Here is a 57671-nt window from a genome sequence, read left to right on the forward strand (position 1 = left end):
TGCAAGCACTTCCTGTTACCGTTCGACTTGCATGTGTTAGGCCTGCCGCCAGCGTTCAATCTGAGCCATGATCAAACTCTTCAATTAAATATCGAAATATGAATTTTTGGTTGACACTCTTTTAACGAGTGCCCACACAGATTGTCTTGTTATCAATTGTTAAAGAACAGTGCCAAAAACAACTCGTTTCCGGCTGCTTGGAGTATCTCAGGACTCTCTCAAGCGGGACGCGCATTCTACGCTTTCCCTTCTCGATGTCAACAGATTTTTTCAATCTTTCTGTCAGGCATCGTTCTTGCTTAATTTCTGCCGGTGTCAACGTTTTGCGTTGCTGCCGAATGCCCTTAAGCAAGAGGCGCGCATTTTAGGGATTTATAACCTTGCGTCAAGGGGCATACCCAAAAAAGATTGTGGCAAGACGTTTAAGCGGCTAGTTTTTAGCCTGTACGTAAACCCAGTTTTAACTTTGTTAATTTATTGTTATTTTTAAACTCTTTTGCGGCACGGATGTCGAACATAATGATAACAGCAACGCTTTGGTGTCCATTCAATGAATAAAGCAGTCGCGATTCTGGTTACCTGTATGACCCTTGCATCATCCGCATGGGCAGTGACCAGCACAGGCAATGAAGATAAAGAAGCCATGACCAAGGCCTTTGTACAAAGGCAGGTCGAGCAGAACATGTCCATTGGTCGAGCCATCAAGAGTATCGTCAGCCATTACCCTCAGGATGCAGAAATTATTATCAGCACCGCTCTTGACCTCTACCCCAAACAATACAAGGAAATCATCCATGCGGCGATTGCTGCTGAACCCGCGTTGACCTCTCAGGTGGTCACCATTGCACTAAATAAGGGCATCAGTAGCTGTAGCAGCATTGTAAAAACCGCCATTACGGCAGAACCCAGTTACGTTGATTTTGTTGTGCAAGCTGCAGCCAATGCTACGCCAGAGGAATTAGACGAAATCGTTCGTGTCGCTGTGATTACAGAGCCAGACTCTGCCGACACGATTGTTCAGACTCTGTCTCAATCCCATCCCAATCAAATGGTCGACATTTTAAAAACGGCCATGGGTGCCGTTCCGTTTGTTGGGGAGTATATGGTTGATGCGTTATTGGCTGTGTTCCCCAATGAGGCCGAGAATGTCGTCACCACAGCGGTGCGAGGTTCCAACGCTCAACGTGAACAAATCGCACGCATCATAGAAACAGCAGAAAACGCTGGTGTTGCCAAAAAAGACATTACCCAGTACGCCATCAATGCCGGATTGACCAAAGAAGAGATCGACACATTGTTAGCAGAGTCGGACAACAAATAGCCATAGATAAATACGAAAGCGGCTCATAGCCGCTTTTTTATTGCCGACTTTCGAAAGCGACTCGTTCGTAAAGCCCATCGATTTCAGATGCGACCCTATCAACAGTAAAATACGAGACATAACGCGCTCGGCCAGTCTTGCCCATTGTGAAGAGCATCTCTCTATTCAAGTCAAATTCGGCTATCGCGTTAGCCAAGCTGTTCGCGTCTGCAGCCTTCACAACCAAGCCGGTCTTTCCATGTTGAACAACCCAACTCATACCCGAGCCCGGAACATCGGTCACGATACAGGGTTTTGCAGCGCGCATCGCTTCTAACAATACCACGCCAAATGCCTCAGTTCGTTCAATAGAAGGAAGGCACAGCACATCGCATTCGTAGAGCTCTGATGCAACTTGCTGATCAGACAACTCTGACTTCATGGTCACAATGTCAGCGAGGCCATCTTTATTGAGACGGCTTTTTATTGAAGCTGCCAGCTCACCGCTGCCAACAAGTGTCAAATGAACAGCTCGACCTTGCGCTTGCAGTGTCTTTATTGCCGAGAGTAAATAGTCATGCCCTTTGTAATACGTCAGTCGACCGATACAAAGTAGCTTTAACGGTGCATCTTGTTGACGCACCGGTTTCGGCGCTGACGTGGGTAAATCCTCAATCCCCAAAGGAATAACCACACATTTATGCGTAAAATCCGCCAGTGCCGAACTGGACTCGAGGTACGCGGGGGATGTCACGATGATTGCGTTAGCACGACGCAACAGGGCTTTTTCAAATATTCGGTACAAGGGATAAAGAAACTTTACTTTCCAATCTGGTGCTGCGCCCAGCACATCCGAATGCCAGTGAATGACCCAGGGGATCCGCTTGGCTTCTGACAGGAATAATAGCCAAAAACACGACACATTGGGCATGTGCAGATGCAGAACGTCAGGAGACTCTTGAATGATGTATTGTCGAAAATATCGACGCGCAGTTAACGCCAGAGGAACGAATACCAACTTGGTTAAAATAGGCAATCGTAATATTTGAATGCCTTCTTCTTCTGATTGCGAAAAAGGCAGACCGGGTTGGTGATGATGGACCATAGCCATCACACGATGTCGCGACTTGCACTGACTGACCATAAGATGCTGCATGAAGTTCTCTATCCCCCCTTTAAAGGGCGAGTAGTACTTTCCAATGTGAAAAATAGATTTCATGCTACAGTGTTATACACGTTAAGAGTTTGCTCTACACACTTTTCCCAGCTGTACGACTTCGCATATTCAAGCCCTAGCTGAATGGCCTCCGATTGCTCGCGGCTGTCTTCTGATGCCTTGAGTATTGCATGCTGTATCGATTCAACACTCAACGGATCAACGTATATGGCAGCATCCAGACAAATTTCTTGCATACTAGTACCTTGACTGGTCACCACCAAAGTACCACTTTGCATTGCTTCCAATGCAGGAAGACCAAACCCCTCATAAATTGAAGGAAACAACAGCGCCTTCGCTGAAGACATCAAATATGCCAAAGACTGATTTGACTGATAACCTGCCAATACAACCCATTGCTTGGCCACTAAATCTTCAATTAACGAACGAAAAGACTGGTCGGCCCACCCTTGCGCACCAACCATTACCAACGGCAAAGGAGCTGCAACAGATTGGCGGTACTGTTTGTATGCCTGCAACAACCGTTGAACATTCTTACGAGGTTCAACGGTTGAAACAAACAAAAAATACTCTTTGTGAGTAAGACTCAATGCGTTCAGAACAGACGAAGTACTTGACGTCTCATAAGGACAAAAGCGTGTCTCAGCCCCAAGCGGTATCGCTGAGACACAATCAGGCGAAACTGAAAAACGATCAATAATTTCCTGTTTAACCAACACTGAGTCGGTAATGATATGATCAGCATATCGAGTGGCTTTTTTTATTTGGTCGTTTACCAACATGACTCGAGAGGCAGGATGGTATTCTGGGAATCGCAAGGTGGAAAGATCATGAATGGTCACTATACGGCGGCCCCTGAAAGATGGCAGCATAAAGTTTGGAGAGTGAAAAATTGCATCTCTTTTACCACCCAGTTGCAAGCGGTCTAGCCATGGGATTACGTGCTGATAAGCTTTAACTGCGAGGCGCGAGCGGGCCACCGATGCCCGCAAAGAAGAAAAAACACCTGACATGATTGGCTGGTTCTGTGCCAAGGGAGGGCATTCATGCCGCTCAAGCAACTCCCTAGGCTCAAAAAAGCGACCATGAGCATAAAAATCTAAGTGATCTACATCATTGCTGGTGTGAAGGCCTTTTCCAATTTGATACGTGTAGTGACCTATCCCCGTCAACGGCATCAACAGAGGATCGCAGCCTAAAATGATATTCAATCTTTTCCTCTTAACATCCATTCTAAGGTCTGTTGAAAGCTATAGGTTCGATAACCACCGATTACGCTTTTCAATCGTTCATCACTGCCGAACAACTGCTTAATCTCATTTTCGCGAACGAATGCGCGATTAACTTTAACGTCCAACGTATGCCCGGAAATCTCTGAGCACATAGACAATACTTCCTGCAAACTGGTTGGCTTCCCGGAGCAGACATTGAAGGTGCAGTTCACCGCTGAAGAAGACAGCAGACGTATATATGCATTCACCACATCCCTCACATCTGAAAAATCCCGTGCAACGTCAGTATTGCCTAACTCGATAATCGGTTGCTTTTCGAGAAAGGCATTGACAATTTTAGGTACCAGGAAATTAAGAGACTGGCCTCTTCCAGTATAATTAAAGGGACGAACAACCACCATAGGCAATAAATGCTGCCTCGTTCGAAGAGCAAACTCCATCGCGCACTTTGATACAGCGTAGTCGTTCTGTGGATTCAGCTCGACAGCTTCATCGATTGGCAGTTCAAGGGTATTCCCATACACATTCGCACTACTAATAAAAAGCGCTTTCTTAAGGTTTGGTTTGAACGTTGTCAGTGCATCAATCAGGTTAAGGGTACCCACAATATTTGTGCGGTACATTTCATCAACATTGCCATGAGCAACAAACGCAATTGCCGCCAAGTGCACAACATAGTCAAACGACAATTCCGATATCACCCTGTTGACCGCTTGCTTGTTTAGCAAATCTGCAACAACCGTCTCGCATAGAGATGTCCGCGTCACGTCAGACTGACTCAAAGCAATACAGGAGAACCCCTCTTTTGACGCCGCCCGGATAAAATGTTGCCCAGTAAACCCACTAGCTCCGGTGACAAGTATGGTACCTTTATTCATCAAAATGAGTAGCCTTGTTTATTCCGCCTCAGATCAGCCTCTACCATTAACTCACATAAAGACTCCAGAGAGGTCGTCGGCTTCCAACCCAAAACAGATTCAGCTTTCGCATAGTCACCGATAAGCAGCTCTACTTCTGCAGGACGGTAGAATTTAGGGTTAACCTGCACAACCGTTTTTCCTGTCGCTGTATCTATCGCCTTTTCTTGTTCAGCAGTTCCTTCCCACGCCAACGATAGACCTGCCGTTTTAAACGACAAAGTCACGAAATCTCGCACTGTTTCTGTTCGGTTCGTCGCCAATACGAACACATCAGACTCATCTGCTTGCAGCATTCGCCACATACCTTCAACGTAATCTTTGGCAAATCCCCAATCTCTCTTCGCGTCCAAATTGCCCAGCTCAAGCACGTTTTGCATTCCAAGCGAAATGCGTGCTGCGCCATCCGTGATTTTTCGTGTGACAAACTCTTTGCCACGCAAAGGGGACTCGTGGTTGAACAAAATTCCACTGGTCGCAAACAAGTCATAACTTTCGCGGTAATTAATCACCATCCAGTGCGCATAAAGCTTGGCTACGCCGTAGGGACTGCGAGGATAAAAAGGTGTCGCTTCGGTCTGAGGAATGGTTTGAACCTTACCGAACATCTCTGAAGTGGATGCCTGATAAAACCGAACCCGCGGATTTACGATACGAATCGCCTCGAGCAAATTCACAGCACCTAGCCCAGTGATCTCTCCCGTCGTTATAGGCTGCTCAAACGACACACCAACAAAACTTTGTGCCGCCAAGTTATACACTTCGTCAGGCTCTGTGCTGCTGATCAAGCGAATACTGGCTGAAAGATCAGTCAGATCATACTCAACCAAGTGCAGGTTGGGGTGAGACTGAATACCCAGTTCCTCTATTCTCCAGAAATTGACAGAACTTGTTCTTCGAAAAGTACCATAAACCTTATAGCCTTTTTCCAAAAGCAATTGTGCCAGGTATGCTCCATCCTGCCCCGTAATTCCAGTGATAACTGCGGTTTTCATGTTCTTTATTGTCCTAGTATTTCATTCAATCGTGCTTTAATTGCCTCGCCAGAGGCTTTTGGCGAGTATTGCTCAGCAATGTCTTTTGCAGCTTGCTCACCGAGCGCATTTGCGATGGCTCGATTATTGGCTATGTTGATCATTTTATCTGCCGCGTCATCAAGACATGGTTCAGCCCACACTTGCCCTTTCTCATAAGGTCCAATGGTGGTCTCCAATGTAGTGAGCTCAAACTTAATGGGCAGCGAATTAGCCTCTGTCATGAAATCAGCATTACCAGACCACATTGTCGCGATGACAGGTTTTCCAAGACACATCGCTTCTGCAATCGGCAATCCAAATCCTTCGGCACGATGTAAGCTGACATAACAATCAATATTGAACAGTATTGCATTCAATGTTGGCCTATCCAGGTAGCCCTCGATCAACTCGATACGAGTATCCTTAGCAATAGCTGCCCGCACTGCTTTTTGCAGTTCAGGCTGCCGCTCCAAGTTGGAAATTTTAAGCAACAGCCGCACGTTTTCTTCCGGTTTGCCCTGAAACGCTCGTGTAAACGCGTTAATAACCCCTAGTGGGTTTTTCCGCTGGTGCATACTCAACACATCTGACATATGAAAAAACGTAAAAGCTTCATTGGGCAAAGAAAATGCGCTGAGGTCAATATCACTGTCGATATCTACACTGACATTAGGTCTGATAAGCCTGACTGGCTTGCTGGTTTTTTGTTCCAACGCATGTTGAGTGTAGGTTGTTGCAACCCAAATCTCATCCACCTGATCAAACGCAAAATCAAACATCTCGGGAAACTCTGGTAACTCCCAGTACCAATAACCAATGTTATATTTGTCACTAAATTTATTTTCACCCAGGCTTTCACGTACAATTTTGGACTGATCGGCATTCACGTGAATTAGGTTGACGCCATATAGCATCTCATCCACCAGATTACCGTCGACCACTTCGCCCATACGGGAAATATTTCCCACCCGGTAGTCAACAATACAGTGGGGAATTTGAGCGCTATTGATACCGCGAATTGACGATCTTGCGGCTTCCCCTACTCCACTCTCAGCATGAACATAACCAATAAGGTTTAAGCCATACTCAGCTCCTTCCACATGGAGAGCTTGCTGCGGTGCACTATACGCTTTTTTAAATGCCCAATTCGCCACCCCTGCCCCAAGCTTCAGCCGAAGACTGAGCGGCAATAGCTGGCGATGGCTCCAGGCGAAGCGGATCAATCCTGAAAACAAACTGCTGTTGTAATCGGTATTTTGAGATGCATTCTTGTCTCGCCATGTCTCTAAGTCCTTGCGCATCCCTTCAATATAGACATCAGCGAAGTTCGCTTCTTTTGGGGCAGCATGACACAGCCACTCAACGAAGGAAGTCGAATCGGCACCGAGTACATCAGGAAAAGCATTCTTTAAATCGTCCCTGGATGACCACAATGCATGAGCTAAACGCGAAATGCCGATCGCATTGGAGGAACGACCACCGACACACTGATTCAGGAAGTCATGGACTTTCTGACAATCCTTGGGGTCAAAAAAATCAATTGCATCAAAAGCGGGGTCATCCTTAATAAGCCGTCGTGAGGCATCGGGCACATTGGTCCCATCAGCAAATTGACTGAAAGCATACGGAATGGATTTAAATTCATCGATACCGTGCTTAAGCAGGCACTCGTTATATATCTCACACAGCTTCACAAGTGCAGGCCCTTTATCAGCCTTAGCAAAACGGTTTTGGTGTTTACTCAGAGTTTTAGCCTCTATCGAGTAACCCGAAAAGTGAAAAAACATTAGCGGCTGACCGTTAACAAAAAACTCGTTTTGCTTTTCCACTACATCCCGATGATTCAAGTTCCAGTAGGCTACATTCCATCCCTCATCACGACATATGTAAACGCCGTCAAATAAAGAAGGCACCATATCCATCCACTTCTGATCGACGAACAGACCTCTTGATATATCAACAACGCATTCTTTGTAGAGCTTGCGTTGCCACCATTTAACCAGCTTCATGGTTTCGGTATTGTTGGCCAGCCCAATATAGCCCAGGTTGTATGACCCAGCTTGCAGAATGCCAAGCTCGTCAGGCAGCTTTCCATCATCCAATAAATTGGTCAAATGAGGTGTTAACAGCACATTGTGTTCTTGCAACAGCGCCAACATGGGGTCTAACGTGCCAAACACCTTGATATCAGGATCGAGGTAAATGACAGCGTCGTATCCTCTTTTCATCAACTCTTCGATCACGTAAGGCTTGATCGCCGTGTTCAGTTCTAGAATGGAGTATTGATAAATAAACCGGCCAATATCTTCGATGGGCAAATCGCACATCTCAATAATTTCAGCTTCAGGACAAAACGTTTTTTCGGTCTTTTTGTCGCACAGCCCTAATACCAAGTCTGCTTGTGGACAATGCTCCCTGACACTCTCGAACAACGTGTTGGCGTAGTGCAAATAGTTATTCGAAACGATGGTAAAAATACAAACTTTCACTTTCAAACCCAATTTTTAGTTAGCTCTTACATAAGCTAGAGCAAAGATACACTTAAGCAGCGGTGCGAGCGCAAAGCTCGCGTAACATCATTTTTTTCTGAATACGAAATGTTTATCTGCGATGCTTTCTACGGCCTAGTAGCTGCACTATTACGCACATACGGCGTATGAGAAGGACATCTATTCCCTTTTAAACTGTTCTTCATTCTGACTCCCTTCATTACCTGATGCTTCAGCGGCATTTTGTTGGTTGGCGGCCTCTGTTTGTGCCATGTTGACCTGCTCGACATAACGCTGATGCTCACCTAACACTCTGTCGAGTTCAATATGTAACGCACTCAATTCTTGGTCTTTTTGCGCGACAAGATCGTACAATTTTTTCTCATGTACAGACTTAGATTCAAACGCTTGATTGAGCGCCTCATAAGTATTCTGCACTTTTATCACTTCGGCTTGAAAACCCTCAATGACAGCAGATGCTTCACTGTCTTTCTGTTCAAGTAATTTTGCAAGAGCGGCAAATTGCTCTTCGTAGTCTCGCTTGAAGTTGCCTAACTCACCCTCTTTGTCGTCGAAGGCTTTTCGAAGTGACGCATAAGCTTCAGACATATTAGCCGTTTCATCAGTCAAAACTTGCTGAGTCTTTTTCAGTTCAGCTTCTTTTTGCTGTAGTTGATTTCTGAGCTGCTCATTTTCCGCGCGAAGCGCTTGCGTATCGCCTTCGCGTTCAGCAAATGAGGAACTAACATCGGAAAGATGTTGTTGTAGCTTGGTGTTTTCCTGTTCAAGCGAATTTGTATAGGTCGTGGCTTCCTCAACAGCTTTCTCTTTTTGCTGAATATGGAACTTCAATGACTCAATGTAGTCGTCGTATTCCGCGAAAAAGTGATTTTGGCTATCGACCATTATCGTGCTATGTAGCTTTTGCCGAACTTCTTCTGCCATTGAATGTTGTGAACAAACAGCGATAGAAAACTTAGCACTCTCGGCGTGAAACGGCCCTGGGCGCTCAAAGCATTGCTCTTCAACACTTAGCACGGATTGCCCCGACGTAGCGTCCGCTGAACTGATAACACTGGCGCTAACAAAAGACTGCCCCATAATCACACACTCGGGGAAATAGTTCTCAACAAAGCGGACAAACTCACGGGCTGAAAATTCTTTAATATGGAACTCGTTATCCACCTCTTTGTACAAACCTGAATTCAAATTTGGTGTTGAGATCAACAACACACCACCAGGTTTCAAAACACGCTGGAACTCACCCATCGCTTTGATTTGCTGAGTTTCATCAATGTGCTCAATGGTTTCAAACGATGTAATGACGTCAAAGGTATTGTCTTCAAAAGGCAACGCGCACACATCCCCTTGACGAAAAGAAAGGTGTTCAAGCTGATATTTATGTTGAGCATATTCAACCGTTTCGGATGAAATATCGACACCACAGACCTGCTTGGATTGCCGTTGAGCCAATAGGTGAGAACCATACCCAGCTCCACAGGCCACATCCAATACTACTTTGTCCTCCACCAATGCAGATGCAAAGTGATAACGATGCCAGTGCTCGAAACTGATAATTGAGGATTTTATCGAATCCGGAATATAACGCTCACCGCTGTATTTCATAGCTATAATTTGTTCCGCAAAGGTGAGTTAGACGGCTTCGGATGCCTGCTCAAAGGTCACTGAAAAATCTGGCAAGTTCTCTACATCCTCTTCTTGTAAAGGCCCAAAAAAGCGTGACTGTGGAGCATAAGGCGGATGCGACCAACGACGGTTGATGGGGCTATTTGCTTTGGTATTGTAACACCCCAGGAGCGCCAAACGAGAGTGGTCCGAAAGATTGTCATGGGAGCCATGAAACAAATTGCAATGAAAAAGCACCGCATCGCCGGGTGACAGTGCAATGGGTACTTCATCAAATCGCTGTTTTGCTGCGTTCAAACGTTCAGCTTCAACTTCACTGTCGGAGAAACCGTCGAACAGTGTATGCTCGACCCGACCCATTTTGTGGGATCCTGGCATTAAACGCAAACAACCATTTTCTTCTGTCGCTGCATCCAAGGCAATGAAGCAGGTTGCCATTTGTGGGAAAAGGCAGCCCATCTGATACCAATAGAAGTAATCCTGGTGAAACTTAAACCCGACTGAATTACTGTACTTTAGCGTGACTTTGTTGTGATAAACATAAGCATCATCATCAAACAAGTAGCTCACCATGTCGATCAGTTTGTAATTACGCGTCATTTTGGAAAAAACATCGTTACCGAAAACGTCATTCATAACAAAGATGCTTTCAAACGACGGCTTTTTACCACTGTCAAATTTTGCCTTAACGTCTCTGAAGCGCTCATTCATTGCCTCACAGCCGATAATGGCACGCTTGACCAGCGCCACTTCCTGCTGACTAAACGCTTTGGGGATCACCACATAACCTTTTTCCCAAAACTGCTCTTTCAAGTTGTCAAAGGATGCCAGGAAAGCCCGACTCTTTTCACTGAACGTCACACTCATATTGTTCCCTCCGGACATGGACAAAACAGGACGTCGACAAGCTTCGCACGCCCTGTCTGGCATTTACATTTCGTACCCAAAAGCACCCAGAATATGGCCCATTTCGCGTTTACAAGCCGCTTTCATTTCTTCTGACATATCTTTTTTCCAACGACCAATCGAATCAGCAGGATTCTTGGTCGTTTTGTGTGCATCCATGCTTGAGTTAGTTTCGTTTGCAGCCGCAATGACCGATGCTACTGTTTTTTCAGAAGCGTCAATTTCAGCATAATCAAACAAATCTTTCAGTACTTTTGCAGGCTCTAGGATCAGATCTTCATATTTCAGCAAAAAGGCATTACCTCCTCGCTCAGCAAGCGCGTTGGCCATCCGCATCGTACCGGCCTTAGATACATGTTCAACCCACTGAATATCATCACTGACCCGCTCCCGTCCAAAAGAAACAGTATTGCGCTTTTCATTGAACGACTTGGCTGAGCATAAAACGTCCCTGAAGTCCCTGACCAAGATGATCTCTTTCGGCTCCTGGTAGACATCGTAGTACATCGACTGAAGATGACAGGGAAGCATTTTCTCGGTGAAGTATTTCGCCCGAGGTTTGTTCTCGCTTTTGGCAACCAAATCGTAAAACGCATCAATTTGCTGGACCACAAAATCCTTGGTTTGGCGAACAACGCCCTCTGAATAATGGTCATAGAAATCAGCACTATTGTTATATTGGTTCAGGTAGTGCTCATGGGTGTAGGGATTGTGCCCGATACTCCCCATGGTAACTTCAAAATTATCTGGGTGTGAGGAGCTGGCAAAGTCGGCTGGATCAGTTAAGACCTTCAGCATCTGCATCCAATACTCTGATTGCTTTATTTCGTGAGGGTAAAAATTCGACGTGGCAATACTGGGGTGTTGAGACAACAGTTTCATTGCCCACGTTGTTCCGCTTCGTCCTATCGCCGTCAGCATCAATGGTTGATATTTGGTTTTACTTTTAAGTTTAGTTGTCTTGCGACCAGTGATTTTAGCGAACGGAACTTTAACCCGGCTCTTTGCATCATCTCCTTTAAACACAGCAACCAGTTCGAAATGAAAGTTTTCCGGCAGACCGAGGAGACCAATATTGGCATGAAACCCACAATTGACCTTGCGCTGGTCCGGCAGCTGGAAATGCTCAATCACATCTGGGCGCGCAATATTCAGCGGTAAACGTTTGAGATGAAGGCCATCAACATTGACTTCGATAGATAACAGAGGACGCTTGTCTTGAGGCAAAACCCATCCACTGATGGTTAAATCAATTGCTCGCGCTGTTTTACCAGCTTTCGGATTATCGACGGAAACTGCCTGTATGAGATCAGAAGACGTGTGTGTTAACTGGACTTCGTCGATGGTTACACTTAAAGAAGGAGTTCGGTTTATCATGTTAATACATTATTTGGTTAGGGCGCTCATTCCTGTGCGCCGGATGAAAAACGGGATTTAATGAGGTCAAGACAATCAGCCAATGCTGCTGTCCAATGAGGTCGTCGGATATTTAGTGGCTCAATCAAGTCGGAACAATCCAAAACACTGTAGTGAGGGCGTACGGCTTTGGTTTTAAATTGTCCCGATAATATGGGTTTCAAAACGAACGGATTGTTCGGGATGAGACCTTTGACAACGCCTTGCCGATGTATCTCGTAAGCAAAATCATACCAGCTTGCCACACCTGCATCGGTGTAATGAAACGTCCCATTAAGACTCGGGGTGAGTGCCGCTTTCCATACTGCCATGGCTAAGTTGTCGGCAAACGTGGGCCCCCCCACCTGGTCGTAAACAACGCCGAGTTCTTCGCGCTCATTCATCAGACGCAACATGGTTTTGACGAAGTTTTGACCAGTAGCGGAATACACCCACGCGGTGCGAATGATCGCAAAGTTTTCCAACTTTCGCACCGCGTCCTCACCAGCCAACTTGCTGGCGCCATAAACACTCAAAGGAGCTACCCGATCTGTAGGTCTATATGGTGTATTCTGGCTACCATCAAACACAAAATCGGTCGACACATGCACCAATCGAGCATTTACCTTTTTACAGGCTTCGACCAAATTATTTACCGCCTCAGCGTTAATACGATGGGCTAATTTAGGCTCATCCTCGGCCTTATCAACGGCGGTATACGCGGTCGCATTAATGACAATATCTGGCTGGCATTCAATAATGTGCGGCTGTATACGCTCCAGTACACCGAGGTCCAGTACATGGCGGTCAGAAACACTGACTGTCACGCCTTCGGGAGCGGTTGCAATCAGCGCCTGAGCCAACTGTCCATTTTTGCCAAGAATCAACACTTTCATGTTCAATCAAATACCTTTGCATTCTTTAACAATGCAGCAGCATTGTCTTTTTCGGACAACAAAGGGCCTTGCCCATCAACCAAGGGCCAATCGATACCGACATCGGGGTCATTCCAGAGAATAGAATGCTCGTGTTCTGGGGCATAATAATCTGTGCATTTGTACACAAATTCTGCAGAGTCCGAAACAACGTAAAAGCCATGGGCAAACCCTTCTGGCACCCACAACTGACGGCGATTTTTATCGTCCAAGAGAACCCCGACGTGTTGACCAAATGTGGGCGACCCCTTTCTGACGTCTACTGCAACATCATAAACGCTTCCCTGTACAACTCGAACAAGCTTACCTTGGGGATTTTTCAACTGGTAATGCAAACCACGCAATGTGCCTTTAACGGATTTACTGTGATTATCTTGGACGAATTGGATATCCGGAACAATCTCATCAAACCATGACTGACGATAGGTCTCCATGAAGAACCCTCTGTCGTCGCCAAAAACACGCGGCTCAATGATTTTAACTTCTGGAATAGTGGTATCTACGAGGACCATCCGATTTACTCTTGCTGTTATAGTTTTTAGGTTACACGGTAACGTATTCATCAACCAGTAAGGGCTACAAGGCGACGTTGGGCACCTCTGATTAGTGAGTCAAGTCTAATGAATCAAACGAAATAAGTATTCACCGTAACCACTTTTCTCAAGCTTTCTAGCCTGTGTGGCCAATTCCTCACTGTTGATAAAACCCTTGCGGTATGCAATTTCTTCCGGGCAGCTTATTTTCAAGCCCTGACGTTTTTCAATAGTGTGCACGAACTGGGAGGCTTCCAGCAAACTGTCATGGGTTCCGGTGTCTAACCAGGCAGCACCCCGACCTAGGCGCTCTACATTTAGCTTCCCTGCCTTCAAGTAGGCCAGGTTCACATCTGTAATTTCCAATTCGCCACGGGGAGAAGGTTTGAGGTTTTTGGCAATGTCGACAACATCGGCGTCGTAAAAATACAACCCTGTAACGGCATAGTTGGATTTTGGATGAGCAGGCTTTTCTTCAATCGACAGGGCTTTGCCAGCGTCATCTAACTCAACAACACCATAACGTTCTGGATCGGTAACCCAATAGCCAAAAACCGTGGCACCTTCTTTGCGATTGTTCGCATTTTCCAACTGTGCGGTAAGGTTATTGGAATAGAAAATGTTGTCCCCTAACACCAGCGCTGAATCGCCCCCATCGATAAACGATTCACCCAATGTAAACGCCTGGGCAAGACCTTCTGGGGACGGCTGTACGGTGTATTGAATATTGATACCCCATTGACTACCGTCCCCCAATAGATAAGTAAACTTGTCAGCATCTTCAGGAGTAGTGATCAACAATATGTCGCGAATCCCCGCCAACATCAAAGTCGACAGCGGATAATAAATCATTGGCTTGTCGTAGACAGGCACCAATTGTTTACTGGTTGCCTGAGTAACCGGGTAAAGTCGGCTACCTGTTCCGCCGGCCAATATGATCCCTTTGCGCATGTATTACTCCCTAAACTGTTCCGAGTCGCTCTCGTTGATAACTTCCATCCAGAACCGATTCCCACCAATCCTGATGGCTAAGGTACCATTGTACGGTTTTCCGTATTCCAGACACAAACGTCTCTTTCGGAGTCCACCCCAAGGTGCTTTCAATCTTGCTGGCGTCAATGGCGTAACGCAGGTCATGACCAGGTCGATCCTGAACGTGAGTGATTAAAGATTCATAGGATGTTACACCGTCAGGTTTTTCTGGCACTAACTCCTCGAGAAGGTCACAAAGGGTTTTAACCACGTCGATGTTTGCGACTTCATTATGGCCACCAATGTTATACGTTTCACCGACCTTGCCTTTTTCAAGCACCAGACAAAGTGCCTCAGCATGATCATCAACGTACAACCAGTCTCGAATCTGATCACCTTTTCCGTAAATCGGCAACGGTTTACCCTCAATGGCATTCAAAATCATCAAAGGGATGAGTTTTTCCGGAAACTGGTAAGGGCCGTAATTGTTCGAGCAGTTGGTCAACACTACCGGCAGGCCAAAGGTGCGGTGCCAGGCTCGGACTAAATGATCGGACGACGCTTTGCTGGCCGAGTAAGGGGAGCTGGGTTGATAAGGCGTCTGTTCAGTAAACAGGTCATCACTGCCATGCAGGTCGCCATACACTTCATCAGTAGAAATGTGATGAAACCTAAACGCCTGTTTCTCCTCCACTTTCAAGCCCTGCCAATACTGTCGGGCTTGCTCTAGAAGCACCGATGTACCGACGACATTGGTGGTAATGAACTCAGCGGGACCTTCAATAGACCGATCAACGTGGGACTCTGCTGCAAGGTGCATCACCGCCGAAGGGGCATGTTTGGTAAACAAGGACTGCATCGATGGGGCGTCACAAATATCGACTTTTTCAAAATGGAAACGCGGGTTGTCCGCACAGTCTCTCAAGGACATTAGATTGCCGGCGTAGGTCAATTTATCGATTACCACAACATTGTGATCGGATGTACTCAACAGTCGCCGCACCACCGCTGACCCAATAAAACCAGCGCCGCCGGTTACAAAAATAGTTCGCATCGTTAAAAAACCTATCTTGCTGATAACCTGTACGTAAAAGAAAGCTGACAACCACGTTTTTCGCAGCCAAGTGCCTTCAACCCAGACGATTAAAGGGCGAGAGTATACCTTTTTTCTTGATGCCATAACACCATATCAACAGCTCTCTTAACACCAGAATAGAGTGCACCGCCGATATCCAATCGACCAGATCTCTGATGACAAACCTGCTAAGTAAATTCTTGCACAAAACACACTAGTTCCTGGCTTGTTGTTCCAATACTGTAACAACTGGCGAAAACCAGTTAGTTTCGACAATTCGTTCTCCGAAGAAACGCGCTCCTTGAGGCGTTAAATGCAGTTCATCCCAAAAATACTTAACACCTTGATCTCCCATTAAGAAACAAGTCTGCTCCTCTCTGTCACAGACGAAGTCTTCGCTACTGAGTACAACCGCATCATACTTGTGCGCAATTTCCAGGATAAATTCATTTATTTTTGAAACATCTTTTTTAACATTAAAAGCCGTATGATTGACCATCTCGATATAACGCTTCGCATCGGCAATGCTTTCAATCGCCATTCCATCCAACAATCGGTCGGCTAGGATTTTTCTACCATCTTTAGGGAAGTATGCCCCTTCCTTGACCACAACAAAAGCTTTGCCTGTCTCTCTAACCTTTGAACCGAGACGGTTCAACCCGACCATAAAGTCCATAGGTTCGCTCCCCAATTTGGGACAGGCTTTCTGCATGAAGTATAAAGTAGAAACGACGACAATATCGGCGTGAACGAATTTGTCTGAGTTGAAAAAGGCCTCTGCTACATCATTATCCGTAGAAAAACAACTCAGCTGATAATCTGCCCGGTGATACTGCAAGTTTTTCCAATATCCATTGGTTTCCATCAATGCGCTGTACAAATCATGCGCTTTTGAATTTCCAACCACTAAAACATCATAGCCATCTGTATTTTCTTTGAACTGATATGAGAACGTTTGAAGATAGGCTAAACGCTCTTGTCGAAGCTTTTGATTATCTGCTTCGAAGTCCGCTAAACCGGGCAGAGCTTCATTAAAGCGTTTGTAGTCCCCCCCAGTGAATACTACATGCGACAGAGAAATAAGAATCAGTACAGTAGTAGAAAGCATGATGTAACTAAACTTGGGGAGTCCAATAAATGAGCGGCTTCTGAATGGCGTCTCCACATAAGTGTAAGAAACTACAGAGAGCAGCACGGTCGATGCTATCGCAATACTCCCTGAGACCAAGTCAAACTCGGGAATGATATGCCGTAAAAAGGCAAACACAGGAAAATGCCACAGATACAGGGAGTAAGAGATCAGGCCTATATAAACAACTGGCTTAAGCGACAAACAACGCCCAACAAAATCTTTTCCATTAGAATACATCAATACTAAAACTGTCCCTAGCACAGGGACCACTGTCCAGATACTCGGGTGTGGTGTTGTTGAAGAAAACGTGAATAACGAAAACAGGATCATCAGCATACCGATGATAACAATCACGTTTCTTTGCAGTGCACTTATATGTGGACTTAAACGTCTTAATTGCCAAACCGCAACCAAAGATCCCGCAAGCAATTCCCAGGCTCTGGAAAAAGGCAAATAAAAATTAAGATCGCTATTAATGCTGACATACAGTTGACTAAAGACCAAACTGATCACTGCAACAGCAATAAACAGCCATCCGACTTTTTTGCCCAGCAATCGGCTTCCAAAAATAGCAAGCATCGGAAAAAGAAGATAAAACTGTTCTTCAACACTTAACGACCACGTATGAAGAAACGGCTTTAGCAGTGAAGAGTCTGCACCGTACTCCGTCGTCGCAAAGTAGAAGAAAAAGTTTGAACCAAAAAAAACCGAACTAATGATGCTCTTTGAATACTCGACAAATGCCGTCGGTAACAATAAAGCCCAGGCAAACGGAAAAGAAGCGATAAAGACAACCAATAATACAGGAAGAATACGGCGAGCTCTTCTTTCATAGAAGCGAGAGTATGAAAACGTTCCGCTGTCTTGAATTTCCTGCAAGATGATTTTGGATATCAGGTATCCGCTGATCACAAAAAAGATGTCAACGCCTAAAAAACCACCTTCAAACAGGTAGCTTCCGAATAAAATGGTTTTGGCGTGATAGAAAATGACCGAAAGTACTGCGATTGCACGTAAACCGTCAATTTCGGAGCGATACTGCAAACTTATTTCTCCAAGAGGGAGTTCACTTTTTTAACAACTCGATTCCGTACTTGGCTCCGTCGGTGTAAACGCTTTGCTGACGCAATGCTTAGCCTCCGGTATTAGCAAATCCAAGCGGTAAACCAGTATACGAATCTTGTATGAACCAGATAGTAATGTCTTTTGCTGTTTTCCCGACAGTGACGACTTCGGTCTCTCCATTGTTGTCAACATCGTCAAGGGACATCACGTCAGCTGGCCTGAACCACACCGGATAGTTTTGCTGCCGCACCACCGTATTTGAGCCAAATTCCTGTCTACGCCAAAAATCTGCCCCCATTGAGGATGTTGCCCTTGTCAATATGTCGTATTGTGTTGGAGCGCTATCATCTTTAACCAACGCAATTTTTTTGGGGATCATCCATGCAGGATAGCGATAAGAGTCGGTTATATTCCCTCTGGTAATATTTTGACTCAATCTCACATTATATCCGGCTGAGGTTTGCCCCAACGTTAACAACTCAATGACACCATCATTGTCTGTATCTGGCCCCAATAAGAATTGATTGGGTTGATACCAAACAGGAAATAACAGCTGGCGGTCGAGTCTACCAGACTCCCCATCAAAGAAAAGAGCAGTGTTAACGCCTTTAGTCGATGTCCCGACTACAACCACTTCGATTGTGCTTGAGTCCGAATTTTCTGCATGTGAGAGTACTGTATGGCCTGTAAGCCAAATTGGAAGCTTAATCGCCTTATTAACAACGAATGTTCGCAGATCATAAATCATAAAAGCCCCCCGCCCTTCGACAGTTTCAAGGAGCAAGGTCAACAATGGACGTCCATTCTGTTCAGAAACTGACACATCAAGTTGTTTGGTTGGAGTCAGCCAAGTCGGATAGCGATGACTGTAAAGCAATCGACCATCTCTGCCAGAATATACTTGCCAGCTATTTGCCCCGCGCTGAGTGGAGCCGACAACCAGTATGTCCCAGATAGAATCCCCATTGATATCATTGACCGGCAAAATACGTTCTGCAGTAAACCAGGGCACAATACGCAAAGTTTGAACCCTGTTCTTTGAATAACTGTCGGTAATGAATACTTCATCGCCAATTAACAAAGCGAGATCTTGATAACCATTATTGTTGACATCCAACTGCTTGGCGGGTCCAATATCCGCATTGTTGGGGTCACTATCCCAACCATCCAATACAAAATCTTTATCAGTATCAGGGTCTGATGGATCAGTATTAGCAACAAATTCTTGCAAGTTGCTCAGGCCATCCCCATCGAGATCACCACTGGCATCGCTAGGGTCGAGACCATCAAAACCATACTTCCGCTCAAACTCATCAGACATACCATCATTGTCATCGTCGGTATCCATATCGTCAGGAAGTCCGTCCTCGTCACTGTCTGGCATTGTGCCTTGCAAGGATACCTGAAGCAGATAGTCTGAACCGGCAGGCAATGGATTACGGTTGTACTCAGCGACTTCGATGTAATATATGCCGGGATTGGTAAAGTGATACTCCATGTATGAGTCTGTGTCACTTGTGCTGCCCGTACCACCATAATAGATACTTGCATCATCATTACTGAACACGAGCTGCCTCTGGCTATTGTACAGGCGGATAAAGGTATCGACATCACCGCCTTCGCCTCCCGTGCCCTTATCAATATCAAATATCCCCAAACTTCCAGCAACATTCACAGTAAAAGTGAATACATCTAGGCTAGCATCACCGGAACCGATAATGGTCAGGTGAGGAATGGATTGAGAGGTGTTGGTCGTCCGATCGCCAATATCACCGGAATAGTTCAACGCAAATAGTCCGTCGATACGCTGGGCTTCTTCAAAGGTATTGTTGCTTTCGGTATCGTATACTTCTATGGCCGTAGGATTGGTACCTTGCTGGTACTCTTGAAGGTTTGACATACCGTCATTATCAGCATCATCGCCACTGTCATCGGTTGTCAATGAAAGTCCATAAGTATACTCCCAGCCATCCGGCATTTGGTCACTATCGCTATCCTGAGACAAAGGAGATGCCCCCAGCCTCACTTCGATACCGTCCGGTACGCCGTCTCCATCCGTATCAGGTTTGTCCGGTCGGGTACGATGCACATTCACTTCCTGTCCATCGGTCAGCGAATCAGCGTCGGTATCCGCTAGTCTGGGATCAGTGAAATACTGGTATTCAAGAAGATTGCTCAAGCCGTCACGATCGCCATCCAGAGCAGCATCGGCAGGATTGGTTGGATCCAGTCCCATACTGGTCTCCCAACTGTCCAACATGCCATCTTGGTCCGCATCTGACAACGCATGCTCCAAAGAAACCTGCAACTGGTAAGTTGCCCCGGCGGGTAACGGATTACGCAAGTACTGCGATACCTCTATGTAATACGTACCGGCAGTAAAAAACTGGTATTCCACATAAGCGTCTACGTCACTGCTGCTTCCACCAGCACCGAAATTACTGTTGGCATCATCGCCGCTGGTAATGATAGTGCCGTCACTGTCAAGGATGCGTAAAAACGTGTCGACAGCCCCTTCGGTTTCACGATCGCCGTAATCAATGTCAAAAATGGCTTTCGCTGGTACTTTACGTACATCGACCCGATATACATCGAAAGACCCGTCACCGGTTCCAATGACAGAGACATGGGGTATCGTTTGGGACGTATTGGATACCTTGTCACCAATGTCGGGGGATAACCCTAACGTAAAGAAGTCAGTGAGGGATTGCGCCTGCGCAATGGAATTGTTGTCCTCTATGTCAAACACTTCTGGCACATTGGGATTGGTTTTCTGTCGGTACTCCGTTAGATTGGGCCGTTGGTCGCCATCAGGATCCGAATCACTGTCATTAACCAAGGGATTGAGGCCATAGTCAATTTCCCACCCGTCATCCATCTGATCATTGTCAGTATCGTCACTGAGGGGGTTTAGCCCTCTGGCGACTTCATCGCCGTCTTTTAAGCGATCATCGTCACTGTCCGGATCTACCGGATCTGTGCTATGGGTGTTAATTTCTGCCGCGTCGTCCAACCCATCATCGTCAGTGTCGCTGTCATTCGGGTAGGTATTGGCTAGGTATTCCTCCAGGTTGGTTAAACCATCATTGTCCAAGTCGGTCGATGCATCAGACGGGTCCTCAGGATCCAGACCAAAACTCAACTCCCAATAATCCGACATCAGGTCTTGATCGGCGTCGACAAAATATTGTTCGTCACACACGACGCCAACCTGATTGAATGCATCGATCACATCATCAACGGAATAACGGCGATCTATCGCTGCGGCAATCACACCACAGGCACCGTCCTTAAACGTAGAATTCGGAGTCCAGTAATTGCGGTTAGCATCCAGCATGACATCAAACGCTTTTCGAACCCCCCAGCCGGCCTTATTGGCAAGCACATAAAAAGCATGGTTAAAAATGCCGCTGCTGTAATGGACATCCAGTCCTTCATAATATTGGTCTACGTGCTTGATTGAGCGACCGTCTGCGGTCGGGTCCTGAAAGTACCTCAAAGCTACACGAGTTTTCGTGATGTCGGCACCGATATACCAGTCGTTTGCCCCCCGTAAATAGAACTCAGCGGCCTCCCCGGCCATATCGGAAAATGCCTCATTAATGCCGCCGGATTGTCCGCGGTATACCAAGTCTGAATTTTGGTCTGTCACACCATGGGCCACCTCGTGAGCAACCACATCGAGGGACACTAAAGGGTAAAACGCGCTGGCCCCATCACCAAAGGTCATTGACTGTCCATTCCAGAAGGCATTGTCATAATTATTGCTGTAGTGAACCCGCATCAACAGCTGGAATGAAAGCGGCTTGACGCTATACCAGTCCTGAAAAAGATCAAACACCGTGTTGCCGAAAAAGTGCGCGTCGTTTAGAGGGGAGTAAGCTCCGTTGATAGCCTTATACGTGTTACGCGAACAAGGAAAGCTGTGAACGTTGCCGCCACTTGTTCCGTGGTTCAGGTCAACGGTCTTGACGTTTGTGTTCTCCAGCATACAGGTATTGTTGATATTGGTAACATCCATATAGCCAAAGTCAGTACCATATTCATAGCTGCCTATTTTCTGGTTGCCGCCCGGCCCAGAAGCGTCAGCGTGATGCAAGTCGCTCCATGACTCAATCACCGTTCCGAACGTTGCATTAATCAGATAAACCGGAATAGCAACTTCACCAGACGGTGCGGTTACCTGAAATCTCACATGATAAACGAGCCGTTCTTTGCCATTATCATCGATGTAAACAAACTGCTTTTCAGCGCGTTGTTCGATGACTGTGCCCACTTGTTGAAACGCCCTATTATCAGCTTTCTTCAGGAAGCGGGCTTTGGCAATCTCAAAGGCTTGGTCTGGGCTGATCAGATTGTCTGAGGTCAACGAACTAGCGGCATCAGTATTAACGCCAATGGCAAGCTTTCCATTAACGCCGGCTACTTCACCTTTGCCATTTTCATGGGTAATGATTTGCGCTCCCCACACCGGCACGCCGTTGATGCGTTGTTCATATCGCTTATGCCTATTGTCATGCAGGGGGGACGTTACCTGTATTGGTGTCAGTTGCCAAGCACCTGAAGCATCCGACAATCCGGGAGACGAAGGTACACTTGTGACGCCTTTGGCGAGAGAGACTGGCATCCCCATATTTGTCATTAATGCGGGAAGATCATTGATTGTGACTGAACGCAATTCAGCACTGTTTGCTTGAGCAGCGAATAAAATAAACGTCACTGCAGCGATAAGATGTTTGTTCACGTTAATTGAAACCTGTCATCGAATACATTCCATTGCTCCTCTCTTTCCAACGTAAGCCAACGGGCAGGGACTACTTTCCGTCCCTGCCCCTGATACTAATTGGCTAAGGAAAGTGGGACGGCGACATTGCCAAGAGCAGCGCCTGTCAAACCATCATGTTTCATCCACAACGGGTTGCCTGCACTTGTTCGTCCCCAGGTTGCAATATCGTCTGCACCACTATCATTGCTATCCTTAATGGTTTTAATGGAGCTTGGCTTCATCCACGGCGGATATACCAACTGACGCTGCAAGTTGGTGCCGACTGAGGGATAACGTCGCCATAACCAATTCCCACCGGTTGTCTTGCCAAGCGTTACCACGTCAGCTATACCGTCGCCTTCGGGATCTTCAATCAGAGTAACATCAAACAAGTCCATCCACGGCGGTAAGGTTTGCACCTTGATCACGCCGACATAGCCAGCCCGCAACAATAACCAGGTTGTGGCACCACGTGTTGTTTTACCGATTGCCAGCGCTGTCGGCGTATCATCTGCCATGACAGGCCCTTCGACCACTTTCACTGCATTGAGGTAATAAGGTACATCCACACGTGAGATGTACGAACCGTTTTGCGCGTTGTACAACAATCGCGTCCATTGGCCGCTTTGATTTTTACCCGCCAGGGTTAGGGTCACCTTAGACGTGGTAAGCAGCCCCTCAACATCCCAGCCGTTTTGGGCATCAAACCACAGTGGTAGTTTTTGCGCAGAGATGCGTTCGGTCGTTTTCAGATCAAACACCGCGAACGCCTTCTGACCACCAGACAAACTGAACACCAGTGCCAGGTCTTCACCACCATTGCCGTTTACGTCAGCAATCGGAAAAGCATCAATGAACGACGCCGGCATCAACCACCCAGGGAAGCTGCCTTGCCTTATCTTTGCACCACCCAGGTCATACACTCGCCAGCCTTTCGAGCCTGTACTGTCGGTGCCAGCGACAACCACATCGGCTACGCTGTTACGGTTAGTATCCGCTATGGGAGTGTAGACTGAAGGCGTATAGCCATCAATGAAACGCAACGGAGACAGCTCGGACTGGGTGTTGGAATCAAACAGCCCAATTTGTTGGATACCATCCCGTTGGCCCAGCAGGTGCAGATCTTCATAACCATTGCTATCACTATCAACCAGCTTCACAACACCACCGGATGTTGGATCCATCGGTGCAGAATCTTCTCCATCTAACGTGCCATCGCCGTCGGAGTCTGGGTTACGGAAATCAGTCGTCCCCCGGATTTCCTCCAGGTTGGTTAACCCGTCATTGTCCGCATCAGCACTTGCATCAGTGCCATCGCCGGCCGCCAGCCCCAATGAATATTCCTCAAGGTTGGTCAATGTATCGTTGTCCCTATCAAGGGCGCCATCGTCGACAAGGATATCGAGCCCTTGTTCAACCTCGTAGTCATCCGGAATACCGTCGCCGTCAGTATCACTACTTAGCGGATTACTGCCCAGTCGATACTCAACCAAATTGGTCACGCCATCACGATCCAAATCCCAGTTCGCGTCGCCTGCACGGTTAGCAAGTAAACCGTAGTTTTGTTCCCACCAATCCGGCAAACCGTCGCTATCTGCATCGGTACTGACATCGTACGCCGCGATGCCATTGTTGCTACTGATGGTTAGTACTCCGGTCTGTGACAAGGCCAGCATGCCGATGTCACTCACCGACCAAGCTTGCGAGTAATTTTTGGTTTCCAGGGCAAAGGTTCCTGCGTTCGTCGATACGAAGATATGATCCATGGTCGCCAAGATATCTAAAGCATAACCTCCAGGGAGGTCAATCGATGTGACTTTGGCGCCTGTGAGTTCGTCGTATATCACTAGCCCTCTTTGCGCCTTCAGATAGATCAAACCATCCCGCAGCACCGGTTGATTGAAGCTACCGTACAATTCATCCACAGTATAGCGAAGGGTTTGCCCGTCATTATCGATGCTTATTAGATGATCACGGTTGTAAGACACCACATCATTGTAAAAACCTATCGCGGGACTTACGTTCTGCGTGTAACCCCACCAGCTATATAACGGATCGGTGACCTCGGCCAACTTTTCACCACTGGCGAGCGACAGCACGCTAATTTTATCATCGACATGCACGTAAACACGCTCACCATCAGAGCTTGGCGACCACATGTCGGTAAGATTACCGACTGAAAAGCTCCATGCCGCTTCACCGGTATCTTTGTTGACCGCTTGCAATGAGTATTCTTTCGGGTATAGCAAGAAATCTCCAACAGTGACCGGCGCGAGCCAGTCCTGCCATTGCTGACTGGCACCGACATCGAACACGGTTTGCCCCGTTGAGGAAGACAGCGCCAGCATGCGGCTACTGGAATGATTGCCCAGGTGCAGATAAATCAGATCATCACTGGTCGCCACAGACTTGAGGCCATCGCTAAGATCAAACCCTGTGCGTTGCCAACGTGTCTTGCCGGTGCGTAAATCATAGGCATAAAGTGTATCGTAGCTCACGGCATAGACGGCACCATGCCCCATTGCCACCGGCTGAGTAACCCGTGCGGTAGTTACCCACATTTTTTTGAAGCCTGAAGGGTTCAACTTCACCGGTACAAACCCTCTACGTAAGGCATTGCCAGCATAGGTTCGCCACTCGCTGACCGCGGGTTGTGAGCGGTTATTGAGCGGATTACTGGCGTTCAGGACTTCTGCACGGTCACTAAAGCCGTCACTGTCAGAATCGTCGCTCACTGCGGCTTTGTTCACTGGACTGAGGCCATATTTGACCTCCTGACCATCCGTCATGCGGTCACCGTCCGTGTCCATCAATAATGGATCAGACTTGGTAATGTGGTGTTCCTGACCGTCGGTCAGACCGTCATTATCCGTGTCAACGTTGGTCGGATCTGTGCCGCGCACATACTCCCCCCGATCGCTCAATGAATCCCCATCGGAATCACCGGTGTTGGCCACCACAGGGCTAAAGCCGTATTGCAACTCCCAGCTATCAGGTAACTGATCATCATCCGAATCAGACTTGTTGGGGTCTGTATTATGCACTTTAATTTCGTCGTAGTCCGACAGGCTGTCATCATCAGAGTCCGCATTCAGTGGATCCGTCTGATGAGTGTTAACTTCCTCTGCATCTGACAAACCGTCTAGGTCGGAGTCCGCTTGGTTCAGCAGAGTGTTGGTTTGGAAATGTTCTTGACCGTCGGTCAGTCCATCACCATCAGTGTCAGTCACTGTAGGGTTACCATTGGCACGATACTCACCCAAATTAGCCAGCCCGTCGCCATCAGCATCTTCCAACCGGTCGCCAGGGTCATTGATGTCAAGGCCATAGCGGCGCTCCCACCAATCCGGCATACCATCGCCGTCCCTGTCGCCTTCCAGTTCAATTGCCGTAATTTTTGTTGGACTGATCACGGTCAGTAGGCCTGCTTCACTCAAAGCCAGCTTACCTGAGACTTCAAACCGCTTGTCGTGGGTTTGCGTGGTCAGGTTGATCGCATAGGTGTATTGGTCAGTAGATACGAAAACGTGACTTAACGTCGCAACTACACTGCGTTTGAGAATACCTTCGGGGGCTGTCCAGCGCCATTTCACAGCGCCATCGCTCAGGTCGCGAACTTCCAGCACGTTGTCATCGAGGTTAATCGCATACATCTCGCCCGGGCCCATTGCAGGTATCGTGCTGTGATGGGATTTCTGGGCGTTAATCACCCAGTCAAACAGACCGCTGGAAGGGTCAATCAGCCCCGTGCAGTTACCTAAACGCGCAACAATTTTGCCTCCCCTGGTAGGTAGCGGCACTGCTTGGTCGTAATGCGGTAAGTTACATCCGGACAGCACCTCTCTGTCGATCGGCTTGATCGTGACCTCGTCCGTCGTCGGGTCGATTGAATATAAATTGCGGCTTGCGATTGCATAAACAGTATTATCATAACCCATGCCCAATTTATGCTGTGTAGCGTGCTGATGCATTGAGAATAACCGCTTATATTGCGAGTAATCGCTATCTATTCGCCACACCGCATTATGCCCGTAAAAGTAACTTTTTTCAGGCGTTGACAACAGGTGAGTTGTCATTGTTGTACTAAGATCAAACTGTCGTGCAAAGTCGCTGCTCGATTGCAATACTTGACCACTAATTAAACTTCGGGTTACCAAGGGCTCACTGTCAGAGACACCGTCAAGTTTAATTTGGAACAACCTGACTTCATCACCCTCGACAACCGGTGAGGTCACAAGGCCTGTATCTCTGCCGTAGACAGACCAACGGGTAGTACCGTTCTCCCGATCCAATGCATGCAACACTTCAGAACCTGTTGCATCAGAATTCACCAGCACATGATTACCTGCCACCACCGCAGGATACCCCATGTCGGAAATGCCAAATGAACGGCTCCATTTTTCTTGGAACCGCGCTGCGTCGTATACGACCGGCAGAAAACTGCTGTTGTGCGCATCACCCAGCCATTGATTCCAGGGCATGACTTTCGGTATGGAAGCACCATCACTGGGATCGCTGTCGAACCAGAACTCAGCCATATTTGGATAGCTGTCGCCGTCTTTGTCCAAAGGTGCATCGGCAGCATCGTTGGGGGCGAGCCCTGCGTCCAATTCCCACTTATCCGGCATGCCATCAGCATCGGTGTCGTTTAGTAACGGGTCGGTTTGATGAATGTGGTGCTCTTGGCCGTCGGTCAATCCGTCACCATCGGTGTCCGTTGCCGTAGGGTCAGTTCCTCGCACATATTCACCGTAGTCAGACAAGCCGTCACCGTCTGTGTCAGTGTCGGCATTAGACTGAAGTGGGTCTAAACCAAACTGCACTTCCCACCCATCAGGAATACGGTCACTGTCACTGTCTGTAGAGCTCGGATCGGTGCCTAGGTCCGTCACTTCCACATAGTCACTCAAGCCATCATCATCGGTGTCTATTTTAGTGGGATCTGAACCGTGGGTATTAACCTCGTCGCCATCCGTCAAGCCATCTTCGTCGGTATCAGTTAAACGTAAGTCAGATTTCGACTGGTGATACTCTACGCCATCACTGACACCATCACCGTCAGTATCCGCAATGGTTGGGTCACCGTTCGCAAGGTACTCAGCATAATTGCTCAGCCCATCACCATCCGGATCACTAAGACGATTGCTGGCATCATTGATTGCCAGTTGGTAACGCCGCTCCCACCAATCGGGCAACCCGTCATTGTCACTGTCGCCTTCAATATCGATCGCGACAACAGAACTGTTTCCCGTAACCAACAAAACGCCTTCGTCACTCAGGGACAAAACGCCTGACGCCGTAAACTGTTTCACACTGGACTGGGTACCAATGTCAATGGCGTAGGTATAGGTGGAATCCGCGACAAATACATGGCCTAAAGTGGCGACCACCGACCCGTTCAGGGTTGCTTGAGCTTCGTTCCAAGACCACAGCAGCTCTCCGGTAGACAAAGCGCGAGCTTCCAATGTGTTGTCATCACGATTAACCACAAACACTGTTCCTAACGCGGCAACAATTTCGGTATCACCGTTCAGGCCGAGATCCGCAGACCAGTGAAGGGTACCATCGGTTAAATCGGCCCTAATCAAACATTGGTTTGAACGCCACACTACAGTATTGTTACCGGGAAGTACTGGAGTGCTCATGTTGTAAATGGATTGCTGGCAATTGGGATCATCGATAGTGACAGACGTCCCGTTGTAAGCTCCGGTGGATGCATTGAGCTTATAGATTTTGTCGCCGCGAGGTAAAACATAACCGGCGTCAGCATCGTATCCCGCTTTGGCGCTCTCAGAATGTTGATGCAGGCTCACGGTCTGAAGACGCTGTAATTCAGCATCATAAATATTTAAACTATAATGTTGTGGTAGAACGATTCGGTCTGAAGCAACCAATAACTGCTCATTATTCACTGAGAAGGGGCTTGTCGACGTCTCTCCCAAAACTTCGCCTGAGTAGGGATCTCGGACCACAATTTGTGGACCGTCTTCACCATTGGTTTGTTGTACATAAACCTTACCATTCAACATGACTGGCGCGGACGCATAACGCAAGCTGTCGTAATCGGTTTGCCATTTAATCACACCACTACGGGCCTCAAACCCCAACATAGTCGGCATACTGGTAGTTTGTGAGCTTTTGCTAGAAACCAGGACCATTCCATTGTTTGCAATCGCGGACCGGTCATACTCGGTATTGCCTGTTGCAGTCCACCGCCAGCGCTCGAAAAAATTACTGGCGTTAGTGGTGATACCGAGAAAACCAAGGTTCTGTGAGTTGCCGCGCCATTGAGTCCAAGGCTCGAATGTCGGTAATGAAGCACCATCATTGGGATCACTGTTACCCCAAAATTCCTCTAGGTTGGTATAACCATCACCGTCCGCGTCCAGGGCAGCATCCAGAGGTGTGGATGGCGATAAATTTGCATCCACTTCCCATTTATCCGGCATACCATCACCATCGGTATCGGTCTTAACAGGACTGGAGCCATGCACGTGGACTTCCTGCCCGTCGCTCAGACCGTCACCGTCGGTATCTGCATTGTTCGGATCTGAGCCACGCAAATATTCACCAAAATCCGACAAGCTATCACTGTCCGCATCATTGGTCTTGCTGAATACTGTGGCATCCAGCAGGTGGTCGATTTCCCATTTGTCATCCATGCCGTCACCATCGGTATCAATGGATAACGGATCGGTGTTCAGGTCGATGATTTCGGCATAATCGGTCAAGCCATCACCGTCAGTATCGTTGGACAACGGATCCGTGCCATGAGTAAACACTTCAATGCCATCGTTCAGGCCATCCCCGTCGGTATCAATATTAGTCGGATCGGTGTTACGGGCATTTACCTCACCACCATCTCCGAGACCGTCTCCATCAGTGTCGACCTTGTTGGGATTGGTCAGGTACTGATACTCTTTGAGGTTTGACAAGTTATCGCCATCATTGTCTGTTGCACCGGTTTGAGAAGGGCTTTTATCCAACCCCCAGTATGCTTCCCAATAATCGGGCAGTTGATCAGCGTCATTATCATCCATCTGAATACGCGCTGTTACTACACGGCTTCGATTGCCTATACTCGTTCGCAAATAATTCAAGTCGCTATCAAAAAAGAATGAGTGGGTTGATGCAGTCCCAACAACGATCTCACCATTTTCAAGGATGGCAAGATCAGTCAAGTAAACAAAGTCTTGCCCCACTGCATCATCCTTTGCTTCAACACGAAACAGCTCATTGCCAAATTTATCAAATTTTCCAACATAGCTTGAATGTGCAGCAAAAAATGTCCCATCAGCAGCGACAGCGACTACTTCTGTGTTGGAAGGCAACTGAATACTTCGAAGCTTTTCCATGGTCAAAGGGTTAAACTCGTCTAGCCAAGCACTCGAATAGTCATCACTTACCCCGTACAACAAGCTATTCTTACCAATCTGCAGATCATCATAAAGCGTACCGACCTGATACAAGCTACTGGTGCCATTACTGGTATTAATGCGCACAATCCCAACAACACCAGCGGTAAAGTTGCTGTTATTGGTGAAGATGAAATGGTTGTAGCTGGTTAAAGAGCCGCTCACTAATCCATTGTATTGATAGCGTTGAGTGGTATCAGAAACATGATCCCATACTAGGACATCGGCATTTGCGTTGTTCAGGGATAGGCCACAGGATACTGCAATAGTGTTATCAGGGAGGATTGTTAGACCAGCAATGGAGTAACACTGATCTGAAAACGATTTTCTACTATACATTCGGCCGTATTGGTCGAATTCATAGATCGATTGGGATGTACTACCGGTACTGATAATCCCCCCAGGGTGACGCCAAAGCTGCTCCTGGGAAACAATTGTCAAGTCGTCAACAAATACTTTATTGTTGCTACCATTTGACGTAAAACGCAGGGTGATACTGTGCAATCCCTGACTGATCGGGGTCGACAAACTACGCCAAGTGTTTGCACTGCCAGTTGTAGCAGAGGTGCTGGCCTCCACACCATCAATGAGTATTTTCACATAAGCAGCGGAGGTCGAGGCTTGTTTGAAATACAACGTCAGCGTGCTGTCTTCAAAGGTGTCTGTGTAAGTAATGTCTGAGACTTCCCCGTAGCCAAGGCCGGTCGGTGAAGCTAAGCTCTTTAATCCGGATAACGCTTCCGAGCTGTCAAAATCCCAATCTAGGGTATTGTCTTTAGATTTTGTCCATTTATCGGACAGAGTAGCAGATTCAAAGCTATCGATAACTTCAGCGTGAACATTGAATGTGGAAACCACCAACAAAGAGACACAACACATCAGTATGCGTTGCACAACGGAGCGACTCATAACATCTTCCCTGACAAAACTGTACTACATTAAAGCTTCGATTGTAGCAAATCTAGTCGGCATCAAGCAATTTGGACGAATTTCAAACCTTATAATTACACTTAACCAATTGTATTTTTGATAGTTTTTTCATAGTTACTGAGTACACCGTCGACACCACCTTGGTCAATTATCTTACCATTCTCAATCAAGATCGCCCTGGTACACAAACGACGAATCTGGTGTACCGCATGAGACACTAGGATCACTGTAAGACCACTGCGTATTTTTTCATCAATAATTTGCTCGGCTTTACTCCGAAATGCAGCATCGCCGACCCCTAGTACCTCATCGATTAAAAGCACATCCGTTTGCATTTTGATGGCAATAGAAAACCCCAACCGTGCTCGCATGCCGGCACTATAGGTTTTTACTGGTTCATCAAATTGGTCCCTCAACTCAGCCATATCGTTGATCTCCTCGAGCTGACTGAGTGCGTGGGCTTTGCAATGCCCCAACAGCATTGCACTGATTAGTGCGTTGTCACGCCCCGACAAAGCATTATCAAATCCCGCATTCAATGTTTGCAGTGAAACCCGGACATTGTTGGCAACGATGCGACCTTTATCCGGCTGATAAATACCCGCGAGTAGTTTCAAAAGCGTGGACTTTCCGCAACCATTTCTACCAATAACGCCGAGTACCTCGCCTTGATATACGTCCAATTGCAGATTGTTTAATACTGTTCGCTTTTTTACCCGCAATCCATGGCGTTGGAAGTAATGGAATGTGACATTCTCAATGGATAACAATTTCGTTGTCATGACTACTCCAACAACACTCTTGGATAAACGGAATCTAATCTTTTCAACACAATGATCAGCAACACAACCACTAAACTACTGATTACCATGATGGTTGCTAATGCTTGCCAATCGGGCAGAACACCTTCAATGAGCACGCTACGGTATTGATTGATCAAATTGGCAAGTGGATTGGCTAAATACAAGGAAACGTGCTCTTCACGGATCACGGTTCTGAAGTCATAAAAAATCCCCGAACCAAACATTGCTAATTGTATTGACGTCGCTACAAGGTATTTTATGTCTGGAATAAAAGGGACCAACATCGCGCACAATAACGTTAAGCTAAGAACAAATGTAAATTGAACTAGCATGATTACCGGCAGAGCAAACCATGCGGCGGTAATATTACTATCGTAAATAGCAACAAACACCAACAACAATGCAAATACGCATAGAGATTTAACCGTATCCTGAAAAATGGTTACCAATGGAAAATACAGCTTGGGAATCCGAATTTGTGACATCAGCCCTATACCATGCGCAATTGAAGAGCAGCCATTGGAAATAGTGCGAGCAAACCACAAAAAAGGCACTTGTCCACACAATAAAAACACCACAAAACCGGGTTTGTTCTGTGCCATGAAAATGCCAAACACAACATAAAACACTGCAACAAACAAAAGTGGTTCTAAAAACCACCACGCATACATCAAGTAGCTTTTTGATGCTTCAGATTTAAGATTCAACTGAGTTGTTGTAAAGACAAGCTGCCAAAAGTGTTTGGGGGTCATTGCTGGCGATAACGTTGTAAATGATACGATGGTTGGGGATTCTAACCGATCGACGATTTGAAAAATACCGCAATTCGACACCAATTCCTGAATCGTTCTCAACACTCGCTAGCAACTCTTACATGGTACAAAAGTGTAGCTCTAAAGTATTAAGCACCGTATTCCTATTACTCCAACGTCATTTCTCTCGGAGCAAAAAAAACCCGGCTAAAGCCGGGTTTTTTTAATGTGTTGCGGTGCTTATTCCGCTGCAGCGTCTTCAGTTGCTTCAACTTCAGTAGCTTCAGGGCGGTCAACCAGCTCAACGTATGCCATAGGGGCATTGTCACCAGCACGGAATCCACATTTCAAAATGCGAATGTAACCGCCTGGACGGGTCTCATAGCGAGGACCCAGTTCGTTGAACAATTTACCTACCACTTCTTTATCACCAGTACGTGCGAACGCCAAACGACGGTTTGCAACGCTGTCTTGCTTAGCAAGTGTGATCAGAGGCTCAATAACACGACGCAGTTCTTTGGCTTTTGGCAAAGTGGTTTTAATCACTTCGTGCTTAACCAGTGAACCAGCCATGTTTTTGAACATCGCTTGACGATGGCTACTGTTACGATTTAACTGACGACCACTCTTACGATGGCGCATAGCTAATATCCTTCTTTACAAATCAGTTTAGATTGCGACCTGATTAATCTTTGTCGGCAATGCTTTCTGGTGGCCAGTTTTCCAGGCGCATGCCCAGAGACAAACCACGAGAAGCCAGCACGTCTTTGATCTCAGTCAGAGACTTCTTACCCAGGTTAGGTGTTTTCAACAACTCAACCTCGGTGCGCTGTACCAGGTCACCAATATACTGGATAGCTTCTGCTTTCAGACAGTTAGCAGAACGTACCGTCAATTCCAGATCGTCGACAGGGCGAAGCAGAATCGGATCAAACTCCGGCTTCTCTTCTTTCTCTACCGGCTCAGACATGTCACGTAATTCTACGAACGCATCCAGCTGTTCAGCCAGAATGGTCGCAGCGCGACGGATCGCTTCTTCAGGATCCAGTGTGCCGTTAGTTTCCATATCGATGATCAGTTTGTCCAAGTCAGTGCGTTGTTCAACACGGGCTGACTCGACATTGTATGCGATACGCTCTACAGGGCTGTATGAAGCGTCCACTAACAAACGACCAATGGGTCGATCATCTTCTTCAGAGGAACGACGAGTTGCAGCAGGAACGTAACCGCGACCCATTTCTACTTTGATGCGCATGCTGATTTCAGCATCACCAGTCAATGTACAAATGACATGATCAGGGTTTACGATTTCTACGTCACCGTCGTGCTGGATGTCACCAGCCGTAACAGGGCCCGCACCGGATTTCACTAAAGTTAGCGTCGCTTCAGTTTTACCGTCTAGACGCACCGCCAAACCTTTCAGGTTCAGCAGGATCTCGATAACGTCTTCCTGTACACCTTCTTTGGTGCTGTACTCATGTAACACACCGTCGATTTCTACTTCTGTTACCGCGCAACCTGGCATGGATGACAGAAGAATACGACGCAATGCATTACCAAGCGTGTGACCGAAGCCTCGCTCCAGTGGCTCGAGAGTCACTTTCGCACGCGTAGGCGTGACGTTATCAATTTCTACTAACCTTGGTTTTAGGAATTCAGTTACAGAACCCGACATTGTTTCCTCTCTTCTTTAAGCTTTACTTAGAGTAAAGTTCGACGATCAACTGTTCGTTAATTTCGGCAGACAAATCAGTACGCTCTGGAATACGTTTGAAAACGCCTTCCATTTTCTTGCTGTCTACTTCAATCCAAGTTGGTTTTTCACGCTGGTCCGCCAGCTCCAGAGCAGCAACGATACGCGCTTGCTTCTTGGATTTTTCACGAACGGAAACAACGTCTTCAGCAGATACGTTATAAGAAGGTATATTAACAACCTTACCGTTAACCATGATGGCTTTGTGGCTTACCAGCTGACGTGCTTCAGCGCGAGTGCTGGCGAAACCCATACGGTATACAACATTGTCAAGACGCTGTTCTAAAAGTTGCAGCAGGTTTTCACCTGTGTTGCCTTTCAGACGCGCAGCTTCTTTATAGTAATTACGGAACTGCTTTTCCAGAACGCCGTACATACGACGAACTTTTTGCTTTTCACGTAACTGAACACCGTAGTCAGACAGACGCCCACGACGGGCACCGTGCTGACCAGGGGCAGTATCGATTTTACATTTCGAGTCGATTGCTCGAACGCCGCTTTTAAGGAACAGGTCTGTTCCTTCGCGACGGCTAAGTTTGAGTTTTGGACCCAAATATCTTGCCATGATCTTTCTCCAACAGTCCGTCGATTAAACGCGACGTTTCTTCGGTGGACGACAACCGTTGTGAGGGATAGGCGTCACATCGGTAATGTTCGTGATTTTGTAACCTGTGGCGTTCAGGGCACGGATCGCAGATTCACGACCTGGACCGGGACCTTTAACGAACACTTCAAGGTTCTTCAAACCGTATTCCTGAGCAGCTGTACCAGCGCGCTCAGCAGCAACCTGAGCTGCAAAAGGGGTAGATTTACGTGAACCACGGAAACCAGAACCACCTGATGTTGCCCAAGCCAGAGCGTTGCCCTGACGGTCAGTGATTGTCACGATAGTGTTGTTGAAAGAGGCATGGATATGAGCCATACCATCAGCAACTTGACGTTTTGCGCGCTTACGCGTGCGAGTAGGTGCTTTTGCCATAATCTAGTCCCCCGCTTACTTTTTAATCGGCTTACGAGGACCTTTACGGGTACGCGCGTTCGTTTTAGTACGCTGACCACGCAGAGGCAAGCTACGACGGTGGCGAATGCCACGGAAGCAACCTAGGTCCATCAAACGTTTGATGTTCATTGAAATCTCACGACGAAGGTCACCTTCTACAGTGAATTTAGCCACTTCGTCACGCAGTTTATCAATGGTTGTTTCGTCAAGATCTTTGATCTTGCTATCTTCTGCAACACCAGCAGCTGCACAGATGCTTTTCGCACGTGTAGCGCCTACACCGTAGATTGACTGAATAGCAATCACAGCGTGCTTGTGTTCAGGAATGTTAATGCCAGCGATACGGGCCATTAACAGCACTCCTCTAAGTTAAATTGTCGTCAGCCTAAAAAGCCCGATAGGATACTTACCCGACGACTAAATTGCAAATTAAGGTTAGGACAACCGGACCAGCCGGCTCTCCTCCACCGTTTGATTAGCCTTGCCTTTGCTTGTGCTTAGGCTCAACGCAAATCACTCGAACAACGCCGTTGCGCTTAATGATTTTGCAGTTACGGCAAATCTTCTTAACGGATGCACGAACTTTCATTTCACCACTCCGTAATAGTCAATCTTAGCGGCCGTAGCCTTTAAGATTGGCTTTCTTAAGAACAGACTCATATTGATGAGACATCAAATGGGTCTGCACCTGTGCCATAAAGTCCATGATCACCACCACAATAATCAGCAGTGATGTACCGCCGAAATAGAACGGAACGTTCCAGGCGATCAACATGAATTCAGGCACTAAACAAATAAAGGTTATGTAAAGTGCGCCAGCCAACGTCAGGCGGGTCATTACTTTATCAATGTACCGAGACGTTTGTTCACCAGGGCGAATACCCGGTACAAAAGCACCAGACTTTTTCAGGTTATCTGCAGTTTCACGCGGGTTGAAAACCAACGCCGTGTAGAAGAAGCAGAAAAACACAATCGCCGCAGCGTACAACATCACATATAACGGCTGTCCAGGGGAAATCATCAATGCGACATCCGACAACCATGACATGGATTCATTCTGACCAAACCAACCGGCAATAGTGCCAGGGAACAGGATGATACTTGACGCGAAGATGGGCGGAATTACACCGGCCATATTAACCTTCAACGGCAAATGAGTGCTTTGCGCTGCAAAGACCTTACGACCCTGCTGACGTTTAGCGTAGTTAACGACGATACGACGTTGACCACGTTCAACAAACACCACCAGGTAGGTAAGAGCAATCACAATCACTCCAATCAATAGCAAGAACAACAAGTTGATCTCGCCCTGTCGGGCTTGTTCTGCTGTCTGGCCGATCGCTGTAGGCAAGCCAGCCACAATACCCGTAAAAATCAGAATGGAGATACCGTTACCGATACCTCGCTCGGTAATCTGCTCACCTAACCACATCAGGAACATGGTACCGGTAACCAGACTCACCACTGCTGTAAAGTAAAAACCGAAGCCGGGGTTAATCACCAAGCCTTGAATCAGGTTAGGCAGGTTGGTCGCAATTCCAATTGCTTGGAATGTCGCCAGCACCAGGGTGAAATACCGTGTGTACTGACTGATTTTGCGACGTCCTGCCTCACCTTCCTTCTTCAGTTCCATCATCGGCGGATGCACTACAGTGAGGATCTGCATGATGATAGACGCTGAAATGTAAGGCATGATACCCAGGGCAAGAACTGATGCACGCTCAAGCGCACCACCGGAGAACATGTTAAACATTTCTACGATCGTGCCCTTTTGCTGCTCAAATAATTGAGCCAGCACAGCGCCATCAATACCAGGAATCGGCACATAGGAACCCAGTCTAAATACAATGATCGCACCCAGTACGAACAACAGCCTTGATTTAAGCTCCGTCAAGCCGCCTTTGGCGCTCGAATCCAATCCTGGTTTTGCCATCTAGCTTATTCCTCTACTTTACCGCCAGCAGCCTTGATAGCTTCAAGGGCGCCTTTTGTAACCTTCAATCCACTTACAGTAACTGCACGATTGATTTCACCGCTCTTCATCACCTTGACGAACTGCATGTCTTTCTTAACCAGACCAGCAGCTTTCAACGTTTCGAGTGAAACCACATCACCTTCTACCTTAGCGATTTCGCTCAGTGTTACCTGGTCAGTAACCAGACCAACACGAGACGTGAAACCGAACTTAGGCAGACGGCGTTGGATTGGCATTTGACCACCTTCAAAGCCAGGTTTTACAGAACCACCAGAGCGGCTCTTCTGACCTTTGTGACCACGGCCACCGGTTTTACCCAGGCCAGAACCAATACCACGACCTACGCGCTTACCAGAACTTTTGGCTCCTGGTGCAGGAGCAATAGTATTCAATTTCATCACTTACTCCTCCACGATCTCAACCATGTAGTTAACACGGTTAATCATACCGCGAACTGCAGGTGTATCTTCCAGTTCACGAACATGACCGATGCGGCGCAGACCCAGGCCAGTCAAAGTAGCCTTGTGCTTTGGCAAACGGCCAATCGCGCTTTTGGTTTGCTTTACTTTAATCATCTTTGCCATGTTCAATTACCCCAAAATCTCGTTTACGGGCAACCCACGCTTGGCTGCAACCTGCTCAGGCGACTTCATGTCAACCAGAGCGTTGATGGTTGCGCGAACCACGTTAATTGGGTTGGTAGAACCGTAACATTTTGAAAGTACGTTCTGTACACCAGCAACTTCAAGTACTGCACGCATCGCACCACCGGCAATGATACCGGTACCTTCAGATGCAGGCTGCATGTAAACCTTGGAGCCAGAGTGACGACCCTTGATAGGGTGCTGCAACGTATTACCGTTCAGGTCAACGTTCACAAGATTGCGACGTGCCTTCTCCATGGCTTTCTGAATTGCGGCAGGCACTTCACGTGCTTTACCGTAACCGAAACCCACACGGCCATTACCGTCACCAACAACAGTCAGTGCGGTGAAACTGAAGATACGACCACCTTTAACCACTTTAGATACGCGGTTTACGGCAATCAATTTCTCCAACAGTTCACCATTTTGAACTTCTACTTTAGCCATAATTAACTCCTAGAACTGAAGACCTGCTTCGCGAGCAGCATCAGCCAATGCCTTAACTCGACCATGATATTTGAACCCGCTACGGTCGAAAGCGACATCTTTGATGCCTTTTTCGATAGCGCGTTCAGCGATCGCTTTACCCACTGCAGCGGCTGCTTCAACGTTACCGGTCGCTTTCAGACCTTTACGCAAGTCAGCTTCTACAGTAGAGGCCGCCGCCATTACTTCAGAACCGCTAGGAGCGATCAACTGAGCGTAGATGTGGCGAGGTGTGCGGTTTACAACCAAGCGATGCGCGGCCAGTTCACTAATTTTTTTGCGTGCACGAGTAGCGCGACGCAAGCGAGCTGCTTTCTTATCCATCGTACCCACCTATTTCTTCTTAGCTTCTTTACGACGCACAACTTCATCTGCGTAACGAACACCTTTGCCTTTGTAAGGCTCTGGCGGACGATAACCGCGGATGTTAGCTGCAACCTGACCCACCAACTGCTTATCTGCGCCTTTGACGAGGATTTCAGTTTGGCTTGGAGTTTCTACGGTGATGCCTTGAGGCATTTCGTATACGACAGGGTGAGAGAAACCCAGTGTCAGGTTCAGTTTGCTACCTTGTGCTTGCGCACGGTAACCAACACCATTCAACTGTAATTTTTTCTCGAACCCTTCGGTAACACCGATAACCATGGCGTTCAACAGTGCACGAGCAGTACCTGCTTGTGCCCAACCGTTAGGCATGCCTTCGCGAGGCAGGGCTTTCAGTTGGTTTTCTTCTTGAACAACTTCAACGGCTTCGTTGAATACACGGTTCAATGTACCGTTCTTACCTTTTACTGTGACTTCTTGACCGGCGATAGAAACTTCTACGCCAGACGCGATATCGACAGGAGCTTTAGCTACACGTGACATTGATACTTCCTCCGTTACGCTACATAACCGATGATCTCACCGCCCATGCCCGCTTTACGCGCTGCACGGTCAGTCATCACACCTTTAGAAGTAGACACGATAGCTACGCCCAGACCACCCATTACTTTTGGCAGCTCATCTTTCTTTTTGTAGATGCGCAGGCCAGGGCGGCTGACACGTTCAATGCTTTCGATTACTCGTTTGCCTTCGAAGTACTTCAGCGTCACTTCCATCACAGGCTTAACGTCACCAGAAACAGCGAAGTCTTCGATGTAACCTTCTTCTTTCAGCACTTTGGCAATAGCCGTGCGCAGTTTAGATGAAGGCATAGATACGGAGATCTTCTGTGCCATCTGGCCGTTACGGATGCGGGTAAACATATCCGCGATAGGATCTTGCATGCTCATATCTGCTACTCCTTACCAGCTGGCTTTTTTCAGGCCAGGGACTTCACCGCGCATTGCTGCTTCACGCAGCTTGATACGGCTAAGACCGAATTTGCGTAGGAAACCATGTGGACGACCAGTCACGCGGCAGCGATTTTGCTGGCGAGTGCGAGCCGAGTCACGTGGAAGTTGTTGCAGCTTCAGAACAGCATCCCAACGCTCTTCATCAGACGCGTTTACGTCGCTGATGATCGCTTTCAATGCTGCACGCTTTTCAGCGTACTTCGCAACGAGTTTGGCGCGTTTTACTTCGCGCGCTTTCATTGATTCTTTTGCCATAACCCTACCCCTTATTTTCTGAACGGGAAGTTGAACGCGTTCAACAACGCACGAGCTTCCTCATCGGACTTCGCACTGGTAGTGATAGTGATATCCATACCGCGAACCTTATCCACTTTATCAAAGTCGATTTCAGGGAAGATGATTTGCTCACGAACGCCCATGCTGTAGTTACCACGGCCGTCGAATGACTTAGGATTCAGGCCACGGAAGTCACGGATACGAGGAATTGCGATTGAAACCAAACGCTCAAAGAATTCCCACATACGTTCGCCACGCAGGGTTACTTTACAGCCAATCGGATAACCTTCACGGATTTTAAAACCCGCGACGGATTTACGAGCAACAGTGACAATCGGCTTCTGGCCAGCGATAGCAGCCATATCGGCTTGCGCATTTTCCAGAATTTTCTTGTCCGCTACTGCTTCACCCAAACCCATGTTCAGGGTGATTTTTTCAATCCGAGGGACTTGCATGACGCTTTTGTAGCCGAACTGCTTAGCAAGTTCGCCCACTACTGTTTCTTTATAGAAATCATGCAGTTTCGCCATCGTACTCTCCAATTAATTAAACCAGTTCACCGTTCGATTTGAAGACGCGAACTTTCTTGTCGCCTTCAGAACGGAAACCTACGCGATCTGCTTTACCCGTTTGAGGGTTAACAATCGCGACATTAGAAACGTGAATGGAAGCTTCTTTCTCAACGATGCCACCAGGGACATTCATGTGAGGGTTAGGCTTCTGGTGCTTCTTCACCACATTCACACCTTCAACGATCAGACGGTCTTCAGACGTCAGGACTTTCAGGACTTTGCCTTGTTTGCCTTTGTCTTTACCGGCCAATACAACAACTTCATCATCACGACGAATTTTGTTAGCCATTATCGTGACTCCTTATAGTACCTCTGGGGCCAGTGAGATGATTTTCATGAACGAATCGCCACGAAGCTCACGGGTTACCGGTCCGAAGATACGCGTACCAATGGGTTGCTTGTTTGCATTAAGCAACACTGCTGCGTTGCTGTCGAAACGGATCGAAGAACCGTCAGGACGACGAACGCCTTTCTTAGTACGCACCACCACTGCATTCAGTACGTCACCTTTTTTAACTTTACCGCGAGGAATTGCTTCCTTGACGGTAACTTTGATGATGTCACCGATATGTGCATAACGGCGATGCGAGCCACCAAGAACCTTAATACACTGAACCCTGCGAGCGCCGGAGTTGTCGGCAACATCCAGGTTAGTTTGCATTTGGATCATGTTAGTGCTCCGCTGTTAAGTAAGACTCTCTCGAGTCGTCTAAGCTGCTAAATCAGCGCGCATTTTAAGCAATGCTTGCTGAATTTTTATACATACCCCGATAAAAAGGGCGCGAAATGATAACAGAAAACATCAGCCTAAGATAGCGCAATTTCGAATTATTTTTGGGCACCGGGGAGGCCGCTGAAAAACACACCGCCATAGGTCCGGAATCCTTGTTATGCCTGGCAATCAGGACCTAAGTACGGCGCCGAAAAAGGCTCAGCACACTACGCTTTGGAAGTCAGTTTGCAGTACACCTCATATGTGCTGACGAAATCATCAAATTCAAGAGGGACCGTAAATGAAACTATTGTCACAACAGCAATACACCGCCGTGAGTGGCGGCAACCTCGGCGTTATTCGCACCATCTTTGAAGCCATTGGCATCGCCATCATCATGGATGACTCCGGCCGAGCCATGGAGCGAGGGTTCCGGGAATCGAGCCGGGAAAGCTTCTCAGACTATTACGACTATGTGGATACCACTGGTCGCTTAAGCGGATATGCGTGAGGACTGAACGATGCAACGACTCGAACAACAACTTACCACCGTGTGCGGCGGAAACTTTATGGATGAAATCTGGTATGAAGTTGGCGCCTACATGCAACGGCTAAGCTCCACCCGATACATGGAAGACATCCATGCCGCGGGACGTGACGGTGAAACACAACAAGTGCGCGAAATGCTCAACGATCCACTGCTTTGAACGCAGGTTGAAACGATGACGATTTATGGCTTTTTTGTACAGTTATTCCGTTTAACCCTACTCTATGTCGCCGTCCTGATGCTGGCACAGGTATGCCTACACTGGACGGGTATTATCGCCACCTGGCGGGGAGGCAATGGGCTGGTGCCCTATGCATTTTTGCTGGCGATAATCACGATATGGGTGTGTTCAAAGAAAGGCACCGTCTCGGCATTGGCTAACAAATCCGCTAAGCACTAAACCAAAGCAAGGTTTATCCCTGATAGCAATTTCGTTGCACATGCGCGTTACGTCGCAGACAAAAAAAAGCGGCTTCTGTCTAGAAGCCGCTTTTCACTGATAGATTCATCAGTACAACAAGGAAATGGCATACCCTGTTGGCGAGTCCGTTGATGGCTCAATGGTGATGATGTAGTTTTGCTCTTCGTTCAAGCCCAACAGTTGGGTGCGATCCAGCAATTGTTGCGTGTCTTCATTGCCATCATAAACAGCAATCAACTCATAGAAATCGCTTGGCAATGACAACTCTTTGGATTCACCAAAATCGATGCTGGACAGCACAAATTGTGCGGATTCGATGGTTTCGTCCTTACGCACGAAATACAAATCAACATCCACGAAGTCCGGTACCAGATTCACTGCGCGTACTTCTTTGTCATACACCTGAGGCAGGTTACTTTCTGCGAAAGACAATGATGACAGCTTTTGTTCCGCATCCATGTACAACACGATCGCTTTACTTTGTCCTTGGTTCAACGTCACCAAGCGGTTGTTGAAGCTCAACGAAGCATCCGCGTTTTGCGCGGACAAGCGATAGTCACCAAACTCAATGTCGGTAAAATCACTCAGGGTATTGGCATCCAAAGCAATCTCTTGCCCTTCAGTGTCGTTACCGTCCAAGCTCACCGTCAGGGTAGCATCGCCATCCAGACTGTTGTAGATACGATACTGAGCAGTAGCGTCTGTATCCGCGTAAGTAGTCACTGAAGACGAATTGGTGATCAGATCAATCTGAACCGCATCCTGGATAGCACCGGTGCTTTCACGGATCGCCAGAACATATTCGGTAGCAAAACCGAAGTTGATGGTAGGACTTTCAAACAACACTTCACTGCCGCCCGGAGCCGTCAGGTAGATGGTGTATTCACCTTCATCGAAGTCATCACTGTCTTCGTCACCGTCCCAGTAAGCAAACTCGTCAAACCCCTGGTAGGTTACTGTACCCAGCAGGTTGGCTGACTCAAACGGCGCGCCGGAATCACTCATGTAAACATCATAGCTGCCATTCGTTTCGATCGTGGAAGTGGCGAACAAACGGAAATGGTCCACCATGTCTTCACGTTCGAAAGTGTACTCTGAAAACACTGGGTTGCTGTAATCGCCAGTCAACATGACCAACGTCTTGTCACCTTCTGACAAGTTGACGGTCATTTCATCAACCAGTACTTGCTGGTCATCGGAGTCGGTGCGATAAAACTCGATGTCAACGTCACCTGCGTCCAGAGAAAACATGCTGGTAGCGTCACCGAAAGCCGCAGATCCCAGGGTACCTTGCTCCACACCGCTCATGGTTGTTACAGCACTGTTCGCAGAGCCATTATAAAATTGTAGATAACCGTCAGGGAATTCGCTGTTGTTGTCGTCACTACCGCCACAACCGGCCAGACCCAGTGAAAGGGCGACGGCTGCCAGGGGGTATCGCAGATTACTTCGCATTAACTCTAATCCTTTATTTATGATTCGAGGGAAAAATAGCCGATGATTTTATATCGAAGTTAGGAGGGATTCACCATGGAAAAGTTCATTCCTTTACAAAAACTTTGCATATTCAGCTCAAATTCATGTAACGAACGATGAATGGCGGTGATTTTTTCACCGCCATAACCACTATTCGCTCATGATGAGGCGGTTAACCATACCACCGGTTGATCGTGTTTCTGATTGATAACATCCGCAAAACGGTCTTCGAGTATGTGCCGTTTTACTTTCAGTGTCGGGGTCAACAAATCGTTTTCGATGGTCCAGGGTTCTGACATTACAATAAAGTGGTCCAGTACCTGATGACTCTCGAGACTGTCATTCACTGCCGTAAGCGTGTTTTGCAAGCTCTGATGCAGCTCATCCTTGGCCTTGTTGCGGGTTTCTTCCGCCAGCACCAGCAATGCAATGGGCTGTTTCAAATTACTGCCGGTTACACACACCTGCTCGATAATGGCATTTTCCATGATCTTGGCTTCAATCGGCACGGGCGTGACATATTTGCCTTTGGCGGTTTTAAAAATGTCTTTTAAACGACCGGTAATGCGCACATAGCCTTCGGCATCAATTTCGCCTTTGTCGCCAGTGCGAAGATAACCATCATCAGTGAACACTTCGGCGGTTTTTTCTGGCTCCAGGTAATACTCTTTCATATTGCACGGGGCTTTAACCTGGATCTCGCCTTCATCAGAAATTCGAATATCCACACCTTCATAAGGTCTGCCGATACTGCCTATCTTATCGACTCTGAACGGTACCGAACCGGTGCCATACGCACTGTTCTCCGTCATCCCCCACCCTTCGGAGATGTTGATGCCGATGCGATGAAACCACTCAATCGTCGCGGGCGAGATAGGCGCGGAACCGCTGGCCCACAAACGGGCCTTATCCAGCCCCAGTTGCTGACGAATTTTACGCGCCACCGCTTTGCCTACAAAGGGGATGGCGAGCAGAAAATTGAGTTTCTTCTGTGGCATTTTCGCCAAGATACCCATTTGGAATCGCGTCCACAGGCGGGGCACAGAAATAAACAACGTCGGCTGAGCCTGCTTAACATCGCGGGTAAAGGTATCCAGGGATTCAATGAAGCTGATTTGCATACCCGAGAAATAGGCTGCCGCTTCGACCAACACACGCTCGGTAATGTGAGCAAGAGGCAAGTAGCTGACAATCCTGTCATCACCGTTGACCGTGAGTGCTTTCAAAGAACTTTGTGCGGCCCAACAAATAGAACCATACGTATGTACGACACCTTTCGGGCTGCCTGTGCTACCGGAGGTATAGATGATCGTCATGATGTCATCCAAGGCGGGGCGGAATTCACCTTCGACAGCTGGGTTCTGGCACATTTGCTCCCAACTGATCTGTGTATCACAGCCGGGATAGGGAAAACCGATGGTTTTAATGTCGTCGGGAATAGCCGCCAACTGCGGCTCTGGGTCGTCCAGCTTGCCGACAAAAACAACCGGGCATTGCGCGTGCTTTAGCACGTATTGAATGGTGCTTTCCCCAGCGGTGGGAAAAATAGGGATAGAGACGTGTCCGGCCATCATGATCGCCAAATCAGCAATAAACCACTCTGCACAGTTTTTCGACAACAGCGCGATATGGCTGCCTTTGGGCAGATCCATGGCCTGCAGACCACTTGCCACACGACGCACAACCGCATCGAACTCGGCCCAGGTGTAGGTTTCTAACTTGTCCCCTTTGGGTTGTTGAAGAAACAGTTTATCGGGATGCGTCTGCACATGTTGATAGTGCATATCGAGTAGGGTTTTCAGCTCCATAACACCGGCCTTCCTGACTAAATGGATAACGAACGAGGGCCATACTGTTCCTCGTCAAAAGACACTCAGACTAATCAGTATGTTAATAAAAAGCTAACCAAATCGAATGATAGAGTAAATTAATTTCGGTGATAATCGGCCAAGATGGGCTGAAATGGGTAGATTTTGGTTCGTTCTGCCACAGGAACAGGTGATGTTTCATACGCGACAATGTATTCCAGTGCCAACACACCGACACGGTGATTGCCACCATAGGTCACAGACATCTTGCCCGCCTGAATCGCAGCGATAGCCTGAGATGTTGCATCGACCCCACCAATAACGGGCAACGTCTCATCGTTGCCATACGTATCCAACGCCCCCAAAGCAATATCATCATTGGCGGCCCACACGATGTGTAACTGACCGTAACGTTGCCGTAGACCCGTCGTCAACGTTCGCGCTTTTGCGCGGTTCCAGTCAGCGACAACCCGTTGCAACATGTCAACCTCCTGCGCGCTGCTGAGTCGTTGCAGCGCACCGCTGTCACGGGCGCGGGAGGTATCCAAAACACGGTCGCCGGATAATACAATCATACGCAGTGGTCTGGCTTCGAAGCGCTTTTTCGCCATGCTGATCAGCGTATCAGCCAGGGTGTAGCCGACCGACGTGTCATCAAAAAATAATTGCCCAACCCATTGCTGATAGACCGTACCTGGCGCCCCTGCAGCCTCGGCCTCCTCGCTGGGGATGGCGGAATTGATCGTCACCAATCGGGTAGCGCTGCCTTCGAAGGCCTCTAACAAGGGCAATGCACTGGCCCCTCTGGGCATGGTAATGATGTAATCTGGGGGGGTAGAGCCACTTAACACCGATTTTACCGGTTGCAGGTATTCAAATCGATTGTCGAAAGGGACCTGCTCAAACCGCAAATCAATGCCCAGTTGCGCAGCTCTGGCGGGCATCGGCTCCATGACCTGATCCCAGAAAACTGACTCACCGGGTCCCGGCCCAACAAACACAACACGTGTGACGGGGCTGGATTGCAGGTCAGACCCATGCACGGCACTGGCCAGAGCCAACAATACACTGCAAAGCGGTCTGAACATTGAGTGCCCTAGTCCAGCAAGATCAGTGTTGGCGCTGACGAACGATTTCATACAGGCAGATGCCCGTCGCCACAGAAACATTGAGACTCGATACACTGCCGGCCATTGGCAGTTTAACCAGTTCATCACAGTGTTCCCGGGTTAACCGGCGCATGCCTTTTCCTTCTGCGCCCATCACCAATGCCATCGGGCCTGTCAGCTTACAATCGTACAGAGTCTGCTGCGCTTCTCCCGCCGTACCGACAATCCATACACCGGCCTGTTGCAGACTTTTTAACGTGCGCGACAAATTGGTTACCGCGATTAAAGGGATCACTTCCGCAGCCCCACAGGCCACCTTTCGGGCAGTCGCGGTGAGCTTGGCCGACTTATCTTTTGGCACCACGATGGCATGTACGCCTGCGGCGTCGGCGGTGCGCAAGCAGGCACCAAGGTTGTGCGGATCGGTAACACCATCCAACACCAAAAGAAGGGGTTGCTCGGTGTTATTTAACAGCGCGTCGAGATCGTTTTCGTCGTACTGTCGACCGGGCTTAGCGCGGGCGACCACACCTTGGTGTTGCTCGCCGTTGACTTTGTCATCTAACGTCCGGCGTTGACAAAACTGTACCGCCACACCAAACCGTCTGGCCTGATTGACGATATTCACCAAACGCTCATCGTCACGGCCTTTTAGCACAAATAATTCGATGAGACGCTCGGGTTCCCTTTCAACAACGGCTTCCAGCGCATGAATGCCATAAAGCCACTCAGATTGTGCCATGCCTACTTCTTCCTCTTTGACGACGAGCGTCGGGTTTTACGTTCACTTTTGTTTTTTGGTGCCGCTTTGGTGCCTCGCTTGTCTTTCTTGGCGCTGGCTTTCTTCACCGGTACAGATTTACCCGAGCGGGTTTTGCCCGCGGGCTCGTCTAACAAAAAGTCGATCTTGCGTTCATCAAGATTAACCGCTGCAACTTTGACCCGCACTTGGTCACCCAATCGGTAGCGGCGATTTCCGCTTTCTCCAATCAACGACTGGTGTACCTCATCAAAATGGTAGTAATCATTCTCCAATGAGGAAATATGCACCAGACCGTCAATATGAAACTCTGCCAAACGCACAAAAAATCCAAACCCGGTGACAGAGGCGATCACCCCCTCAAACGTGTCACCCACGTGATCGAGCATAAACTCACACTTGAGCCAATCGGCCACATCGCGGGTGGCGTCGTCTGCCCGACGCTCGGTAAGCGAGCACTGTTCGCCAAGAGATTCGATATCCTCATGACTGTAGAGCTTGCCGCCGGTATTGTTTTTACGACCAGCCTTTTTATCCAGCACACCTTTGATCGCCCGGTGCACCACCAAATCAGGATAGCGCCGGATTGGCGACGTGAAATGCGCATACGCTTCCAGGGCCAGACCAAAGTGACCGATATTGTCACCGTCATACACGGCCTGTTTCATGGAACGCAGCAACATGGTCTGGATCAGTTCCTGGTCCGGGCGGTTGCGTACCTTCTCTACCACATCGGTGAAGTCACTGGGCTTGGCCCCTTCCCGTATATGGTGTTCAATGCCCACTTCGGCCAAATAGCTGGTGAAGCTGGCTAACCGATCCGCACTGGGCTCATCATGGATCCGGTACAAGCCCTCTGCTTGGTTAGTTTGTAAAAAGTCCGCCGCGGCCACATTGGCCAGGATCATGCACTCTTCAATGAGCTTATGGGCATCATTGCGCACCACCGGCACAATGTGATCAATCTTACGCTGAGCATTGAAGATAAATTTATTTTCCTGGGTCTCAAACTCAATCGCCCCACGACGCTGGCGCGCCCGTTTGAGGGTTTTGAACATGTCATGCAGGTGACGCAAATGATGAACGAAAGGTTCGTAGCGTTTATACAGGTCAGGATCACCCTGCAAAATGCCCCACACCTTGGTATAGGTCAAACGAGCGTGTGAATTCATCACCGCTTCGTAAAACTGATATTCGGTCAATTTTCCCTGCGCACTGATGGTCATTTCACAGACCATGCAAAGACGGTCAACCTGAGGGTTCAGGGAACACAATCCGTTCGACAGGACTTCCGGCAACATGGGGATCACTTGCTCAGGGAAATACACCGAGTTGCCACGATTGATGGCTTCCTGATCCAGTGCAGTACCCGGTCTGACGTAATAGCTCACGTCGGCTATGGCGACCCATAACTGCCAACCGCCTCCGTCGAGGGGTTCGCAGAACACCGCATCATCGAAATCCCGCGCATCCTCACCATCGATAGTGACCAGCGGCAACTGACGCAAGTCGATACGCCCCTGCTTGGCCTGCTCCGGTACCGACTCCTGCAAACCCTCAATTTGCCGCGTCACACCTTTGGGCCACTGATGGGGAATATCAAACGTGCGCAAGGCCATTTCAATTTCCATACCCGGTGCCATATGTTCACCGAGTACTTCCACAATTTTGCCGATCGGATTGACCCGTTTGCGAGGCCGTTGGGTTAACTCAACCACTACGATGTGTCCCTGGCGGGCTGCACCCACCAGCTCAGGAGGGATGATAATTTCGTGGCTGATGCGACTGTCATCCGGGATCACGATCCCCACACCATTTTCAAAGAAATAACGTCCGACTATCGGCTCTGTACGTGGCTCTACCACCCTGACAATCCGGGCCTCACGGCGTCCTCGCTTGTCCAATCCGCTCTCTTTGGCAAGTACCACATCACCATGCAGCACCGTGGCCATCTGAGCATCATGAATGAACAAGTCTTTCTCGCCATCTTCCCGCTTCAGAAAACCAAAGCCATCCCGGTGGCCGATCACCCGCCCACGGATAAGGTCCATTTTGTCCACCAGCCCGTATTTTTTCTGGCGGTTGAAGATGATTTGTCCTTCCCGCTCCATCGCTCTGAGGCGACGTTGAATACCGACGCGACCATCCTCATCGTTAGCATCTACACGCTGGCAGATCTCGAGAAACGACATCGGTTTTTTTTCATCCTGAAGTACCTGTAACAGATACTCCCGGCTGGCGACCGGATTGTCGTATTTCTCTTTCTCGCGTTGGTAGTAGGGATCGTCACTCATGGTGTTCTTTTCAGGCGGGATGTTGGCAACAGTATAACCAACTCAAGGGTTGTTTTGCGAAGCCTTTCGGTTGATTGTCATTTATACCAAGGGGGAAAGCGGCACAGAAACACCGCTTTTCGACCGCCAATAACACTCAGATAAAGTCGTAGGCATCACCAAACAAATGATCCAGCAGTAATCCTTTGGCATGGAAGTCTTCCCGGGCGACACCGGCCATTTCAAACCGACCCGCGACATAGACGTGATAAGGTTCCAATGACACAAAATCTTCAAGAACAGCCTTATGCACCCAGCCGGTCTTGCCGGTCCAATCTGCCGGCGGCTTTTCCACCACAGGGATAAAGGTAAAGTGTTTGAAATCACGTTCAAGCGCTTTTAATTCATCAAACGCGTATAAGTCTTCGAACGTTTGGGCGCCCCAATACAAATACACTGGCTCATGACCGTTAATGGGCAATAGCGCTTGAAGGATAGCACGGGTGTATGAAAAGCCCGTTCCCCCCGCCAGTAACACGGTAGGATGTTGCCCATCGGTCACCAATGCCGCATTGCCATGCCCACCATCAATTGTCACTTGGGAAGCGCTCTGCATTTCGGTGAGCACTTCTGCGGCATATTGATTATCCGCACCTGCGCCAATATGCAGTTCAATCACACCATCTTCACTCGGGGCATTTGCAATCGAAAATGGACGCCGGTCCTGCTCTGACATAACCACCTTCAGGTATTGACCGGGCCGATAATTGAAAGGCTGCTCAGGCTGCAACCGCACACGGCTGACCTGTTGAGTTAACGGTTCGATTGCCAATACGCGGGCTTGTGTTTCTTTCATCATTATTACTTCATCTTAATCGTTTTTAGGTGCTTGGTCGGACAACAAATCCAACGACTCCCACAGTTCATCCACGCGGGCTTTCACAGCATCGTCCATCACAATGGGGTCACCCCACTCCCGGTCCGTTTCGCCAGGCCACTTGTTGGTGGCATCCATTCCCATTTTTGATCCCAGCCCGGAGACCGGAGAGGCAAAATCCAGATAGTCAATCGGCGTGCTTTCTATCATGGTAGTGTCTCGGGCAGGATCCATGCGGGTCGTAATCGCCCAAATCACGTCCTGCCAATCACGGGCATTCACATCGTCATCACACACAATAACAAACTTAGTGTACATAAACTGGCGCAAAAACGACCACACGCCCATCATGACCCGCTTGGCATGACCAGGATATTGCTTTTTCATTGTCACCACGGCCATTCGGTAAGAACAGCCTTCCGGTGGCAGGTAAAAATCGACGATTTCCGGGAACTGCTTTTGCAAAATGGGCACAAACACTTCATTCAGTGCCACGCCAAGGATCGCCGGTTCGTCAGGCGGTCGGCCGGTGTAGGTAGAATGGTAAATGGGGTTTTTACGGTGGGTAATGTGGGTCACCGTAAATACCGGAAAATCGTCCACTTCATTGTAATAGCCGGTATGGTCTCCGTATGGACCTTCCGGTGCCGTCTCTCCTGGCGCAATATAACCTTCCAGTACAATTTCGGCACTGGCCGGGACCTGAAGGTCGTTACTGATCGATTTCACCACTTCGGTCTTGTCGCCGCGCAACAGGCCGGCAAACGCATACTCCGACAGGGTGTCAGGTACCGGTGTCACAGCACCAAGAATGGTGGCTGGATCAGCCCCCAACGCCACGGACACCGGATAATTCTGGCCGGGATTCAGGTCGGTGAACTCTTTAAAATCCAGCGCACCGCCACGGTGTGACAGCCAACGCATGATCAGTTTGTTTTTCGCCAATACTTGCTGACGGTAAATGCCCAGATTCTGGCGTTTTTTATGTGGCCCTTGGGTTATCGTTAATCCCCAGGTAATCAGAGGTGCAGCATCCTTTGGCCAGCAACGCTGAATAGGAAGACGGGTCAAATCGACATCATCGCCCTGCAACACCACTTCCTGGCAGGGTGCTTTGCTGACCGTTTTGGCCGGCATGTTGAGCACCTGCTTAAACACGGGCAACTTTTCCCACAAGTCTTTTAAGCCTTTTGGGGGCTCTGGTTCTTTCAGATAAGCAAGTAACTGACCGACCTCACGCAGGGCTGATACATCCGGTTGTCCCATGCCCATAGCCACTCGTTCGGGTGTACCGAACAAGTTAGCCAGTACCGGAATGTTGTAGCCCTTGGGGTTTTCGAACAACAATGCAGGTCCGCCGGCACGTAACACCCGGTCGGCAATCTCGGTCATTTCCAGATCGGTATCAATGGGGTGCGTGACACGCTTCAGTTGCCCCATTGATTCAAGTTTGGTGATAAAATCCCGTAAGTCTTTGTATTTCATATCGAAGACAGTAGACGTGTGATAGCGGGATTATAAACGTGTCGTCGATGACTTACGAGTCTAGTCGCTTTTCATCTGCTCTGTAACGGAAATTTCGTACTCACCTGTCGCCGAAGGCTCGGAGATTTGGACCTCAACAGGAGACTTGAAATGCATCCCAGCTCCTTCGATCATGCCGCAGGCCACAGAAATGAGACGATGATTGGAACGGTAGGACAATCGAATATGGTTGCCTTGTGTTTCAAGCACGCCAATGTGCGGCAATTCGGCTTCCGGGTATTGATCACGCACCTGTTTATGTACTTCGCTGTCCAGGGATGCCAGCATTGGGATCACCCGTTGATACGGCGTCAGCATTTTGGCATGACGGGTGGCAAAGCGAGAGAACAAATAGCGGCCGAAATGCAGTTGCAAGCGTGCTTCACTGACCCCGGTACGACGTGATGTCACGGTCAGCAAGCGTTTGAAATCTTCAAAAGGATAATAGCCGTCCGGTTTGTACATGCCTCCCACGGGGGCGCATTGCGACATCACCTCGGTAACCAGCGTTTTTCCAAAGTTATCTTCTAACAATTCAGCAAAGCTCGACATTACTACACCCAACACGACCTTTCTCCAACCTCATCGTTTTCAGGATCAACTATAGCCCAGCCCGGTCATCACGATAATTAGACATTAGTTCATAACGTTTACCCGTTTGGTCCCTGCAACTTTGAGCTTGCAGGCATAACACACTACGATGAGAGACAATGACATGAGAGGGAATCCGCAATGAAACCGATATTAATGGCTTGCTTGACCTTGCTGTGGGCCGGCAGCAGTTTCGCCAGTTGCGAAACACAACACTATCAGGCATTTGACTTCTGGCTAGGACAGTGGCGAGTGGAAACAGCGTCCGGCAAACTGGCAGGGCACAACCGCATCGAAAAGACACTCAATGGTTGCGTGGTTACCGAGCATTACACGACCGCCAAAGGATACGAAGGTAACAGCCTCAACATCTATGATCGACAAACCGGACAATGGCATCAGACCTGGATGGACAATTCCGGGCTTTTGTTACAGCTCGATGGTGGTATGGTAGACAATGCAATGGTCTTGCAAGGCCAGGGCAAAAATGCGCAGGGTGAACCTGTTACACACCGTATTACCTGGACGCCCAATCCAAATGGTACGGTACGGCAACACTGGGAATCGTCGACTGATAGTGGTGTAACCTGGCAAACACTGTTTGATGGGACATACTATCGTGACGCATCCGACTAGCCAAAGGAGTCCTTATGGCGTTTACGCAACACATGGCAGAAGAGCTCGATCTGCTGTTAAAGTTTCCAACCCAGAGCATGATGCAAGGCCTGAAAATTCATCACGATGCACCGGCATCAACGGTCGCTGCGGCACAACGACTGTTTGACAAAGGGATCATCAGCCAACCTGACGGTGGATACCTGACCGATCTGGGTCACGATCTCATCGATCACGCGCAGCGACTGGCAATGGCTCTGACCCCAAAAACCGCCTCGTCAGGGTGAAGGATTTGGAATCGGGGCCGATAAAACAGGAGTACTCATTACACCCGGCCTCGTAGGAAGTATTTTATGACAGTTCGGCAACTCAAATTAGTGGCAGCCGTCTCACTGGTGTTGTCAGCAAGTGCTGGCAACGCTGCAGAGGAAGTACAAGCTGTACAGTTGTACAGCCAGGAAGCGCTGTTGAACATGATCGATAACAATACCCATCTTGACCGTGTCGTGATGGACCGTTGTCAATTGGTCCAGGATATTGAGGCCCGCGCCGAAACACTGAAAATCCCCGCTTACCAGTTTTTGTGGGGTGACATGCTTGCCTGGGGCGTCTGCGTAGAAGCTGATCCTGAGCGCGGTATTGCACAAATTCAGGACGCCGCAGACCAAGGGCTGGCGGCTGCACTTGAGCAACTTGGTCGCTACTATGCGTTAGGCACATTGGTCCAGAAAGACGTCGACCGTGGCATCATTTTTTTGCGTGAGGCCTCTGCTCTGGGCAACTTGAAAGCGCAACTGCGCCTGGCTGATCTGTTCATAGAAGGGCATGGCAGTCCTTACGACTATCAGGATGCCTATCATTGGCTGTATAACGCCATTACCGACGACAAGAAAACCCACCAGCGTATCGCTGATTGCCTGACCGCATTGGCCAACCTGATGCATCCCAAAGCCGTACGACTGGCCAAGCGCCCATTGGAAAACTGAGGATAATAGGGCAGCAGCACCAATCGCTGGGTTTAATCGCGCCTAATCCTGCACAAAGGTTTCAAACTGATTGGGCAGATAGCCTGACAACTGCCCTGCCAGTGACACATAGGCCTGAAGCGCGGGTTCGAGACCATTAAAAATACTCGGCAGCGCGGTAACCAGTTGTTGATTGCCCGCTTCACGAGCCTGCGCAACGGCCAGAGGCACATTGGCGAAAGTGGAAAACAGTCGCAAACAATGCTTGAGGGTTTTGGCCGCATCTGGGGCTTTATGCGGATCTTTGTGTTGCATGCGTTGCCAGGCGTGTTGCCAGGTATTCTCCAGTTGCTTGTGAGCAGCCAATCCGCCGGTTAACCACAGACTGACTGGCGCGTCGGCCTGGTCGATTGCGGGACATTCGTAGCCGCCAGGCAACAAGGGATCGCCACTGCGCATTGCCGCCAATTGCTGCTGCAACCCCTTCATCAACACATCTGCCAAGGCATCTGCCTGGGTTTGATCCGGCAACTGACCATGCACAGCCAGCGACCAAGGCAGCCATTGATCCGGCATAGGTATTTCCGGGGCCGACGCAACAAAACACACCAACCCCGCCACATGGTCAGTGGGATGAACAATATTGGCTAACGGACCACAGGTCAGTTCGGACAGGCTAGCGTACCATTCAGGCGGTGTGTGCATGAGCAATTCCACGGGTTCAACTGCCTGCCACCATAGCAAACTTGATCAGGTTGCCCAAGACAGACTGCGGCAAAAAAGCGTTCAATGGCACACTAAGTAGTTGACCTGCCTATCCGCATTAATGTTATATTATCACATATCACTTGTGACAATATAACATAATGGAACACGACTATGGTTTACCCCCGCGCTTGTGTCATTGCCCTGGCGATCAGTTCTGCCCTAACCCAACAAGCTGTTGCACAGCAAAAACCAACCCAGAAAGATGAAGAGTCCATTGAGCAATTGGTCGTCACAGCCTCACCGCTGAACCGCTCTGTTCTGGAATCAGCCACACCGGTGTCGGTCATTGCCGGTGATGACCTCAAGCAGCGCCTGGCCCCGACATTGGGGGAAACCCTCAAAAACGTGCCCGGTGTACACAGCACCTATTTCGGTCCGGTTTCCAGTAGTCCGGTGATCCGGGGACTAGACGGACCTCGGATCAAAGTTGTGCAAAACGGTCTTGATGTCTCCGATGTCTCCCGGGTTGGTCCCGATCATGCGGTGTCCAGCGAAGCTTCCACCGCCACACAAATTGAAGTACTCAGAGGCCCGGCCACCCTACTGTACGGCAGCGGCGCCATTGGCGGCGTTGTCAATGTCGTGGACAATCGTTTGCCCCGCTTTGTACCAGACGCCCTGGAAGGACAGATCGGTTATCTTCACGATACGGTTTCGAATGAGAACAGCCTCAACCTGAACCTTGATGGTGGTGTCGATGAGTTCGCATGGCACGTGGATGCCTTTAACCGTTCAACCGACGATGTCAAATTGCCCGCCGATGCGGTTGATGATGAACACGATGGCGACACCCTGGACAATACAGCGATAGATGCCGACGGCTTCACCGTTGGCGGTGGCTATATCAGTGATGACTTCCGCATCGCCTTGTCCGTTGGACGACTCAACAGTCTGTATGGGATCCCCGGTCACGGTCATGGTGGTGAGGAAGAACATCATGAGGATGAAGAAGGCCATGAAGAACACGAAGAAGACATCAGCGTCGCCGCTGACCTGAAACAAGACCGTTATCAGGCCGCCATTGACTGGCTGAACCTGCAAGGCCCGTTTTCAGAGGTGCATTGGCACAATGCCTACACCGATTATCAACATCAGGAGCTGGAAGACGGCATTCCCGGCACCCAGTTTAACAACCAGAGCTATGAGTCCCGCTTGTGGGCGAAGCACGCGCCACTCAATGGGTGGCAAGGGGTTGTCGGTGTCAATGTGGTGCGCAGTGACTTTGAAGCCATTGGTGAGGAAGCCTTCACGCCCCCCAGCGAAACCAAAACACTGGCCGCTTTTTTACTTGAAGAGAAGCGTGATGGCGATCTGCTTTGGCAGCTCGGCGCCCGCGTCGAACGGGTTACGCTGACCCCGGACAACGACTTTTACGCAGAGGATGAACACGGCGACGAGCATGATGATGAAGACCATGGTGACGAAGAAATCGCCATCGAAGAGCAGCAGTTTACTGCCGTAAGTCTGTCTGCCGGGGTGGTATGGCAAGCGTCAGAAAACCAGTCTTTTGCGATCAACCTGGCCCGCTCTGAGCGCGCACCCTCCGCTGCCGAACTGTTCGCCAATGGCCCGCACATCGGTACCAACACTTATGAGGTAGGCGCCTTCTTTGAGGTTGAAGCCGATGCCGACGGAGACATACATTTCTACCCTGACAACACCGACATCGAGAAAGAGGTCTCCACTAACCTGGACCTCAGCTACCGCTTTGGTAACCAACATGTCGCATTGGACGTCAGTTTGTTCTACAACCTGGTGGACGACTACCTGTATCAGCAGGATACCGGATTGCTGATCGATACCGGGCACGCCCACGATCATGAAGACGCAGAAGAAGAAGCTGTCAATGCCTTGCCTATCTTCCTGTTCCGTCAACAGGATGCCCGACTGTACGGTATTGAAGCGCAGATGGATTGGCACATTAGCGACACTGTCCGTGTCGCCAGCTACGCGGATTACACCCGTGCCAAGCTCGACAATGATGGCAATGTGCCGCGCATTCCGCCGCTGCGGATCGGTGCCGAACTGCATTATGAACTGAGCGACTGGCATGGCGAATTGTCGGCCGTACACTATGCAAAACAAAACAAAACGGCTTTGATGGAAACCCCCACCGATGGCTACACCCTGATTAATCTGGCAGTCAACTATTACACCTCTTTCGGTGATCAGGACTGGGTTTTCTACCTCAAAGGCAATAACCTGACGGATGAAACTGCCCGGGTGCACACGTCGTTTCTGAAAGAAGATGCGCCGCTGCCGGGACGGGGCTGGGTGCTGGGGACCCGCGTCACATTCTGATCCACTGACCTTGCCACGGCCGGCCAACTTGGTACAGTGGCGTAAAACTCCGTGGATGTACGAATGAAAAAATGGGGACCCGGGCTGATGGTGACCGCCGCGTTCATCGGCCCCGGCACAGTGACCACCGCCAGCATGGCTGGCGCTCAATACGGTTATGCCCTGGTGTGGGCACTGTTGTTTTCGATTCTGGCAACCCTGGTGTTGCAGGAAATGACCTCACGGCTGGGCCTGGTGTCGGGATACGGATTGGCCGATGCCATTCGCAACAGTATTAACGCCAAAGGACTCCGGCTGGTAATACTGATCCTGATTGTCACCGCAATCGGCATTGGCAATGCCGCCTATCAGGGCGGCAATCTGACCGGTGCGGCCATGGGCCTCAGTGCCCTGGTAGGCGCTTCATCGTCCAGCTGGGCCGGCCT

The 57671-nt window shown here is 48.6% G+C and carries 51 protein-coding genes and 1 rRNA gene (1 of these 52 running past the window's edge); 8 read left to right on the plus strand and 44 right to left on the minus strand.

Features of this window, described 5'->3' with window-relative positions; genetic code table 11:
• Positions 1-87, minus strand: a 16S ribosomal RNA gene (locus LJ739_RS13250); the annotation flags it as partial.
• 463 nt (positions 88-550) lie between these two features.
• Between LJ739_RS13250 and LJ739_RS13255 the strand changes: the two genes are divergently transcribed.
• Complete coding sequence (locus LJ739_RS13255) at positions 551-1321, plus strand: hypothetical protein (protein WP_407646786.1); 771 nt, start codon at positions 551-553, stop codon at positions 1319-1321.
• A gap of 37 nt (positions 1322-1358) precedes the next feature.
• Here the strand turns inward: LJ739_RS13255 and LJ739_RS13260 are convergent, their stop codons facing one another.
• The 34 genes from LJ739_RS13260 to rplN all read right to left on the minus strand — a co-directional run bounded on the left by LJ739_RS13260 (position 1359) and on the right by rplN (position 41169).
• Positions 1359-2519 (minus strand): glycosyltransferase, encoded by a 1161-nt coding sequence (locus LJ739_RS13260; protein WP_229161225.1) that lies wholly within the window; start codon positions 2517-2519, stop codon positions 1359-1361.
• Entirely contained in the window at positions 2516-3688 is a 1173-nt protein-coding gene (locus LJ739_RS13265) for a glycosyltransferase family 4 protein (protein WP_229161226.1), read from the minus strand. Before LJ739_RS13265 ends, LJ739_RS13260 begins: the two co-directional genes overlap by 4 nt.
• Positions 3685-4587: an NAD-dependent epimerase/dehydratase family protein gene (locus LJ739_RS13270; protein ID WP_229161227.1), complete on the minus strand. Its 903-nt coding sequence runs from the start codon at positions 4585-4587 to the stop codon at positions 3685-3687. The genes LJ739_RS13265 and LJ739_RS13270 overlap by 4 nt, the downstream gene beginning before the upstream one ends.
• Positions 4587-5621 (minus strand): GDP-mannose 4,6-dehydratase, encoded by a 1035-nt coding sequence (gmd, locus tag LJ739_RS13275; RefSeq protein ID WP_229161228.1) that lies wholly within the window; start codon positions 5619-5621, stop codon positions 4587-4589. The genes LJ739_RS13270 and gmd overlap by 1 nt, the downstream gene beginning before the upstream one ends.
• A gap of 5 nt (positions 5622-5626) precedes the next feature.
• Positions 5627-8131: a glycosyltransferase family 4 protein gene (locus LJ739_RS13280; protein WP_229161667.1), complete on the minus strand. Its 2505-nt coding sequence runs from the start codon at positions 8129-8131 to the stop codon at positions 5627-5629.
• Positions 8132-8311: 180 nt separating this feature from the next.
• On the minus strand, positions 8312-9757 hold the full coding sequence (locus tag LJ739_RS13285) for a class I SAM-dependent methyltransferase (protein WP_229161229.1): 1446 nt from the start codon (positions 9755-9757) through the stop codon (positions 8312-8314).
• Positions 9758-9784: 27 nt separating this feature from the next.
• Positions 9785-10639: a phytanoyl-CoA dioxygenase family protein gene (locus LJ739_RS13290; RefSeq protein WP_229161230.1), complete on the minus strand. Its 855-nt coding sequence runs from the start codon at positions 10637-10639 to the stop codon at positions 9785-9787.
• A gap of 69 nt (positions 10640-10708) precedes the next feature.
• Positions 10709-12061 carry a sulfotransferase gene (locus LJ739_RS13295; protein WP_229161231.1) on the minus strand — a complete coding sequence of 451 codons (1353 nt, stop codon included), beginning with the start codon at positions 12059-12061 and terminating at the stop codon, positions 10709-10711.
• Positions 12062-12087: 26 nt separating this feature from the next.
• Positions 12088-12975 carry a dTDP-4-dehydrorhamnose reductase gene (rfbD, locus tag LJ739_RS13300; protein ID WP_229161232.1) on the minus strand — a complete coding sequence of 296 codons (888 nt, stop codon included), beginning with the start codon at positions 12973-12975 and terminating at the stop codon, positions 12088-12090.
• A 2-nt stretch (positions 12976-12977) separates the two neighbouring features.
• Positions 12978-13526 carry a dTDP-4-dehydrorhamnose 3,5-epimerase gene (gene rfbC / locus LJ739_RS13305; RefSeq protein WP_229161233.1) on the minus strand — a complete coding sequence of 183 codons (549 nt, stop codon included), beginning with the start codon at positions 13524-13526 and terminating at the stop codon, positions 12978-12980.
• 105 nt (positions 13527-13631) lie between these two features.
• Positions 13632-14498 (minus strand): glucose-1-phosphate thymidylyltransferase RfbA, encoded by an 867-nt coding sequence (gene rfbA, locus LJ739_RS13310; RefSeq protein WP_229161235.1) that lies wholly within the window; start codon positions 14496-14498, stop codon positions 13632-13634.
• A gap of 10 nt (positions 14499-14508) precedes the next feature.
• Positions 14509-15573, minus strand: a complete 1065-nt coding sequence (gene rfbB, locus LJ739_RS13315) for a dTDP-glucose 4,6-dehydratase (protein ID WP_229161671.1) — start codon at positions 15571-15573, stop codon at positions 14509-14511.
• 235 nt (positions 15574-15808) lie between these two features.
• A complete protein-coding gene (locus tag LJ739_RS13320) occupies positions 15809-17770 on the minus strand; it encodes an acyltransferase family protein (protein ID WP_229161238.1) in 1962 nt (653 codons plus the stop codon).
• Between the two features lie 88 nt (positions 17771-17858).
• On the minus strand, positions 17859-22535 hold the full coding sequence (locus tag LJ739_RS13325) for a M4 family metallopeptidase (protein WP_229161240.1): 4677 nt from the start codon (positions 22533-22535) through the stop codon (positions 17859-17861).
• 95 nt (positions 22536-22630) lie between these two features.
• The gene (locus LJ739_RS13330; protein WP_229161242.1) at positions 22631-30880 is read right to left on the minus strand and encodes an outer membrane protein assembly factor BamB family protein; all 8250 of its coding nucleotides are present in this window, start codon (positions 30878-30880) and stop codon (positions 22631-22633) included.
• A gap of 101 nt (positions 30881-30981) precedes the next feature.
• The gene (locus LJ739_RS13335; protein WP_229161244.1) at positions 30982-31683 is read right to left on the minus strand and encodes an ABC transporter ATP-binding protein; all 702 of its coding nucleotides are present in this window, start codon (positions 31681-31683) and stop codon (positions 30982-30984) included.
• A 2-nt stretch (positions 31684-31685) separates the two neighbouring features.
• Positions 31686-32561 carry an ABC transporter permease gene (locus LJ739_RS13340; RefSeq protein WP_229161246.1) on the minus strand — a complete coding sequence of 292 codons (876 nt, stop codon included), beginning with the start codon at positions 32559-32561 and terminating at the stop codon, positions 31686-31688.
• A 135-nt stretch (positions 32562-32696) separates the two neighbouring features.
• The gene (gene rplQ, locus LJ739_RS13345; RefSeq protein WP_229161248.1) at positions 32697-33098 is read right to left on the minus strand and encodes a 50S ribosomal protein L17; all 402 of its coding nucleotides are present in this window, start codon (positions 33096-33098) and stop codon (positions 32697-32699) included.
• Positions 33099-33141: 43 nt separating this feature from the next.
• The gene (locus LJ739_RS13350; RefSeq protein ID WP_229161250.1) at positions 33142-34131 is read right to left on the minus strand and encodes a DNA-directed RNA polymerase subunit alpha; all 990 of its coding nucleotides are present in this window, start codon (positions 34129-34131) and stop codon (positions 33142-33144) included.
• 22 nt (positions 34132-34153) lie between these two features.
• Entirely contained in the window at positions 34154-34774 is a 621-nt protein-coding gene (gene rpsD / locus LJ739_RS13355; RefSeq protein ID WP_008846190.1) for a 30S ribosomal protein S4, read from the minus strand.
• Positions 34775-34798: 24 nt separating this feature from the next.
• Entirely contained in the window at positions 34799-35188 is a 390-nt protein-coding gene (gene rpsK / locus LJ739_RS13360; protein ID WP_026377330.1) for a 30S ribosomal protein S11, read from the minus strand.
• A gap of 15 nt (positions 35189-35203) precedes the next feature.
• On the minus strand, positions 35204-35560 hold the full coding sequence (gene rpsM, locus LJ739_RS13365; protein ID WP_229161252.1) for a 30S ribosomal protein S13: 357 nt from the start codon (positions 35558-35560) through the stop codon (positions 35204-35206).
• 124 nt (positions 35561-35684) lie between these two features.
• Entirely contained in the window at positions 35685-35798 is a 114-nt protein-coding gene (gene rpmJ, locus LJ739_RS13370; RefSeq protein ID WP_075607266.1) for a 50S ribosomal protein L36, read from the minus strand.
• 24 nt (positions 35799-35822) lie between these two features.
• Positions 35823-37142: a preprotein translocase subunit SecY gene (secY, locus tag LJ739_RS13375; protein WP_229161254.1), complete on the minus strand. Its 1320-nt coding sequence runs from the start codon at positions 37140-37142 to the stop codon at positions 35823-35825.
• Between the two features lie 5 nt (positions 37143-37147).
• Positions 37148-37582 (minus strand): 50S ribosomal protein L15, encoded by a 435-nt coding sequence (gene rplO / locus LJ739_RS13380; RefSeq protein WP_229161256.1) that lies wholly within the window; start codon positions 37580-37582, stop codon positions 37148-37150.
• A 3-nt stretch (positions 37583-37585) separates the two neighbouring features.
• Positions 37586-37768, minus strand: coding sequence for a 50S ribosomal protein L30 (gene rpmD, locus LJ739_RS13385; RefSeq protein WP_229161259.1), 183 nt, complete (start codon positions 37766-37768; stop codon positions 37586-37588).
• A gap of 6 nt (positions 37769-37774) precedes the next feature.
• Positions 37775-38275, minus strand: coding sequence for a 30S ribosomal protein S5 (gene rpsE / locus LJ739_RS13390; RefSeq protein ID WP_229161260.1), 501 nt, complete (start codon positions 38273-38275; stop codon positions 37775-37777).
• A gap of 9 nt (positions 38276-38284) precedes the next feature.
• A complete protein-coding gene (rplR, locus tag LJ739_RS13395; RefSeq protein ID WP_229161261.1) occupies positions 38285-38638 on the minus strand; it encodes a 50S ribosomal protein L18 in 354 nt (117 codons plus the stop codon).
• 9 nt (positions 38639-38647) lie between these two features.
• Positions 38648-39181, minus strand: coding sequence for a 50S ribosomal protein L6 (rplF, locus tag LJ739_RS13400; RefSeq protein WP_229161262.1), 534 nt, complete (start codon positions 39179-39181; stop codon positions 38648-38650).
• Between the two features lie 14 nt (positions 39182-39195).
• Positions 39196-39588 (minus strand): 30S ribosomal protein S8, encoded by a 393-nt coding sequence (rpsH, locus tag LJ739_RS13405; protein ID WP_229161263.1) that lies wholly within the window; start codon positions 39586-39588, stop codon positions 39196-39198.
• Between the two features lie 12 nt (positions 39589-39600).
• Complete coding sequence (rpsN, locus tag LJ739_RS13410) at positions 39601-39906, minus strand: 30S ribosomal protein S14 (RefSeq protein ID WP_229161264.1); 306 nt, start codon at positions 39904-39906, stop codon at positions 39601-39603.
• Between the two features lie 11 nt (positions 39907-39917).
• Positions 39918-40457, minus strand: coding sequence for a 50S ribosomal protein L5 (gene rplE / locus LJ739_RS13415; protein ID WP_229161265.1), 540 nt, complete (start codon positions 40455-40457; stop codon positions 39918-39920).
• A gap of 16 nt (positions 40458-40473) precedes the next feature.
• The gene (gene rplX, locus LJ739_RS13420; RefSeq protein ID WP_229161267.1) at positions 40474-40788 is read right to left on the minus strand and encodes a 50S ribosomal protein L24; all 315 of its coding nucleotides are present in this window, start codon (positions 40786-40788) and stop codon (positions 40474-40476) included.
• A gap of 12 nt (positions 40789-40800) precedes the next feature.
• Positions 40801-41169 carry a 50S ribosomal protein L14 gene (gene rplN, locus LJ739_RS13425; RefSeq protein WP_229161269.1) on the minus strand — a complete coding sequence of 123 codons (369 nt, stop codon included), beginning with the start codon at positions 41167-41169 and terminating at the stop codon, positions 40801-40803.
• A 343-nt stretch (positions 41170-41512) separates the two neighbouring features.
• Here rplN and LJ739_RS13430 point away from each other — a divergent pair, with 343 nt between their 5' ends.
• Positions 41513-41722 (plus strand): hypothetical protein, encoded by a 210-nt coding sequence (locus tag LJ739_RS13430; protein ID WP_229161271.1) that lies wholly within the window; start codon positions 41513-41515, stop codon positions 41720-41722.
• Between the two features lie 10 nt (positions 41723-41732).
• The gene (locus LJ739_RS13435; protein ID WP_229161272.1) at positions 41733-41918 is read left to right on the plus strand and encodes a hypothetical protein; all 186 of its coding nucleotides are present in this window, start codon (positions 41733-41735) and stop codon (positions 41916-41918) included.
• A 348-nt stretch (positions 41919-42266) separates the two neighbouring features.
• On the opposite strand, the gene LJ739_RS13440 is transcribed toward LJ739_RS13435, so the two are convergent.
• The 8 genes from LJ739_RS13440 to LJ739_RS13475 form a co-directional block, all read right to left on the minus strand.
• Positions 42267-43634, minus strand: coding sequence for a DUF4397 domain-containing protein (locus LJ739_RS13440; RefSeq protein ID WP_229161274.1), 1368 nt, complete (start codon positions 43632-43634; stop codon positions 42267-42269).
• A 179-nt stretch (positions 43635-43813) separates the two neighbouring features.
• A complete protein-coding gene (locus LJ739_RS13445) occupies positions 43814-45463 on the minus strand; it encodes an AMP-binding protein (RefSeq protein WP_229161275.1) in 1650 nt (549 codons plus the stop codon).
• Positions 45464-45582: 119 nt separating this feature from the next.
• On the minus strand, positions 45583-46551 hold the full coding sequence (locus LJ739_RS13450; protein WP_229161277.1) for a substrate-binding domain-containing protein: 969 nt from the start codon (positions 46549-46551) through the stop codon (positions 45583-45585).
• A gap of 22 nt (positions 46552-46573) precedes the next feature.
• Entirely contained in the window at positions 46574-47314 is a 741-nt protein-coding gene (rlmB, locus tag LJ739_RS13455) for a 23S rRNA (guanosine(2251)-2'-O)-methyltransferase RlmB (RefSeq protein ID WP_229161280.1), read from the minus strand.
• A gap of 2 nt (positions 47315-47316) precedes the next feature.
• Positions 47317-49626 (minus strand): ribonuclease R, encoded by a 2310-nt coding sequence (rnr, locus tag LJ739_RS13460; RefSeq protein WP_229161282.1) that lies wholly within the window; start codon positions 49624-49626, stop codon positions 47317-47319.
• Between the two features lie 136 nt (positions 49627-49762).
• Positions 49763-50461, minus strand: a complete 699-nt coding sequence (fre, locus tag LJ739_RS13465; RefSeq protein WP_229161673.1) for an NAD(P)H-flavin reductase — start codon at positions 50459-50461, stop codon at positions 49763-49765.
• 15 nt (positions 50462-50476) lie between these two features.
• The gene (gene ubiD, locus LJ739_RS13470) at positions 50477-51967 is read right to left on the minus strand and encodes a 4-hydroxy-3-polyprenylbenzoate decarboxylase (RefSeq protein ID WP_229161284.1); all 1491 of its coding nucleotides are present in this window, start codon (positions 51965-51967) and stop codon (positions 50477-50479) included.
• A gap of 60 nt (positions 51968-52027) precedes the next feature.
• Complete coding sequence (locus LJ739_RS13475) at positions 52028-52573, minus strand: heme NO-binding domain-containing protein (protein WP_229161285.1); 546 nt, start codon at positions 52571-52573, stop codon at positions 52028-52030.
• Positions 52574-52738: 165 nt separating this feature from the next.
• Between LJ739_RS13475 and LJ739_RS13480 the strand changes: the two genes are divergently transcribed.
• The 3 genes from LJ739_RS13480 to LJ739_RS13490 all read left to right on the plus strand — a co-directional run bounded on the left by LJ739_RS13480 (position 52739) and on the right by LJ739_RS13490 (position 54198).
• Positions 52739-53233 (plus strand): hypothetical protein, encoded by a 495-nt coding sequence (locus tag LJ739_RS13480; protein WP_229161287.1) that lies wholly within the window; start codon positions 52739-52741, stop codon positions 53231-53233.
• A gap of 14 nt (positions 53234-53247) precedes the next feature.
• The gene (locus LJ739_RS13485; RefSeq protein ID WP_229161289.1) at positions 53248-53499 is read left to right on the plus strand and encodes a TIGR02647 family protein; all 252 of its coding nucleotides are present in this window, start codon (positions 53248-53250) and stop codon (positions 53497-53499) included.
• Positions 53500-53565: 66 nt separating this feature from the next.
• A complete protein-coding gene (locus LJ739_RS13490) occupies positions 53566-54198 on the plus strand; it encodes a tetratricopeptide repeat protein (RefSeq protein ID WP_229161291.1) in 633 nt (210 codons plus the stop codon).
• Positions 54199-54240: 42 nt separating this feature from the next.
• Here the strand turns inward: LJ739_RS13490 and LJ739_RS13495 are convergent, their stop codons facing one another.
• The gene (locus LJ739_RS13495; protein ID WP_229161293.1) at positions 54241-54882 is read right to left on the minus strand and encodes a UPF0149 family protein; all 642 of its coding nucleotides are present in this window, start codon (positions 54880-54882) and stop codon (positions 54241-54243) included.
• A gap of 174 nt (positions 54883-55056) precedes the next feature.
• Here LJ739_RS13495 and LJ739_RS13500 point away from each other — a divergent pair, with 174 nt between their 5' ends.
• Together LJ739_RS13500 and LJ739_RS13505 are read left to right on the plus strand one after the other, a co-directional pair.
• Positions 55057-57246 (plus strand): TonB-dependent receptor, encoded by a 2190-nt coding sequence (locus tag LJ739_RS13500; RefSeq protein WP_229161295.1) that lies wholly within the window; start codon positions 55057-55059, stop codon positions 57244-57246.
• A 63-nt stretch (positions 57247-57309) separates the two neighbouring features.
• A protein-coding gene (locus tag LJ739_RS13505) for an Nramp family divalent metal transporter (protein WP_229161297.1) crosses the window boundary here: on the plus strand, positions 57310-57671 show its 5' portion. The gene runs 835 nt beyond the window's last position; only the first 362 of its 1197 coding nucleotides appear in the window; it begins with the start codon at positions 57310-57312; its stop codon lies off the right edge, out of view.

The sequence above is a fragment of the Fluctibacter halophilus genome, assembly GCF_020687825.1.
GTDB classification, from domain to species: domain Bacteria; phylum Pseudomonadota; class Gammaproteobacteria; order Enterobacterales; family Alteromonadaceae; genus Fluctibacter; species Fluctibacter halophilus.

Excerpts from the sequence above, each read along its gene's own strand:
- LJ739_RS13255 (WP_407646786.1), top strand. The coding sequence starts at position 551 with ATGAATAAAGCAGTCGCGATTCTGGTTACCTGTATGACCCTTGCATCA.
- LJ739_RS13260 (WP_229161225.1), bottom strand. The coding sequence starts at position 2,519 with ATGAAATCTATTTTTCACATTGGAAAGTACTACTCGCCCTTTAAAGGG.
- LJ739_RS13270 (WP_229161227.1), bottom strand. The coding sequence starts at position 4,587 with ATGAATAAAGGTACCATACTTGTCACCGGAGCTAGTGGGTTTACTGGG.
- gmd (WP_229161228.1), bottom strand. The coding sequence starts at position 5,621 with ATGAAAACCGCAGTTATCACTGGAATTACGGGGCAGGATGGAGCATAC.
- LJ739_RS13285 (WP_229161229.1), bottom strand. The coding sequence starts at position 9,757 with ATGAAATACAGCGGTGAGCGTTATATTCCGGATTCGATAAAATCCTCA.
- LJ739_RS13295 (WP_229161231.1), bottom strand. The coding sequence starts at position 12,061 with ATGATAAACCGAACTCCTTCTTTAAGTGTAACCATCGACGAAGTCCAG.
- rfbD (WP_229161232.1), bottom strand. The coding sequence starts at position 12,975 with ATGAAAGTGTTGATTCTTGGCAAAAATGGACAGTTGGCTCAGGCGCTG.
- rfbC (WP_229161233.1), bottom strand. The coding sequence starts at position 13,526 with ATGGTCCTCGTAGATACCACTATTCCAGAAGTTAAAATCATTGAGCCG.
- rfbA (WP_229161235.1), bottom strand. The coding sequence starts at position 14,498 with ATGCGCAAAGGGATCATATTGGCCGGCGGAACAGGTAGCCGACTTTAC.
- rfbB (WP_229161671.1), bottom strand. The coding sequence starts at position 15,573 with ATGCGAACTATTTTTGTAACCGGCGGCGCTGGTTTTATTGGGTCAGCG.
- LJ739_RS13330 (WP_229161242.1), bottom strand. The coding sequence starts at position 30,880 with ATGAGTCGCTCCGTTGTGCAACGCATACTGATGTGTTGTGTCTCTTTG.
- LJ739_RS13335 (WP_229161244.1), bottom strand. The coding sequence starts at position 31,683 with ATGACAACGAAATTGTTATCCATTGAGAATGTCACATTCCATTACTTC.
- rplQ (WP_229161248.1), bottom strand. The coding sequence starts at position 33,098 with ATGCGCCATCGTAAGAGTGGTCGTCAGTTAAATCGTAACAGTAGCCAT.
- LJ739_RS13350 (WP_229161250.1), bottom strand. The coding sequence starts at position 34,131 with ATGTCGGGTTCTGTAACTGAATTCCTAAAACCAAGGTTAGTAGAAATT.
- rpsD (WP_008846190.1), bottom strand. The coding sequence starts at position 34,774 with ATGGCAAGATATTTGGGTCCAAAACTCAAACTTAGCCGTCGCGAAGGA.
- rpsK (WP_026377330.1), bottom strand. The coding sequence starts at position 35,188 with ATGGCAAAAGCACCTACTCGCACGCGTAAGCGCGCAAAACGTCAAGTT.
- rpsM (WP_229161252.1), bottom strand. The coding sequence starts at position 35,560 with ATGGCCCGTATCGCTGGCATTAACATTCCTGAACACAAGCACGCTGTG.
- rpmJ (WP_075607266.1), bottom strand. The coding sequence starts at position 35,798 with ATGAAAGTTCGTGCATCCGTTAAGAAGATTTGCCGTAACTGCAAAATC.
- secY (WP_229161254.1), bottom strand. The coding sequence starts at position 37,142 with ATGGCAAAACCAGGATTGGATTCGAGCGCCAAAGGCGGCTTGACGGAG.
- rplO (WP_229161256.1), bottom strand. The coding sequence starts at position 37,582 with ATGAAATTGAATACTATTGCTCCTGCACCAGGAGCCAAAAGTTCTGGT.
- rpmD (WP_229161259.1), bottom strand. The coding sequence starts at position 37,768 with ATGGCAAAGATGATTAAAGTAAAGCAAACCAAAAGCGCGATTGGCCGT.
- rpsE (WP_229161260.1), bottom strand. The coding sequence starts at position 38,275 with ATGGCTAAAGTAGAAGTTCAAAATGGTGAACTGTTGGAGAAATTGATT.
- rplR (WP_229161261.1), bottom strand. The coding sequence starts at position 38,638 with ATGGATAAGAAAGCAGCTCGCTTGCGTCGCGCTACTCGTGCACGCAAA.
- rplF (WP_229161262.1), bottom strand. The coding sequence starts at position 39,181 with ATGTCACGTGTAGCTAAAGCTCCTGTCGATATCGCGTCTGGCGTAGAA.
- rpsH (WP_229161263.1), bottom strand. The coding sequence starts at position 39,588 with ATGAGCATGCAAGATCCTATCGCGGATATGTTTACCCGCATCCGTAAC.
- rpsN (WP_229161264.1), bottom strand. The coding sequence starts at position 39,906 with ATGGCAAAAGAATCAATGAAAGCGCGCGAAGTAAAACGCGCCAAACTC.
- rplE (WP_229161265.1), bottom strand. The coding sequence starts at position 40,457 with ATGGCGAAACTGCATGATTTCTATAAAGAAACAGTAGTGGGCGAACTT.
- rplX (WP_229161267.1), bottom strand. The coding sequence starts at position 40,788 with ATGGCTAACAAAATTCGTCGTGATGATGAAGTTGTTGTATTGGCCGGT.
- rplN (WP_229161269.1), bottom strand. The coding sequence starts at position 41,169 with ATGATCCAAATGCAAACTAACCTGGATGTTGCCGACAACTCCGGCGCT.
- LJ739_RS13430 (WP_229161271.1), top strand. The coding sequence starts at position 41,513 with ATGAAACTATTGTCACAACAGCAATACACCGCCGTGAGTGGCGGCAAC.
- LJ739_RS13435 (WP_229161272.1), top strand. The coding sequence starts at position 41,733 with ATGCAACGACTCGAACAACAACTTACCACCGTGTGCGGCGGAAACTTT.
- LJ739_RS13440 (WP_229161274.1), bottom strand. The coding sequence starts at position 43,634 with ATGCGAAGTAATCTGCGATACCCCCTGGCAGCCGTCGCCCTTTCACTG.
- LJ739_RS13445 (WP_229161275.1), bottom strand. The coding sequence starts at position 45,463 with ATGGAGCTGAAAACCCTACTCGATATGCACTATCAACATGTGCAGACG.
- LJ739_RS13450 (WP_229161277.1), bottom strand. The coding sequence starts at position 46,551 with ATGTTCAGACCGCTTTGCAGTGTATTGTTGGCTCTGGCCAGTGCCGTG.
- rlmB (WP_229161280.1), bottom strand. The coding sequence starts at position 47,314 with ATGGCACAATCTGAGTGGCTTTATGGCATTCATGCGCTGGAAGCCGTT.
- rnr (WP_229161282.1), bottom strand. The coding sequence starts at position 49,626 with ATGAGTGACGATCCCTACTACCAACGCGAGAAAGAGAAATACGACAAT.
- fre (WP_229161673.1), bottom strand. The coding sequence starts at position 50,461 with ATGAAAGAAACACAAGCCCGCGTATTGGCAATCGAACCGTTAACTCAA.
- ubiD (WP_229161284.1), bottom strand. The coding sequence starts at position 51,967 with ATGAAATACAAAGACTTACGGGATTTTATCACCAAACTTGAATCAATG.
- LJ739_RS13480 (WP_229161287.1), top strand. The coding sequence starts at position 52,739 with ATGAAACCGATATTAATGGCTTGCTTGACCTTGCTGTGGGCCGGCAGC.
- LJ739_RS13485 (WP_229161289.1), top strand. The coding sequence starts at position 53,248 with ATGGCGTTTACGCAACACATGGCAGAAGAGCTCGATCTGCTGTTAAAG.
- LJ739_RS13490 (WP_229161291.1), top strand. The coding sequence starts at position 53,566 with ATGACAGTTCGGCAACTCAAATTAGTGGCAGCCGTCTCACTGGTGTTG.
- LJ739_RS13495 (WP_229161293.1), bottom strand. The coding sequence starts at position 54,882 with ATGCACACACCGCCTGAATGGTACGCTAGCCTGTCCGAACTGACCTGT.
- LJ739_RS13500 (WP_229161295.1), top strand. The coding sequence starts at position 55,057 with ATGGTTTACCCCCGCGCTTGTGTCATTGCCCTGGCGATCAGTTCTGCC.